Origin of the sequence: Citrobacter sp. Cpo040 (assembly GCF_030332915.1) — a bacterium.
Taxonomy (GTDB): Bacteria; Pseudomonadota; Gammaproteobacteria; order Enterobacterales; family Enterobacteriaceae; genus Citrobacter; species Citrobacter portucalensis.
Genome location: NZ_JAOWGX010000028.1, coordinates 57,672 through 114,133, shown reverse-complemented (window position 1 = coordinate 114,133; position 56,462 = coordinate 57,672). Strand labels below are relative to the sequence as shown.

58 protein-coding genes and 1 pseudogene (2 of these 59 cut by a window edge) are annotated in these 56,462 nt (G+C 52.4%); 28 read left to right on the top strand and 31 right to left on the bottom strand.

Translation table 11 applies throughout. The features are described 5' to 3' along the window. Positions 1-114, bottom strand: partial view of a glutamate--ammonia ligase gene (gene glnA, locus OGX86_RS01680; RefSeq protein WP_008786987.1) — the start only. It extends 1,296 nt beyond the left edge of the window; 114 of the gene's 1,410 nt are visible here — the first part of the coding sequence; it begins with the start codon at positions 112-114; its stop codon lies off the left edge, out of view. A 379-nt stretch (positions 115-493) separates the two neighbouring features. On the opposite strand from glnA, the gene typA reads away from it, so the two are divergent. Continuing rightward, positions 494-2,317 carry a ribosome-dependent GTPase TypA gene (typA, locus tag OGX86_RS01675; RefSeq protein WP_008786988.1) on the top strand — a complete coding sequence of 608 codons (1,824 nt, stop codon included), beginning with the start codon at positions 494-496 and terminating at the stop codon, positions 2,315-2,317. Positions 2,318-2,385: 68 nt separating this feature from the next. Here typA and ompL read toward each other — a convergent pair whose 3' ends face one another. The 8 genes from ompL to yihU all read right to left on the bottom strand — a co-directional run bounded on the left by ompL (position 2,386) and on the right by yihU (position 12,023). After that, positions 2,386-3,078, bottom strand: a complete 693-nt coding sequence (gene ompL / locus OGX86_RS01670) for a porin OmpL (RefSeq protein WP_048227540.1) — start codon at positions 3,076-3,078, stop codon at positions 2,386-2,388. A gap of 66 nt (positions 3,079-3,144) precedes the next feature. Beyond that, entirely contained in the window at positions 3,145-4,566 is a 1,422-nt protein-coding gene (locus OGX86_RS01665; protein WP_103015349.1) for an MFS transporter, read from the bottom strand. 46 nt (positions 4,567-4,612) lie between these two features. After that, the gene (locus tag OGX86_RS01660; RefSeq protein ID WP_136392460.1) at positions 4,613-5,995 is read right to left on the bottom strand and encodes an MFS transporter; all 1,383 of its coding nucleotides are present in this window, start codon (positions 5,993-5,995) and stop codon (positions 4,613-4,615) included. Between the two features lie 45 nt (positions 5,996-6,040). Beyond that, positions 6,041-8,077: an alpha-glucosidase gene (locus OGX86_RS01655; protein WP_286639127.1), complete on the bottom strand. Its 2,037-nt coding sequence runs from the start codon at positions 8,075-8,077 to the stop codon at positions 6,041-6,043. Between the two features lie 48 nt (positions 8,078-8,125). Beyond that, the gene (locus OGX86_RS01650) at positions 8,126-8,968 is read right to left on the bottom strand and encodes an aldose-1-epimerase (RefSeq protein ID WP_136392458.1); all 843 of its coding nucleotides are present in this window, start codon (positions 8,966-8,968) and stop codon (positions 8,126-8,128) included. A gap of 18 nt (positions 8,969-8,986) precedes the next feature. Continuing rightward, entirely contained in the window at positions 8,987-10,228 is a 1,242-nt protein-coding gene (gene yihS / locus OGX86_RS01645; RefSeq protein WP_286639123.1) for a sulfoquinovose isomerase, read from the bottom strand. A gap of 12 nt (positions 10,229-10,240) precedes the next feature. Next, positions 10,241-11,116 (bottom strand): sulfofructosephosphate aldolase, encoded by an 876-nt coding sequence (gene yihT, locus OGX86_RS01640; protein WP_286639120.1) that lies wholly within the window; start codon positions 11,114-11,116, stop codon positions 10,241-10,243. A 10-nt stretch (positions 11,117-11,126) separates the two neighbouring features. Further along, positions 11,127-12,023, bottom strand: coding sequence for a sulfolactaldehyde 3-reductase (gene yihU / locus OGX86_RS01635; protein ID WP_286639118.1), 897 nt, complete (start codon positions 12,021-12,023; stop codon positions 11,127-11,129). Between the two features lie 166 nt (positions 12,024-12,189). Between yihU and OGX86_RS01630 the strand changes: the two genes are divergently transcribed. The 6 genes from OGX86_RS01630 to fabY all read left to right on the top strand — a co-directional run bounded on the left by OGX86_RS01630 (position 12,190) and on the right by fabY (position 16,914). Next, entirely contained in the window at positions 12,190-13,086 is an 897-nt protein-coding gene (locus tag OGX86_RS01630; protein WP_286639116.1) for a sugar kinase, read from the top strand. A 33-nt stretch (positions 13,087-13,119) separates the two neighbouring features. Further along, complete coding sequence (locus OGX86_RS01625; protein ID WP_060683040.1) at positions 13,120-13,923, top strand: DeoR/GlpR family DNA-binding transcription regulator; 804 nt, start codon at positions 13,120-13,122, stop codon at positions 13,921-13,923. Positions 13,924-14,028: 105 nt separating this feature from the next. After that, a complete protein-coding gene (yihX, locus tag OGX86_RS01620) occupies positions 14,029-14,628 on the top strand; it encodes a glucose-1-phosphatase (RefSeq protein WP_008786997.1) in 600 nt (199 codons plus the stop codon). Further along, positions 14,622-15,494, top strand: coding sequence for a virulence factor BrkB family protein (locus OGX86_RS01615; RefSeq protein ID WP_079935075.1), 873 nt, complete (start codon positions 14,622-14,624; stop codon positions 15,492-15,494). The genes yihX and OGX86_RS01615 overlap by 7 nt, the downstream gene beginning before the upstream one ends. After that, positions 15,491-15,928 (top strand): D-aminoacyl-tRNA deacylase, encoded by a 438-nt coding sequence (gene dtd, locus OGX86_RS01610; protein ID WP_048227548.1) that lies wholly within the window; start codon positions 15,491-15,493, stop codon positions 15,926-15,928. Before OGX86_RS01615 ends, dtd begins: the two co-directional genes overlap by 4 nt. A 44-nt stretch (positions 15,929-15,972) precedes the next feature. After that, a complete protein-coding gene (gene fabY / locus OGX86_RS01605) occupies positions 15,973-16,914 on the top strand; it encodes a fatty acid biosynthesis protein FabY (protein WP_003825286.1) in 942 nt (313 codons plus the stop codon). 5 nt (positions 16,915-16,919) lie between these two features. Here the strand turns inward: fabY and OGX86_RS01600 are convergent, their stop codons facing one another. The 3 genes from OGX86_RS01600 to OGX86_RS01590 form a co-directional block, all read right to left on the bottom strand. Beyond that, the gene (locus tag OGX86_RS01600; RefSeq protein ID WP_003825284.1) at positions 16,920-17,207 is read right to left on the bottom strand and encodes a type II toxin-antitoxin system RelE/ParE family toxin; all 288 of its coding nucleotides are present in this window, start codon (positions 17,205-17,207) and stop codon (positions 16,920-16,922) included. After that, on the bottom strand, positions 17,200-17,442 hold the full coding sequence (locus OGX86_RS01595) for a type II toxin-antitoxin system ParD family antitoxin (protein WP_003825282.1): 243 nt from the start codon (positions 17,440-17,442) through the stop codon (positions 17,200-17,202). Before OGX86_RS01595 ends, OGX86_RS01600 begins: the two co-directional genes overlap by 8 nt. Positions 17,443-17,506: 64 nt before the next feature. Further along, the gene (locus OGX86_RS01590; RefSeq protein WP_048227550.1) at positions 17,507-18,415 is read right to left on the bottom strand and encodes an alpha/beta hydrolase; all 909 of its coding nucleotides are present in this window, start codon (positions 18,413-18,415) and stop codon (positions 17,507-17,509) included. A gap of 220 nt (positions 18,416-18,635) precedes the next feature. Here OGX86_RS01590 and OGX86_RS01585 point away from each other — a divergent pair, with 220 nt between their 5' ends. Then, positions 18,636-18,947, top strand: coding sequence for a toxin HigB-2 (locus OGX86_RS01585; RefSeq protein WP_103015341.1), 312 nt, complete (start codon positions 18,636-18,638; stop codon positions 18,945-18,947). Beyond that, on the top strand, positions 18,948-19,235 hold the full coding sequence (gene nadS, locus OGX86_RS01580) for a NadS family protein (RefSeq protein WP_038635893.1): 288 nt from the start codon (positions 18,948-18,950) through the stop codon (positions 19,233-19,235). 43 nt (positions 19,236-19,278) lie between these two features. Here nadS and fdhE read toward each other — a convergent pair whose 3' ends face one another. From fdhE to fdnG, 4 genes are read right to left on the bottom strand one after another with little or no spacing between them, the layout of a single operon-like run. Further along, positions 19,279-20,208 carry a formate dehydrogenase accessory protein FdhE gene (fdhE, locus tag OGX86_RS01575; protein WP_003028685.1) on the bottom strand — a complete coding sequence of 310 codons (930 nt, stop codon included), beginning with the start codon at positions 20,206-20,208 and terminating at the stop codon, positions 19,279-19,281. Then, the gene (fdoI, locus tag OGX86_RS01570) at positions 20,205-20,840 is read right to left on the bottom strand and encodes a formate dehydrogenase cytochrome b556 subunit (protein ID WP_003028686.1); all 636 of its coding nucleotides are present in this window, start codon (positions 20,838-20,840) and stop codon (positions 20,205-20,207) included. The genes fdhE and fdoI overlap by 4 nt, the downstream gene beginning before the upstream one ends. Then, a complete protein-coding gene (gene fdoH, locus OGX86_RS01565) occupies positions 20,837-21,739 on the bottom strand; it encodes a formate dehydrogenase O subunit beta (protein ID WP_003825273.1) in 903 nt (300 codons plus the stop codon). Before fdoH ends, fdoI begins: the two co-directional genes overlap by 4 nt. A 12-nt stretch (positions 21,740-21,751) precedes the next feature. Beyond that, entirely contained in the window at positions 21,752-24,802 is a 3,051-nt protein-coding gene (gene fdnG, locus OGX86_RS01560; protein WP_100247862.1) for a formate dehydrogenase-N subunit alpha, read from the bottom strand. A 194-nt stretch (positions 24,803-24,996) separates the two neighbouring features. Between fdnG and fdhD the strand changes: the two genes are divergently transcribed. Then, on the top strand, positions 24,997-25,833 hold the full coding sequence (gene fdhD, locus OGX86_RS01555) for a formate dehydrogenase accessory sulfurtransferase FdhD (RefSeq protein ID WP_213786329.1): 837 nt from the start codon (positions 24,997-24,999) through the stop codon (positions 25,831-25,833). On the opposite strand, the gene OGX86_RS01550 is transcribed toward fdhD, so the two are convergent. After that, entirely contained in the window at positions 25,800-26,306 is a 507-nt protein-coding gene (locus OGX86_RS01550; RefSeq protein ID WP_032945569.1) for a YgjV family protein, read from the bottom strand. The genes fdhD and OGX86_RS01550 overlap by 34 nt on opposite strands. Before the next feature lie 58 nt (positions 26,307-26,364). Continuing rightward, entirely contained in the window at positions 26,365-26,886 is a 522-nt protein-coding gene (locus tag OGX86_RS01545; RefSeq protein ID WP_048227552.1) for a Crp/Fnr family transcriptional regulator, read from the bottom strand. A gap of 129 nt (positions 26,887-27,015) precedes the next feature. On the opposite strand from OGX86_RS01545, the gene OGX86_RS01540 reads away from it, so the two are divergent. Then, entirely contained in the window at positions 27,016-27,228 is a 213-nt protein-coding gene (locus OGX86_RS01540; RefSeq protein ID WP_003825262.1) for a YdgH/BhsA/McbA family protein, read from the top strand. 42 nt (positions 27,229-27,270) lie between these two features. Here OGX86_RS01540 and OGX86_RS01535 read toward each other — a convergent pair whose 3' ends face one another. Both OGX86_RS01535 and OGX86_RS01530 read right to left on the bottom strand, forming a co-directional pair. Next, positions 27,271-27,594, bottom strand: coding sequence for an AzlD domain-containing protein (locus OGX86_RS01535; protein ID WP_003825260.1), 324 nt, complete (start codon positions 27,592-27,594; stop codon positions 27,271-27,273). Then, a complete protein-coding gene (locus OGX86_RS01530; protein WP_032945572.1) occupies positions 27,594-28,253 on the bottom strand; it encodes an AzlC family ABC transporter permease in 660 nt (219 codons plus the stop codon). Before OGX86_RS01530 ends, OGX86_RS01535 begins: the two co-directional genes overlap by 1 nt. A 101-nt stretch (positions 28,254-28,354) precedes the next feature. Here OGX86_RS01530 and OGX86_RS01525 point away from each other — a divergent pair, with 101 nt between their 5' ends. Further along, positions 28,355-28,903, top strand: coding sequence for a helix-turn-helix domain-containing protein (locus OGX86_RS01525; protein WP_003825255.1), 549 nt, complete (start codon positions 28,355-28,357; stop codon positions 28,901-28,903). A 57-nt stretch (positions 28,904-28,960) separates the two neighbouring features. Here OGX86_RS01525 and rhaM read toward each other — a convergent pair whose 3' ends face one another. From rhaM to rhaB, 5 genes are all read right to left on the bottom strand, one after another. After that, positions 28,961-29,275, bottom strand: a complete 315-nt coding sequence (rhaM, locus tag OGX86_RS01520; RefSeq protein WP_103015337.1) for an L-rhamnose mutarotase — start codon at positions 29,273-29,275, stop codon at positions 28,961-28,963. Beyond that, a complete protein-coding gene (fucO, locus tag OGX86_RS01515) occupies positions 29,272-30,420 on the bottom strand; it encodes a lactaldehyde reductase (RefSeq protein WP_286639144.1) in 1,149 nt (382 codons plus the stop codon). Before fucO ends, rhaM begins: the two co-directional genes overlap by 4 nt. Positions 30,421-30,494: 74 nt before the next feature. Beyond that, a complete protein-coding gene (gene rhaD, locus OGX86_RS01510) occupies positions 30,495-31,322 on the bottom strand; it encodes a rhamnulose-1-phosphate aldolase (protein ID WP_286639109.1) in 828 nt (275 codons plus the stop codon). A gap of 143 nt (positions 31,323-31,465) precedes the next feature. Further along, a complete protein-coding gene (locus OGX86_RS01505; RefSeq protein WP_286639107.1) occupies positions 31,466-32,725 on the bottom strand; it encodes an L-rhamnose isomerase in 1,260 nt (419 codons plus the stop codon). Beyond that, the gene (rhaB, locus tag OGX86_RS01500; RefSeq protein WP_286639103.1) at positions 32,722-34,191 is read right to left on the bottom strand and encodes a rhamnulokinase; all 1,470 of its coding nucleotides are present in this window, start codon (positions 34,189-34,191) and stop codon (positions 32,722-32,724) included. The genes OGX86_RS01505 and rhaB overlap by 4 nt, the downstream gene beginning before the upstream one ends. Before the next feature lie 303 nt (positions 34,192-34,494). Between rhaB and rhaS the strand changes: the two genes are divergently transcribed. Further along, positions 34,495-35,343, top strand: coding sequence for an HTH-type transcriptional activator RhaS (gene rhaS / locus OGX86_RS01495; RefSeq protein ID WP_008787013.1), 849 nt, complete (start codon positions 34,495-34,497; stop codon positions 35,341-35,343). A gap of 147 nt (positions 35,344-35,490) precedes the next feature. Beyond that, the gene (gene rhaR / locus OGX86_RS01490; RefSeq protein WP_286639101.1) at positions 35,491-36,339 is read left to right on the top strand and encodes an HTH-type transcriptional activator RhaR; all 849 of its coding nucleotides are present in this window, start codon (positions 35,491-35,493) and stop codon (positions 36,337-36,339) included. Here rhaR and rhaT read toward each other — a convergent pair. Then, complete coding sequence (rhaT, locus tag OGX86_RS01485) at positions 36,336-37,370, bottom strand: L-rhamnose/proton symporter RhaT (RefSeq protein ID WP_003825242.1); 1,035 nt, start codon at positions 37,368-37,370, stop codon at positions 36,336-36,338. The genes rhaR and rhaT overlap by 4 nt on opposite strands. A 289-nt stretch (positions 37,371-37,659) precedes the next feature. On the opposite strand from rhaT, the gene sodA reads away from it, so the two are divergent. Together sodA and kdgT are read left to right on the top strand one after the other, a co-directional pair. Beyond that, positions 37,660-38,280: a superoxide dismutase [Mn] gene (gene sodA / locus OGX86_RS01480; RefSeq protein ID WP_003825239.1), complete on the top strand. Its 621-nt coding sequence runs from the start codon at positions 37,660-37,662 to the stop codon at positions 38,278-38,280. Positions 38,281-38,513: 233 nt separating this feature from the next. Further along, positions 38,514-39,496: pseudogene (gene kdgT / locus OGX86_RS01475) on the top strand (2-keto-3-deoxygluconate transporter). Positions 39,497-39,537: 41 nt separating this feature from the next. On the opposite strand, the gene OGX86_RS01470 reads toward kdgT, so the two are convergent. Next, the gene (locus OGX86_RS01470; RefSeq protein ID WP_168978997.1) at positions 39,538-40,434 is read right to left on the bottom strand and encodes a dihydrodipicolinate synthase family protein; all 897 of its coding nucleotides are present in this window, start codon (positions 40,432-40,434) and stop codon (positions 39,538-39,540) included. Between the two features lie 152 nt (positions 40,435-40,586). On the opposite strand from OGX86_RS01470, the gene yiiM reads away from it, so the two are divergent. The 4 genes from yiiM (at position 40,587) to OGX86_RS01450 (ending at position 44,528) form a co-directional block, all read left to right on the top strand. Then, positions 40,587-41,261, top strand: a complete 675-nt coding sequence (yiiM, locus tag OGX86_RS01465) for a 6-hydroxyaminopurine reductase (RefSeq protein WP_128317275.1) — start codon at positions 40,587-40,589, stop codon at positions 41,259-41,261. A gap of 227 nt (positions 41,262-41,488) precedes the next feature. Next, positions 41,489-42,193, top strand: a complete 705-nt coding sequence (locus tag OGX86_RS01460) for a GntR family transcriptional regulator (RefSeq protein ID WP_048227706.1) — start codon at positions 41,489-41,491, stop codon at positions 42,191-42,193. 8 nt (positions 42,194-42,201) lie between these two features. Further along, positions 42,202-43,155 carry a sugar phosphate isomerase/epimerase family protein gene (locus OGX86_RS01455; RefSeq protein ID WP_168978998.1) on the top strand — a complete coding sequence of 318 codons (954 nt, stop codon included), beginning with the start codon at positions 42,202-42,204 and terminating at the stop codon, positions 43,153-43,155. A 122-nt stretch (positions 43,156-43,277) separates the two neighbouring features. Then, a complete protein-coding gene (locus OGX86_RS01450) occupies positions 43,278-44,528 on the top strand; it encodes an MFS transporter (protein ID WP_095533158.1) in 1,251 nt (416 codons plus the stop codon). Positions 44,529-44,571: 43 nt separating this feature from the next. Here the strand turns inward: OGX86_RS01450 and cpxA are convergent, their stop codons facing one another. Together cpxA and cpxR are read right to left on the bottom strand one after the other, a co-directional pair. Continuing rightward, a complete protein-coding gene (gene cpxA, locus OGX86_RS01445) occupies positions 44,572-45,945 on the bottom strand; it encodes an envelope stress sensor histidine kinase CpxA (RefSeq protein ID WP_003028758.1) in 1,374 nt (457 codons plus the stop codon). Further along, a complete protein-coding gene (gene cpxR / locus OGX86_RS01440) occupies positions 45,942-46,640 on the bottom strand; it encodes an envelope stress response regulator transcription factor CpxR (RefSeq protein WP_286639095.1) in 699 nt (232 codons plus the stop codon). Before cpxR ends, cpxA begins: the two co-directional genes overlap by 4 nt. A 150-nt stretch (positions 46,641-46,790) precedes the next feature. On the opposite strand from cpxR, the gene cpxP reads away from it, so the two are divergent. From cpxP to OGX86_RS01405, 7 genes are all read left to right on the top strand, one after another. Next, positions 46,791-47,291, top strand: coding sequence for a cell-envelope stress modulator CpxP (gene cpxP / locus OGX86_RS01435; protein WP_008787022.1), 501 nt, complete (start codon positions 46,791-46,793; stop codon positions 47,289-47,291). A gap of 147 nt (positions 47,292-47,438) precedes the next feature. Further along, the gene (gene fieF, locus OGX86_RS01430; RefSeq protein ID WP_003825216.1) at positions 47,439-48,341 is read left to right on the top strand and encodes a CDF family cation-efflux transporter FieF; all 903 of its coding nucleotides are present in this window, start codon (positions 47,439-47,441) and stop codon (positions 48,339-48,341) included. Between the two features lie 185 nt (positions 48,342-48,526). Then, positions 48,527-49,489, top strand: a complete 963-nt coding sequence (gene pfkA, locus OGX86_RS01425) for a 6-phosphofructokinase (RefSeq protein WP_003825214.1) — start codon at positions 48,527-48,529, stop codon at positions 49,487-49,489. Positions 49,490-49,689: 200 nt separating this feature from the next. Then, on the top strand, positions 49,690-50,679 hold the full coding sequence (gene sbp / locus OGX86_RS01420; protein WP_032945592.1) for a sulfate/thiosulfate ABC transporter substrate-binding protein Sbp: 990 nt from the start codon (positions 49,690-49,692) through the stop codon (positions 50,677-50,679). 104 nt (positions 50,680-50,783) lie between these two features. Next, on the top strand, positions 50,784-51,533 hold the full coding sequence (locus OGX86_RS01415) for a CDP-diacylglycerol diphosphatase (protein ID WP_286639092.1): 750 nt from the start codon (positions 50,784-50,786) through the stop codon (positions 51,531-51,533). 73 nt (positions 51,534-51,606) lie between these two features. After that, a complete protein-coding gene (locus tag OGX86_RS01410; protein ID WP_008787026.1) occupies positions 51,607-52,911 on the top strand; it encodes an SLC13 family permease in 1,305 nt (434 codons plus the stop codon). Between the two features lie 113 nt (positions 52,912-53,024). Further along, positions 53,025-54,497, top strand: coding sequence for a DASS family sodium-coupled anion symporter (locus OGX86_RS01405; protein WP_286639090.1), 1,473 nt, complete (start codon positions 53,025-53,027; stop codon positions 54,495-54,497). A 39-nt stretch (positions 54,498-54,536) separates the two neighbouring features. Here OGX86_RS01405 and tpiA read toward each other — a convergent pair whose 3' ends face one another. Both tpiA and OGX86_RS01395 read right to left on the bottom strand, forming a co-directional pair. After that, on the bottom strand, positions 54,537-55,304 hold the full coding sequence (tpiA, locus tag OGX86_RS01400; RefSeq protein ID WP_003028783.1) for a triose-phosphate isomerase: 768 nt from the start codon (positions 55,302-55,304) through the stop codon (positions 54,537-54,539). A 228-nt stretch (positions 55,305-55,532) separates the two neighbouring features. Next, positions 55,533-56,135, bottom strand: a complete 603-nt coding sequence (locus OGX86_RS01395; RefSeq protein WP_032945595.1) for a YiiQ family protein — start codon at positions 56,133-56,135, stop codon at positions 55,533-55,535. Between the two features lie 100 nt (positions 56,136-56,235). On the opposite strand from OGX86_RS01395, the gene OGX86_RS01390 reads away from it, so the two are divergent. Further along, positions 56,236-56,462, top strand: partial view of a DUF805 domain-containing protein gene (locus tag OGX86_RS01390; RefSeq protein WP_048227736.1) — the 5' portion only. It continues 202 nt past the right edge of the window; the window shows 227 of its 429 coding nt (coding positions 1-227); it begins with the start codon at positions 56,236-56,238; its stop codon lies off the right edge, out of view.

The window sequence follows — 56,462 nt, the reverse complement described above, 5'->3', positions numbered from 1 at the left end:
CTGATGAGCAGGAATAGTGACGTGCTGTTCTTTACCTTTGGTATCAGTGAAGCGTAAATCAACAAACTTCACTTCGTGTTCGTTCAGCATCGTCAAAACGTGTTCAGCGGACATACTTACTCTCCCGGATTGGTCATTGTCGTCGTGGTAACGAAGTCTTCAATTCTGCAAAAATTGGCCGTGTCGCCATAAAAAATATAAAGCGAAATCTGTGCCAACTTTTAAATTGCCCCTAAAAGGCGTTATCATGCGCACCATCGTGCAAAGGGGCTGCACCATGAAGGTTGTATTGCACCATTATAGTGCTTTAATGTGAACATTAAGCACCATATTGGTGCAAAGCATGTCAGATTACCCCTTTTAACGCTCCGTGAATGTGATCACAAAGAAACTCTGCAATACTTGTTTGCGGAGGATGTTTGTGATCCTGTTTTGTACTGCGATTAATCCGTGTACAATAACGCGCTATTTCTAAAATGCCTGAGGCAAAGTTGTGATCGAAAATTTGCGTAACATCGCCATCATCGCGCACGTAGACCATGGTAAAACGACCCTGGTAGACAAGCTGCTCCAACAATCCGGTACGTTCGATGCACGTGCTGAAACCCAAGAGCGCGTGATGGACTCCAACGATTTGGAGAAAGAGCGTGGGATTACCATCCTCGCTAAAAACACCGCTATCAAATGGAATGACTACCGTATCAACATCGTTGATACCCCGGGGCACGCCGACTTCGGTGGTGAAGTTGAACGTGTAATGTCCATGGTCGACTCTGTGCTGCTGGTGGTGGATGCAATGGACGGTCCGATGCCGCAGACGCGCTTCGTGACCAAAAAAGCCTTTGCCCATGGCCTGAAGCCAATTGTTGTTATCAACAAAGTTGACCGTCCTGGCGCGCGTCCTGACTGGGTTGTTGATCAGGTATTTGACCTGTTCGTTAACCTCGACGCTACCGACGAGCAGCTGGACTTCCCGATCGTTTACGCTTCTGCGCTGAATGGTATCGCGGGTCTGGATCACGAAGACATGGCTGAAGACATGACTCCGCTGTATCAGACTATCGTTGATCGTGTACCGGCTCCGAGCGTAGATCTTGATGGCCCGCTGCAGATGCAAATCTCTCAGCTGGACTACAACAACTACGTTGGCGTAATCGGTATCGGCCGCATCAAACGCGGTAAAGTTAAACCGAACCAGCAGATCACTATCATTGATAGCGAAGGCAAAACCCGTAACGGTAAAGTCGGTAAAGTTCTGACCCATCTGGGTCTGGAACGTATCGAGAGTGATATTGCCGAAGCAGGCGATATCATCGCGATCACCGGTCTGGGCGAACTGAACATCTCCGACACCATCTGCGATCCGCAGAATGTTGAAGCGCTGCCAGCTCTGTCCGTTGATGAACCGACCGTTACCATGTTCTTCTGCGTAAACACCTCTCCGTTCTGCGGTAAAGAAGGTAAATATGTTACCTCTCGTCAGATCCTTGACCGCCTGAACAAAGAGCTGGTGCACAACGTTGCGCTGCGCGTTGAAGAAACCGAAGATGCGGATGCGTTCCGTGTATCCGGTCGTGGTGAGCTGCACCTGTCTGTTCTGATCGAAAACATGCGTCGTGAAGGTTTCGAAATGGCGGTTTCCCGTCCGAAAGTAATCTTCCGCGAAATCGACGGCCGTAAACAAGAGCCGTTCGAAAACGTAACGCTGGACGTTGAAGAGCAGCATCAGGGTTCTGTGATGCAAGCTCTGGGTGAGCGTAAAGGCGACCTGAAAAACATGAATCCAGATGGCAAAGGCCGTGTACGTCTTGACTACGTGATCCCAAGCCGTGGTCTGATCGGCTTCCGTTCAGAATTCATGACCATGACTTCCGGTACCGGTCTGCTGTACTCCACCTTCAGCCACTACGACGATGTTCGTGCGGGTGATGTGGGTCAGCGTCAGAACGGCGTACTGATCTCCAACGGCCAGGGTAAAGCAGTTGCGTTCGCACTGTTCAGCCTGCAGGACCGCGGTAAGCTGTTCCTGGGTCACGGTGCTGAAGTTTACGAAGGCCAGATCATCGGTATTCACAGCCGCTCTAACGACCTGACTGTAAACTGCCTGACCGGTAAGAAACTGACTAACATGCGTGCGTCTGGTACTGACGAAGCAACGGTTCTGGTTCCGCCGGTTAAGATGACTCTGGAGCAGGCTCTGGAATTCATCGATGACGACGAACTGGTAGAAGTAACACCAACCTCTATCCGTATCCGTAAGCGTCACCTGACTGAAAACGATCGTCGCCGTGCAATGCGTGGCGCGAAAGAAGAGTAATTAACACTCTTTTTCAGGTAAGCACAAAAAAGCCGCTGATTATCAGCGGCTTTTTTATTTCGGAAAGATTAGAAGAAATACTTTGCCCCGACACGAATCTGGTTTTGTTCACGATGATAGGGCTCAACATTGCGATCTAACCAGCGTAATTCCAGATAGGGCAGCCAGTGTTCATTAATACGATACTTAAAGGTATTAGTAATTTCCCAGTGATGATCTTTTCCATTGCTGCTATTGAAGTCATTGACGCGCATAAAATAGTGCGGTTCAAAGGTGTAGGAGAATTTATCGGTAATGGTAAAGTTCCAGTAGTTACCGATTTCATAGGTGTCATTATTATCCAGATCACCATTTAAATCGGTTGAACTGTAGTTATTATGGTTATATCGATTCCGCACGGTAAGATTAAACCACGGAGTAAATTTATAGTTAACATCCAGATAAGCCGCACCACCGGAACCCGTACTCTTATCATTTATCAACCCACCTGGCTGGATAGTTAATTTATCTGTCGGTTTAAATAACGGATACCAGCCCTCAATTTCATTATAGCCGTGTTTTAACTCATCCTTGCGTTGCATGGTGTAGGTGTTGGTGAGCATGATACCCGCGCCCATATCGGAGTTATAGCCAACACGCATCATCACTTCTATCTGATCTGACGCCAGATTATATGCCTCGCGGTTCTCGACATAGGCACCCGCAAAAACAGAGGTAGAAGCAACCGAAGATAAGAGAATTATTGTTGTTAACTTTTTCATAATAAATCCATTTTTTAAGCGTAGGGAGGCCGCCATCCATTAAGATGGAATAGGCGGCTATTATTTTTATACGTTTACAGCAGAGGTATTATTTTTAGTGGTAACAGGATCCGATAGAGCATTGTTTTTCTTCCGTTGGCTGATTTCCTCAATAATAAAAGCAAAGCGAGTTTCGTTGAGCTTATAAAATAAACCCATCGTGAATGCAGCGATAATGGCCAATCCACAAGGCCAAAGGAAAATAAGCTGACGCAGGCCGAGCAAAGTTGCATCGCTTTGAGTTATGTTGGGGATATAACCGATTTGCGTCAGCATGATGCCCGGCAGGAAACCAGCGAGCGCAGCGGAAATTTTGCGCGAAAAGGTATAACCCGTATACACCGAACCTTCCGCGCGGATCCCTGTTTTCCATTCGCCATAATCGACCGTATCCGGAACCAGCGCCCAGTTCAGGCTGTTAACAAAAGCGGTTCCGAAGAAGGCCATACAGGAGAATGTCACGAACAAAAATGATGTGCTGCCCCAGAAAAAGTTCAGTACATCGCCGATAGCCCATAATGCCAGACCGCCGAGGTAAACCTGCTTTTTACCGAAGCGTTTCACCGCAGCGGGAACCAGCAGTACCCCAACCAGAATGCATCCCATGCTGAAGAACCCCATCCATGACAGCAGATGAATATCATTGAGCACGTACTGGGTGTAGTACACCTGGATTGCCAGCTTGATGTTGAATGCCGCCAGCGTGCATAAGTTGGCGACACACAGCACCAGCAGAGGAGGGTTACGGAAAATGGCACAGAACGATTTGAGAATGCTGGGCTTATGGTGATCCGGCACGATTTCAATGTAGCGTTCCTTCACTCCGCTGAAACACCACCACATGCTGAACAGCCCGCAGACTGAAAAGATCAGTGCGGCGATCAGATAACCCAGTGAGGATGAACTGACAAATAGCGCTTGAATCGGCATAAAGCCAACGGTGCACAGTAACAGACCAACGGTAGCGCCGCCCTGACGCCAGGCGGCGAGCTGAGCGCGTTCATGCGGGTTTTTAGTGATCGCAGGCACCATCGCGCCGTAGGAGCAGTTCATCAGGCTATAGAACAGACCGAATAGCATAAACAATACCGTCGCCAGCCCAGTTTTTACCGTTAGCGTAAAATCTGTCGCCAAAAACTGCGCGCTGGCAACAACTGCGACAGGAAATGACGCATACAAAATAAAAGGTCTGAATTTACCTTTTGCGCCAATATTACGTCTTGAGTCCAGCAATACACCGGTCAACATATCAGTGAAGGCGGTGAAGAACTTCGCCACCAGAAAGATAATCCCACCGTAATACGCCGGCATCCCTAGTTCATCGGTATAAAATTTAAGCAGATACAGTGTGCCGATACACAGCATCAAATTTGAGCCGAAGTCACCCACTCCGTAGGCGAATTTTTCACGCAGGCTCAGTTTTAGCGTTAGCGGATCATGAAAAGACATAATCGCTCCTCAATAGCGCCCCGTAGAGCGCTATTCATTATTATTATCAAACGGGTTGTTTACGCGCTTCTATCTCTTCAACGATGCGGACATACATCTTCTCGTTAAGGTTGTAGAAACAGCCCATAGCCACAATGGTGATCACCGCTAAAGCGCAGGGATAAATAAAGATCAACTGACGCAAACCTTCGACCGTACTTGCTGATTGCACCACGTTGGGAACGTAGCCGATTTGCGTCAACATCCAGCCGGGGAAGAATCCTGCCAGCGCTTGTGAAACTTTACGAAAGAAGGTGAAACCGGTGTATACCGTGCCTTCAGAGCGTACGCCGGTTCGCCATTCGCCATATTCCACCGTATCGGAGACCAGCGCCCAGTTCAGGCTGTTAACGAATGCTGAGCCGAAGAACGCCAGGCAGGAGAAGGCGACAAAGCTGACGGAACCGCCACCAAAGAAGTAGTTAAGCAAATCCCCCGCAACCCAAATTAGCAAACCGGCAATGTAGACTTTTTTCTTGCCGAAACGTCTAACCATTCCTGGCATCAAGAAGACGCCGATGAAGATACAGCCCATGCTGAAAAAGCCCATCCAGGAAAGGAGGATTGGGTCATTCAGTACGTACTGGGTGTAATAGACCTGAATTGCCAGCTTAACGTTAAATGCGCCAAGCGTACAAAGGTTGGCAACGCACAGAATAAACAGAGGGCGGTTACCGGCGATGGCGCGGAAGGATTGCAATAATCCCGGTTTTTGCGCGGCATCCACGGGTTTCACTTCCACGTAGCGTTCTTTTACCCCGGCATAGCACAGCCACATAAACAGCAGGCCAAACAGCGAGAACAACGTGGCGGCGAAGATATAACCCAGCTGTGAATTGCCTTCGATCAAGTTCATTACCGGTACAAAGCCGACTGTACATAGCAACAAACCCAGGGTTGCGCCCCCTTGTCGCCAGGCTGCCAGTGAAGCGCGCTCGTCCGGATTTTTCGTAATCGCGGGAACCATTGCACCATAGGAGCAGTTCATCATGCTGAAGAACAGTCCGTACAGCATAAACAGCACCGTTGCCATCACCGTTTTACCGGTTACTTCAAACGGTGTACCGACAAAGTTGGCAATCGCCAGCAAGGTAACTGGAAATGCGGCGTAAAGAACGAACGGACGGAATTTCCCTTTCGGGCCGATTTTGCGGCGGGAATCGAGCATAATCCCGGTGCCCATATCGGTAAACGCGGTAAAAAATTTGGCGATAAGGAAAATGATGCCGCCATAAGTACCTGGTAAACCAAGGACATCGGTATAAAACTTGAGTAAATAGAGGGTACCAATGTCCAACAGGATATTGGAGCCTAAATCACCCATCCCATAGGCGAGTTTTTCTTTGAACGGCAAGCGTAGGGTTGCCGGATTAGAGGAATTCTGACTCATTATTATTCTCCATTTGCCCGCGAGTTGCCCCGCGGGCGAGCCGTGTTAGATGTTGCGTAAAGTGGCAAACAGTGACGCCCATTCACTCTTCGCGCGATAAAACACCGGAGGTTTGCCAATAGGCGTATCTACGGTAATTTCACCGCCCTGGTAAGTTTCCCCAGTCCAGACGTTTACCCAGCTATCCTCTGGCAGATACAGCGTCCAGTTTTGCTGGCCCTGTTCGTGAACCGGCGCGACCAGCAAATCTTGTCCCAGCAGATACTGATATTTCAGGGTATAGGTCCGAGCATCGTCTTCGTAATGCAGGAACAGCGGGCGCATCACCGGCAGACCGGTAGCGCTGTTTTGCGCGACAGCCTGTTTTAGATACGGTTTCAGGGTGGTAAAGACGGTGGTCATACGGGCAAAGTGGGCGATGGTTTCAGCATCACCATCAAACTGCCAGTTATCGCCAGGGCGGTTACCTTCGTGGGTGCGCATCATCGGCGTGAAGGCGCTGAAGTCACACCAGCGCAGTAGCAGTTCTTTGCTGCGTTTCATGTCAAACAGGGTGGTGTAGCCGCCGATATCGCTGTGGTGCAGACCGTGACCGGTCATCGCCAGCGACAGCGCCGCAGGAACGACGGAAGCCAGACCGTCATCGAGGCTCCAGTCAACGTTCTGATCGCCTGCCCACATCATGGTGGAGTACTTCTGGCTGCCGGTGTAGCCCGCACGCATAAAGAACAGGATTTCGCCGAGTTTGCCGGTCTCCTGTAACGCTTCATAGTTGCATTTCGCCCACAGTGCGGGCCAGGCGTTATGCATAATTTCAGCGCTGACGCCGTTGTGCAGGTAAGTGTCAGTTGGCAGGTATTCGCCAAAGTCGGCCATCCAGCCGCCGCAGCCCAGCGCGATCATGTTCTTTTTGATGACGTCTTTGAACCAGGCGTAGGCTTCGGGGTTGGTCAGATCGACCACGCCGCCGTAAAACTCGCCGAACTCAACCAGATAGTCATCGCCAGAAGCATCTTTTGCCAGATAACCGTGTTTGGCTGCTTCGGCGCAGAGATCTTTGTCGCTGGCGACGTACGGGTTGATATAGGAGAGGAACTGCACGCCTTCTTCTTTCCACTGCTTAATACGAATGTCCAGTTGCGGGTAGTTGTCGCTGTTCCACTTCCAGTTCCACATTACGCGCTTGCCAAAGGAAGTCATGCGGATCCCGGACCAGTCCTGCGCCCAGATGCCGTTTACCTTCACGCCAGCGTTACGCATGGTGTCCAGTTTGTTCTGACAAACCTCAGTCCCGCCCTGAATACCGAGCGTGACGCCATCGTAGATCCAGTCCGGCAGCTCCGGTTGGCGTCCTAACAGCGCAGTCAGTTTTTCCAGCAGAGAGATATAGGTTTCGGCGCACTCAATACGCAGAGTGGTTTTGTCTTCCCACAGAGCGAGTTCGTGATACTCCGGCGCGCTGAAATCGAAATTCATATAGCAACTGTTATCAACGTGGCAGTAGTACTTCTGTGTGCTGACGAAGGTTGGCTGCGGAAAGAAGGTCCAGTAATAGTCACCACCAGCATTTTCTTTGCAGTCGGCCTGCCAGGTGACATAGCTGTTTTTGTTGCGGCCCACGCCCTGTTCGCTGGTCCACAGCGGGAACGGTTTACCGCGTAAGTCGAAATAAGAGAACTGTTCGCCGCAGCCGTAAATATGATCGTCCGGGTTGGCCGCCAGACGCAGCCAGATACGGTTATGGCTGAGTTCCTCGTTATGGAGGTCGAGCTTCAAACGACCCTGATCATCGGTAGAGATGTGTAGCGTGGCGTTGATGGTATTACCGCGGCTGAAATGTACCAGCCAGCCATCAGGTGACTCGCTAACCGTGGCGTCGGTCAGAGCAATCTTCTCATTGAGTTTGTCTTTGATGCTGAAGTTGCCGCGAAACATGTCAATGTCGGCAACGCCAGTGCCGATCCACAGACAGGGGGTTTCTGTGCTGTGACGTAAAATCAGGCGCTGGTGGTACGTTAAAGCAAATCCATCAGGTAATGATGTGAGTTCTAAGGCGGTTGACCGTTGTTGTAGCGAATTCATTATCGTCTCCGTAAAAATAGGGTAATTCGGTAATTTGTCGGAAATCTGTTATTCACTGCCGATTAAAAAATGCATTTGATGTGTTTCTCCGGGCGCGAGATGAATCAGGCTAATTCCGGAGTTAAAGGCGTCTGGCGGGCAGGTCATCGGTTCAACCGCCAGGCCACGCCGTGCTAATTTTTCGCCGGTGTACACCTGTAGCCAGGGCTGGTGGCTGCGTAAAAAAGTGGACATGTTTTGCGATGGGCTGGTTATCCTGACTTCCCACTCAGCATCAGGTGGCATGGTCCTGAACGTATGATCGATAGTGGTCTGCGCAATGCGTCGCTGCGTTGTGAAATCCCGTTCATCGCATGTTTCTTCACTCGCTGGGAGTGTTAATTCACAGTCATCGATAGGATGCAGATTGCAGGTCAAGTAGGGATGTGCTCCCGCGCCATACGGGGCAATTTCGTCACCCACATTCTGTGTCCGAATAATGACGTGCAATCCGCTGTCTGCCTCCAGTCGGTAAATCACCTCTGAAACCAGCGCAAAGGGATAGCCATAAGAGGGCGGAAGAAAAATCGTCAACGACACTTCCGTGTTCGACAGTTGATTAATCTGCCAGTCCCGCCAGGCCAGCAATCCATGGATGGCGGTATGTGAAACATGGTCGTTAACGGCAAGTTGGAAGGTCTTGCCGTTATGTTGATAGCAGCCATCTGCAACGCGGTTTGGCCAGGGAACCAACACTTTTCCTAAATGTGCCAGCGGCATCTCTTCCGGCTTATGTGGAATCACAGTGTGACGCCCACGGTGCGTCAATTCTGCTAGTCCAGCACCAACCGTGACGATTTTTGCCTGGAAGTTTCCGGCTTGAAGATGAATGGTTTTTCCACCGTTATGCATGGCTGCTCACCTTGTTACTTATTTAGCGTTGATATCCAGCAGACCGGCAGCCACTGCCGGTGCAAGGCCCGGAGCCAGCGGTAGACGCGGGATCACCAGGCAGTGCAGTAGGTGATAAATGTCCTGCTTACCGTCCCAGACTTTGGTAGTCACCTTGTTATCGGTGTCCAGTTCCTGCCACCATGAACCGGTCTCGTAGTCCATCAGATATGTGATGCAGTAATCCCACCACTTCTGGTACCAGACTTCGTATTGGCTGTCGCCGGTGAGGGTATACAAGGCATAGGCGGTACCCATGGCTTCGACTATCGGCCAACGCACTCTTTCGCGAACGATGGGTTTACCATCCCAGCCCACCGAATAAACAAAACCATCTGCGCCGTCCGGTGCCCAGGCATCACGGATGGTGGCGTGGAACAAACCTTTGGCATCTTCCAGCAGCCATTTGGGAGGCGTTTCAAAACGGGCTTCCAGCGCGGCATGCAGATGCAGCATCAGGCGGCCCCATTCGATCCAGTGGCCCGGCGTGCCGCCGTAGGCGCGGAAACGGTGAGCTGGGTTATCCTTGTTGTAATCGCGGATTGGGTTCCACTGTGAATCGAAGTGTTCGTTAACGCGATACTCCCCGCTGCGGGCTACGTCGTGAATAATCACCGAAGCAATTCGCAGTGCGCGATCGAGCCATTTACGGTCATGGGTAACGTCATACACGATCAGGAAAGCCTCGACCGCGTGCATGTTGGCGTTACCGCCGCGGTAATCTTCCGTCTGGCTAAAAGCTTCGTCCCAGGATTCCAGGCACATCTGCTCCTCTTCGCTCCAGAAGTACTTTTCAATCACGTCGATAGCGTCATCCAACAATTGTCTGGCCTGCGGATGACCGGTGGTGACCGCACTTGCCGCACCGAGCAAAACAAAGAAATGCTGATAGCCTTGCTTGGAGGCGTCCATTACCCCTTCGTCATTTACGCAGGCGTACCAACCGCCGTAGCGTGTGTCGCGTAGCGCACCGTTCAGCGCTTTAATACCGTGATCGACTAGCTGATATGCGCCAGGGCGACCCATTAATGCGGCAACGGAGTAAACGTGCAGCATACGGGCGGTGATCCACAAATGTGTCCCCATATCTGCTCTGACCTGGCCACTGTTTCCCAGCCAGCCAAATCCGGTGGGTACCGCCGCGTTCTTACCAAAGTTAAAGATGCGGTCGGTTTCCTGCTCCAGCCAGCGGTTGTGGCTTAGGGTGTTAAACCATTTCATTCTTCGATCCTCTTAGCGGCGGGCCATCATTTCATCGACGATATCGCCCAGACGCTGCAATTTAGGCGCGGAAACATCACGCAGCATCAGTTCGGTATCTGGCAGGCCAACAACCGATGACCAGACCGCACGTCCGGCCAGGAAGCCAGATGCGCCTGCGGTCATTGCTACGCTGACTGCGCGCGGGAACAGTTTTTCATCCACACCAGAGGAGAGAATGACCCACGGCATGTTGATGTTTTCATGCAGGCGCTGAGAGGCGCTAAGTAGTTCTTGCTGAGTACCTTTGCCGTACAGCGGCATTTCGACCTTGTAGAGATCGGCACCGCTATCACCCAGTTCTTTTGCGGCATCGATAATGGCCTGTTCGCGATCGAACTTATCGCCACGACGCGGTGGGCGAACAACCGGCTCGATGATGCTCAGCAGGCCATTGGAATGGCATAGCTCATTGAATTCTTTCACCATATCAAGACGCTGCTGGGCATCTTCATCGCTACGCCACAGCACCAGCAGTTTGAGAGCCTTAGCACCATCTTGCTTCACGGCTTGCGGGTTGATTTTTTTATCAATCACCACGCTATCGACCGGAATACCGTTACCCGGAATGAACTCATCAGCGGCCACAATCATGGCGCAGCTTTTGGCGACAGCGCTTTGCTCTACAACCTGGCGGTAGCAGAACTGCTGGTCGACCAAAATGGCGGAGGCATAGGGGGACAGGATCTTCGCCGCATTGACTTTGAAATCGGTCAGCACGCTGTCATTGACCGGGGATTTTGCACCCGCTGCGGCAAACATTAAGCGCATGGCTTCGCGCTGATCGACCGCCAGCATGGCAAAACCGCCAGAAACTCGGGTGATATCTTTCAGGGTGTACTTCGTCATTGTTCAGTCCTTACTTATCTGTGTGTTTATTTAGCCCGGCGGATGCGCGAACCTGTTCGAGAATTGCCGTCCAGTCTTCCCGGCCACGGCCAGCGGCACGCGCCTGGTTATAGACTTCGCGGGAGGCGGCGCCGAGCGGCATCGGCACATGCAGTTGGTTGGCAACGTCCAGGGCGATGCCAAGATCCTTGTGAGCTAAATCGATCATGAAGGCCGGGGAAAGATCGCCTTTCAGCACTTTGTTCGGCCAGGAGGTAGTGAAGTGGCCTTTCCCGGCGGGGGTGCCGCTCATAACTTGCAAGGCCACATCAAAGGAGAGGCCAAGTGCCTCGCACAACACGGCTGCTTCGGCAGAAAGAGCGTTCAGTGCGATACTCATGTAGTTGTTGATGAGTTTCACGCGGATCCCCATGCCGGGACCCCCTGCATTGATCAATTCATTACCCATCGCCATCAGAACCGGTGCGGCGCGTTCTACCTGCTGTGCCGTTCCGCCTGCCAGCAGCAACAGCGTTCCCGCGATAGCGTGATCGGAGGTGCGTCCAACCGGGCAATCCATCATGTCGAAACCTTTGGCACGCATATCAGCGATAAGCTTGTCGGTTTGCAGTGGATGAATGGTCGACATATCAATCACTAATGCCTGTGGGGAGAGGCTTTCGCAGATACCTTGCTCTCCGAACAGTACGCTGCGCACCAGATCGCCGTTTGGCAGCATGGTGATGACAAATTCTGCCCCCTTTGCCGCCTGGGCCGGGTTGTTGGCAGGCTGTGCTCCTTTTTCCACCAGGCGCTGAACGGCATCCGGGTTAACGTCAAAGACGCTGAGTTGATGACCCTGCTTCAGCAAGTTGCTCGCCATGGGTGAACCCATCTGACCTAATCCGATAAATGCTATAACTGCCATAACGTTCTCCTGAGACGTGAATGTCATTTTTTGTCATTTAAGGTCGTTTGTTTTTGTCTGTTTTTGATCGTATTTGTAATTTATAGTCAAAAAATTGACAGCCGTCACTTTTTAAACATTTTGTGAAATTAAAATGATCCCATCTTGAAATGCCTAAGGAATGACCATGATTCGTATTGCTTGTGTAGGTATTGCCGTGATGGATCGCATCTATTACGTGGAAGGTTTACCGACCGAAGGAGGTAAGTATGTGGCGAAGCGTTATACGGAAGTGGGCGGCGGGCCTGCTGCAACGGCCGCAGTGGCTGCAGCGAGGCTGGGCGCGCAGGTGGACTTTATTGGCCGTGTGGGCGATGACGACACCGGAAATAGCCTGCTGGCGGAGCTGGAATCCCTGGGGGTAAAAACCCGCTACACCCGGCGCTACGCGGGGGCAAAGTCTTCGCAATCGGCAATTATGGTTGATGCGCAAGGGGAACGGATTATCGTTAACTATCCCAGCCCGGATTTATTGCCGGATGCTGATTGGTTCAATGAGATTGATTTTTCCCAGTGGGATGTGGTGTTGGCGGATGTTCGCTGGCACGAAGGGGCCAGGCAGGCGTTCGCGCTGGCGCGTCAGGCGGGAGTGATGACGGTACTGGATGGCGACGTAACGCCACAAGATATCAGCGAGCTGGTGGCGCTAAGCGATCATGCTGCATTCTCTGAACCTGGACTGGCGCGTTTAACCGGGATAAACGATTCTGTCGCTGGACTGAAACAAGCACAAACGCTCACAAATGGACATGTTTACGTAACGCGGGGAAGTGAAGGCTGTGACTGGATAAAAAATAATACGTTGCAGCATCAATCTGGATTTAAAGTCGATGTTGTGGATACTACGGGAGCTGGAGATGTTTTCCACGGCGCGCTCGCATTCAGCCTGGCCGGCGGCGATGCTCCAGAAGAGGCCGTCAGGTTTGCCAGTGGGGTTGCTGCGTTAAAATGCACTCGCCCGGGAGGAAGGGCCGGAATCCCTGACTGTGATCAAACCCGATCTTTTCTGTCACTTTTTGTATAAAATGCCAGGGCAATGGTTTTTCGAGGAAATTTCATGAGTCTTACCGAACTGACCGGTAACCCGCGACACGATCAACTGCTTATGCTGATTAGCGAGCGCGGTTATATGAATATCGACGAGCTGGCCAGCCTGCTGGACGTGTCCACGCAAACCGTGCGTCGTGATATTCGTAAACTCAGCGAGCAGGGATTAATTACGCGTCATCATGGTGGCGCGGGCAGAGCTTCCAGCGTGGTGAATACGGCGTTTGAGCAGCGTGAAGTCTCCTGGACGGAAGAGAAAAAAGCCATCGCGGAAGCGGTGGCTGATTACATTCCCGATGGGTCAACGGTGTTTATTACCATTGGCACCACCGTTGAGCAGGTGGCACGCGCGCTGTTAAACCATAATCATTTGCGCATTATCACCAATAGCCTGCGTGTGGCGCACATTCTGTATAACAACCCGCGTTTTGAAGTCATGGTACCGGGGGGAACGTTACGCCCGCATAACAGTGGCATCATTGGCCCTTCTGCCTCGGCATTTGTCGCTGATTTTCGGGCCGACTACCTGGTTACCAGCATTGGCGCGATCGAAAATGATGGTGCGCTGCTGGAGTTTGATGTCAACGAGGCCAGCGTAGTGAAGACGATGATGGCCCATTCAAGGCATATTCTGTTGGCTGCGGATCATACGAAATACACGGCTTCTGCCGCGGTAGAAATTGGTAACGTGTCTCAGGTGACCGCGCTATTTACCGATGAATATCCAGGCCCGGCACTGCATAATTTACTTCAGTCACAGCAGGTGGAAATTGTGCAAGTGAGTCCTTCACAGGACGATGCTCTGGCCGTGTAATTCTCTCCAGTGATGGCTCGATAAGTTCGTAGCCATCATTCGCGCATAGTCAAACTTCTCCTTTCCCGCTACAGTTATTCATCCACGGCGAATAAGGAGAAGGGCATGCTCTATATCTTTGATTTGGGGAATGTGATTGTCGATATCGACTTCAATCGCGTGTTAGGTACTTGGAGCGATCTGAGCCGTGTACCGCTGGCTTCGTTAAAGCAAAGTTTCACCATGGGAGAGGCTTTTCACCAGCACGAGCGAGGTGAAATAACGGATGAAGCCTTTGCCGAGGCGCTATGTCATGACATGGCGCTACCGCTAAGCTATGAGCAGTTTTCCCACGGCTGGCAGGCCGTTTTTGTTGCCTTGCGTCCTGAAGTCATCGACATCATGCAAAAGCTGCGTGAGCAGGGGCATCGGGTGGTCGTCTTGTCGAATACTAACCGTCTGCACACGACGTTTTGGCCGGACGAATACCCCGAAATCCGTCAGGCTGCTGACCATATTTACCTTTCCCAGGATCTGGGCATGCGTAAACCGGAAGCGCGGATTTACCAGCATGTCCTGCAGTCTGAAGGTTTTTCTGCGCATGAGGCGGTATTTTTCGACGACAACGCCGATAATATTGAAGGGGCTAATCGGTTAGGGATTACCAGCATCCAGGTTGTCGATAAAACGACCATTCCGGACTATTTCGCGAAGTTGCTATGCTAAAAAATGTTCAGCAACAAGCCAGGCACCATACACGTCCTGTTCGGGCCTGGCTGAAGCTACTATGGCAGCGGATTGATGAGGACAACATGACGACGCTGGCAGGGAATCTTGCCTATGTCTCACTGCTCTCATTAGTGCCGCTTATTGCCGTAGTTTTTGCGCTTTTCGCCGCCTTTCCGATGTTTTCTGACGTCAGCGTCCAGCTACGTCATTTCATTTTCGCAAACTTTATCCCGGCGACGGGAGATGTCATTCAGCGTTATATCGAACAGTTCGTTGCCAACTCGAACAAAATGACCGCCGTTGGGGCGTGTGGGCTGATTGTGACAGCGCTATTACTGATGTATTCCATTGATAACGCGCTGAATACTATCTGGCGCAGCAAGCGTACTCGGCCTAAAGTTTACTCTTTCGCCGTTTACTGGATGATTTTAACGCTGGGGCCACTGCTGGCGGGGGCCAGTCTGGCGATCAGCTCTTATCTGTTGTCATTGCGCTGGGCCAGCGATCTCAACACGGTGATTGATAACATTCTGCGTATTTTCCCGCTGGTGCTTTCCTGGCTCTCGTTCTGGCTGCTTTACAGCATCGTACCGACCACACGTGTACCTAACCGTGATGCGGTTATTGGTGCCTTTGTGGCCGCTGTGTTGTTCGAAACCGGAAAGAAAGGATTTGCGCTCTATATCACGATGTTCCCGTCTTATCAGCTCATTTACGGTGTCCTGGCGGTGATCCCCATTTTATTCGTCTGGGTATACTGGACCTGGTGTATCGTCTTGCTAGGCGCGGAAATAACTGTCACTCTCGGGGAATACCGCAAACTTAAACAAGCCGCAGAACAAGAAGAAGCAGAGCAACCATGATTGCATTAATTCAGCGCGTAACCCGTGCCAGCGTCACCGTGGAGGGCGAGGTGACGGGTGAAATTGGCCCAGGACTTTTGGTCCTGTTAGGTGTCGAAAGGGATGATGACGAACAGAAAGCGAACCGCCTGTGCGAGCGCGTACTCGGCTATCGAATCTTTAGCGATGCCGAAGGCAAAATGAACCTTAACGTGCAGCAGTCAGGGGGCAGCGTGCTGGTGGTTTCACAGTTCACGCTGGCGGCAGATACCGAACGCGGCATGCGCCCGGGGTTTTCAAAAGGGGCTGCGCCCGATCGTGCAGAGGCGCTGTATGATTACTTTGTTGAGCGTTGCCGCCAACAGGAAATGAATACGCAAACCGGTCGATTCGCTGCGGATATGCAGGTTTCACTAGTTAATGATGGCCCCGTGACGTTCTGGTTACAAGTATGAACCAGCTACCGGTGTGGCCGCGGACAACAAGAGAGAATACGACGATGTATCACCTTCGAGTACCGCAAACAGAAGAAGAATTGGAGCGTTACTACCAGTTTCGCTGGGAGATGCTGCGTAAACCTTTGCACCAGCCTAAAGGCTCCGAACGGGATGCCTGGGATGCGATGGCGCATCACCAGATGGTGGTGGACGAAGAGGGGAATCTGGTCGCGGTAGGACGTCTGTATATCAATGCGGATAACGAAGCCTCCATACGCTTTATGGCCGTTGACCCCTCCGTGCAGGAGAAAGGGTTGGGCACGCTGATGGCGATGACCCTGGAGTCTGTGGCGCGTCAGGAAGGGGTAAAGCGCGTAACCTGTAGCGCCCGTGAAGATGCGGTCGAATTTTTTGCCAAACTGGGGTTTGTGAGCCAGGGAGAAATCACTACGCCGCAAACCACGCCGGTGCGTCACTTTTTGATGATTAAACCCATCGCGACGCTGGACGACATTCTCCATCGCGGGGACTGGTGCGGACAGCTACAGCAAGCCTGGTACGAACATATTCCATTAAGCGAGAAAATGGGTGTGCGCATTCAGCAATATACCGGGCAGAAGTTTATCACCACGATGCCCGAGACGGGCAATCAGAACCCGCACCATACGCTGTTTGCCGGGAGTCTGTTTTCACTGGCGACGCTAACGGGCTGGGGACTTATCTGGCTGATGCTGCGTGAGCGTCATCTGGGCGGGACGATAATCCTTGCTGACGCGCATATACGGTACAGCAGGCCGATCACCGGGAAACCTACAGCCATCGCCGATCTGGGTTCGCTGAGCGGAGATCTGGACCGTCTGGCAAGAGGTCGTAAGGCGCGCGTTCAGATGCAGGTCGGGGTATTTGGCGACGACACGCCGGGCGTGGTGTTTGAAGGCACCTACATTGTGCTACCCGCAAAACCGTTTGGCGCATATGAAGAAGGCGGGAACGAGGAAGAGTAAGTCCTCTAGCTGAAATGTAATATTGGGTTCATTTGCTGATGTAAAATGCGGATTATGAAAATGCCATAATCCGCATTTTGATAAAAAATCGCATGCTGTCGATGATTGTATTGACGGGTACCTTCCTTAATCGCAGAACAGTTGTGTCCCATCAAAGCGTTTTTCTCTAACAGTAAAAAAAGCTGTTCCATTTCAGTCGTGTATTTATCCGCCTGCTGATAACCGAATTTTCTCCAGGTGTATTCATAGATAGATTCAAAATCTTCGACTGCCTGATTAGAGAGTTTATACATTCAGACTGCGCTTTTTCCTGTGCGCGACCTCCTGTAGAGTCAGGTCGCTTGTGCCGCTGTGTATCCCATCCTCCAGCGCGTCGCGTAATGCGTTGTTTCGCAATTCTTGTTCTTCCAGTAAACGTAATGCCGAACGGACAACTTCGCTGGTGGAACCATAGCGCCCACTTTCAATCATTTCGTTAATAAAACGATCGAGATGCTCGCCAATCGTAATGCTGGTAGTTCTGGGCATAGGCTTGTCCTTTGTGTTATCTATTCACACAAGATAGCACCCGTGGACGAAAACATGAACAACCTTACTGACCTAGCCGCCAGGCAACATCCCGCATTGCGCTTCGTGCCGCCCGACTCACCCCTGCTAGCTGGAAAAATCCGTGGATAACGCCGAGATAGCGTTGGCAGGTGCACTCCACGCCCTGTTCCTGGAACTTTTGATACAGGGCCTCACCCTCATCTCGCAGTGGATCGAATTCAGCTGTAATGATGTGCGTGGGCGGTAAACCGTTGAAGTCTTCGCGCCAGAGCGGGCTGACTTCGGGATGCAGTGGATTGGTTTGCGGCATATACATCTCGTAGCCCGACAGCAGCGTGTCGCGGGTGATAATGTAATCCTTTCCATTGTGGTCATAGCTCGCAAAGCTGGCGGTTGCATCCAGCATCGGGTAGATCAGCATAAGCTGCGCAGGTTGCCATTGCCTGGTAGCTTTCAGGCGTAGTGCGGTGACCAGCGCCAGATGCCCGCCAGCGCTGTCGCCAGCCAGCGTAATGTTGCTGCGGTCGACACCCAGTTTCTGGGCATACTTCCAGATAATGTTGGCCCCCGATTCAGCATCGTTATGTGCTGCCGGGAAGATGTGCTCTGGTGCGAGGCGATACTGCACCGCAATGACCCGACAGCCGCTGTACCAGGCGAGTTGCCTTAGCTGGTTATCATGTGTGGTAAATCCGCCGCTGACAAAGCAGCCGCCGTGATAATAGATAACGCAGGGGAGATTTCCCGTGCTGCCCCGCGGCGAAACTACGCGAAACATCATGGCATCGAGTTCAATATCTTCAACCTGTACGCGGGTTTCAGTGTCTCCGGCCAGGACCGTGCTGGCGATGTAGCCTGCTCTCCGGTCATCAATATTCTGCTCGCGCGAAGAAGGGCGTCCCGCCGCGATAAATGCCTCAACCAGCTGTGCAATCCCGCTTTCCAGTGCCATTTTCACATCTCCTTATCTGTATGGATATACAGGTTTATAACCTGGATAACTAAGAATGAAAATGGGAAAAATGGGGGCCGGTATGATTTTGGAAAGCGGCTCGCAGATTAAATACCGTCATTGGTTTCTGCTGTTTGAATTCTGTATTGTGAGGAAAATGTACTATACGCCATTGACGTATAGTTAATTTCTATTAATATAGTCCAATGGCGTACTCAAAATGCTATTCATAGAAACGGAAATCTTCACTGAAGACGTCAAAAAATTACTGGATGATGATGAATACCGCAGATTACAGATATTCCTTGCGATTCAGCCTGATTGTGGCGATCTGATACAAGAAACGGGCGGACTGAGAAAGGTTCGCTGGAGATCGCGAGGGAAAGGCAAACGTAGCGGTGTGAGGATTATTTACTTTCATCAAATCAGAAAATCACAAATTCGATTGTTGCTGATTTATCAGAAAGGGATCAAGGATGATCTGACTCCACAAGAAAAAGTGCTGCTGCGTATGTTGAATGGGAGGTGGTAAATGGATAAGGCACTATTTGAGCGATTAACTCAAAGTATGGTTCAGATGAATGAGATCGCTGAAGGAACGCGACAACCTTCCCGTACCTTTCATATTGACGCCATGAAAATAAAGGAAATTCGCCAGTCTTCAGGATTATCACAGACTCGTTTCGCAGATTTGATATCGGTAAGCGTGGATACGTTGCGAAATTGGGAGCAAGGGCGTCGTTCACCGACCGGTCCAGCAAAAGCGTTGTTACGTGCTATTGCCAATGATCCAAAACATGTCATTCAGGCACTAAGATAATCCCCGGCAGTTTGGTTCAATTGCCGGGGGAAGATCTTAAAACTTACTCCCCTTCACCTGGGAACAGGAACGGGTTGATGGAGCTGCGGGCAAAGCCCTCTTGCTCCATGTGCGCGTCCAGCATCAGTGAAGCGAGATCGTCAGCCACGGCTTCAACTTTAGGGTCTTTTTCCTGATAGAGAATCTTTAGGTAAGTCCCACAGTCGCCGCAGCTTTCAGCTTTAATTGCCGCCTGTTCGTTATCCAGCGACCAGTAGTTCAAATCACGGCTTTGCTCGCAGTTGCTGCACTTCACGCGTACCACGTGCCACTCGGTTTCACACAGGTTGCAGTGCAGATAACGCAGCCCCTGAGTGGTACCGATTTGCACCATGCTGGAGACCGGCATTGAACCACACACCGGGCAGTACTGACGCTGTTCACCGTATTCCGCACGGGCTTTGCCGGGGATCAGGCTTGCCATCTGCGCCCAGTAGAGCGACAGGGCAGCCCAAATAAACGGCGCTTTATCGCTGCTGACGGAGGCGAAATCAGAGGCAAACAGCGCGCTGGCCATCAGCTCCAGTTCCTGCTCTGAGGCTTTTTCCAGATTTTCGATCACGGCAAGCGCAGGGCCGCTCATTTCTGGTTTCAGCTCAGCAATTAACGACTGCAGCAGTTTTTGCCAGTGCTTGTCGCGTGGCAGAACGTGGATATCCAGCGGCGGTTTGCCCTGATCGTTCGCTTCTTTGATACGAGCGGTCAGATCCATCTGCAGCGGATGGTCGTACAACACCACTTCCTGCGCGTGGGCGATCAGTGCGGCAAAGCGCAGGTAGTCGCCCAGCGGGTTGTTCTCGGCCAGCTCGCGCAGGCGCTCAGCGCGGCGGTTATACAAATTTTTGAGTCTGGGGAATAATAACGGCGGAATCATATCCGCCGTGCGTTTCTCGCTCTTCTCCAGCTCATCTTGCGGGATTATGCGAATACTCATTCAGATGACTTTTCCTGTTTCTGGCGGACTTCACGGTACCAGCGCGGGTGATGTTTCTTCGCCCATGAACTGGTAACCCATCCTTCCACCATCGCGGTAATGGTGCCTTTCACCCAAAGGGCGGCGTAAATGTGCACCATGATAACCACAATTAACGCTACTGCGGCAAATGAATGCAGCATTAACGCGAATCGGATCACCGGGATTGAGAAAGCAGGCGCAAAATACGGACGCCAGATGACCACTCCGCTCACCAGCAACAGGACCAGGAAGATAATCGCCGCCCAGAATACGCATTTCTGGCCGAAGTTATAACGTCCCGTGTCACCTACTTCCTCGTTGACGACAATCTTACGAATATTCTTCGCCCAAAAGATATCATCCCGATTGATTAGATTGTGGTGCCAGTAACGGAAAAACATGATGATAAACGAGGCAAACATGATCACGCCGACAAACGGGTGCACAATTCGCGCCAGTTGTGGAGTGCCCATGATGTGCATCAGCCAGTTAAAAGACGGGAAGAGAAAGCCCATCCCGCTCACCGCCGCCAGAATGAAGCAGAAGGCGGTGATCCAGTGGTTGATGCGTTCCGGCGCCGTGTAGCGCACGATGGTGTCACGTCGTTTCATTTGCGCACCTCGTCGTCTTTTTCATGCAGATTGTCTTCTTCCTCTTCCGCACGGTTCGGGCCTACGCCGACGTAGTGGAAGATGCTGGCCGCAAATGTCGCTGCAAAGCCGACGGCTGCGAGAGGTTTCCAGATGCCTTTCCAGAACTTAACGGTAGCGCTGATCTCCGGGTTCTCCGGCAGGCCGTGATACAGATTTGGCTTGTCCGCATGGTGCAATACGTACATTACGTGCGTACCGCCAACACCCGCCGGATCGTACAGACCCGCGTTTTCGTAACCACGCGTTTTCAGCTCCGCCACGCGTTCGCCTGCCAGGGTTTTCATCGACTCCTTGGTGCCGAAATGAATGGCACCGGTTGGGCAGGTTTTTACGCAGGCCGGTTCTTGCCCGACCACAACACGGTCAACGCACAACGTACATTTGTAGACGCGGTTGTCTTCCGGATTGAGGCGCGGCACGTCGAACGGGCAGCCCGCGATGCAGTAGCCACAGCCTATGCACTGCTCAGACTGGAAGTCGACGATACCGTTGGCATACTGAATGATTGCGCCTTCAGCCGGACACGCCTTCAGGCAGCCCGGATCGGCGCAGTGCATACAGCCATCCTTGCGGATAAGCCATTCCAGTTTGTCGTTTTGTTCCACTTCCGAGAAGCGCATCACCGTCCAGGATTTGGCGGTCAAATCGGCCGGGTTGTCGTACACCCCAACGTTGTTGCCCACTTCATCACGGATGTCGTTCCATTCAGAACACGCCACCTGACATGCTTTACAGCCGATACAGGTGGTGACGTCGATAAGCTTCGCCACTTCTTCCTGATGGTCCCGCGCCTGAGGCGCGGGGGTGAAACCGTTAGTGGCGGAACGACGAATGATGTCTTGCGATTGATAAGCCATAGGTCGTCTCCGTTACACCTTTTCCACGTTCACGAGGAAGGACTTAAATTCCGGCGTCTGCGTGTTCGCATCACCGACGAATGGCGTTAACGTGTTAGCGATAAAGCCTTTTTTCGCCACACCTTCGTAGCCCCAGTGAATCGGAATACCGATAGTGTCGATATCCTTACCGTTAGCCTTCAGCGTGCGAATACGTTTGGTCACCACCGCCTTGGCCTTAATGTAGCCGCGATTAGAGGAGACTTTGACGGTATCGCCGTGGGAGATACCGAGCTTATTCGCCAGCTTCTCGCCAATTTCCACAAACTGTTCCGGCTGAGCGATGGCATTCAGCAGCGCATGCTTGGTCCAGTAGTGGAAGTGCTCGGTCAGACGGTAGGTTGTACCGACGTACGGGAACTTATCTGCTTTACCCAGTGCTTCTTCGTCACCTTTAAAGATGCGCGCGGCAGGGTTAGAGATTACGTTCGGGTGCAGCGGGTTAGTCCCCAGCGGTGTTTCAAACGGCTCGTAGTGTTCCGGGAACGGACCTTCCGCCATCTTATCGATAGCAAACAGGCGTCCCATCCCTTCCGGCTGCATGATGAACGGCCCTACGTTGCTGCCAGGTGCGGCGGCACTGTAGTCCGGAATATCCATCCCGCTCCACTTCGCCCCATCCCATTTCAGGATCTGACGTTTTGGATCCCACGGATTCCCCTGCGGATCAGCGGAGGCGCGGTTATACAGAATGCGTCGGTTAAGCGGCCATGCCCAGGCCCAGCCCAGCGTATTACCAAGGCCTGACGGGTCGGCGTTATCGCGACGTGCCATCTGGTTGCCTTCCGGCGTCCAGCTACCGGCAAAAATCCAGCAGCCGCTGGAGGTCGTGCCATCGTCACGCAGTTGGGCGAACGAGCTAAGCTGTTGGCCTTTCTTGACGATAACCGCACCGGTTGCCGGGTCGGTAATGTCGGCCAGCGCTTTACCGTTACTCTCCATCGCCACTTCTTCCGAAGCCGGTTCGTGCGGGGTGGAGTAGTTCCAGGTCATGCTCAGCACCTGTTCCGGGTTCGCGCCACCTTGCTCGGCATACATCTTGCGCAGACGCAGGAAGATACCGGCGAGGATTTCGCCATCGGTAACGGCAATCCCCGGGGCATCCGCGCCTTTCCAGTGCCACTGCAGCCAGCGACCGGAGTTAACGATAGAACCGTTCTCTTCGGCGAAGCAGGTGGACGGCAGACGGAATACTTCGGTCTGGATTTTCGACGGATCAACATCGTTTGACTCACCGTGGTTCTGCCAGAAAGTGGAGGTCTCGGTGTTGAGCGGGTCGATAGTGACCAGGAACTTCAGTTTGGACAGTGAAGCCACAACTTTGTTTTTGTTCGGGAATGACGCGACCGGGTTAAAGCCCTGGCAGATATAGCCATTCACTTTGCCCTGATTCATCATCTCGAAGTACTGCAGGACGTCGTACCCTTTATCCCACTTCGGCAGCCAGTCGAAGCCCCAGCTGTTTTCCGCTGTCGCTTTATCGCCAAAGAAGGCTTTCATCATCGAAACGAAGAATTTCGGGTAGTTGCCCCAGTAGTTCACCTGACCTTCCAGCAACGGTTTTGGCGTGTTGGCGGCAAGGTAGGTTTGCAGGTCAGTCTGTTTCTCGCTTGGCAGCGTCATATAGCCTGGCAGGCTTTGTGACAGCAGGCCTAAGTCGGTCAGGCCCTGAATGTTGGAGTGACCGCGCAGGGCGTTAACGCCACCACCGGCCATCCCCATGTTGCCAAGCAGCAACTGGATCATCGCCATGGTACGGATGTTCTGCGCACCCACGGAGTGTTGCGTCCAGCCCAGGGCGTACAGGAACGACGCGGTTTTATCTTTGGCACTGGTTTCTGCAATGTACTCACAGACCTTCAGGAAATCGGCCTTCGGCGTACCGCAGATGTTTTCTACGACGTCCGGCGTGTAGCGGGAGACGTGCTGTTTCAGCAGGTTCCACACGCAGCGCGGATGTTGCAGGGTGACATCGCGTTTGGCGAAGCCTTTTTCATCCAGCTCGTAGTTCCAACTGGTTTTGTCATACTTGCGTTTGTCCGCGTCGTAGCCGGTGAACAGGCCATCTTCGAAACCGTAATCCTCACGCACGATCAGGCTGGCGTTGGTATAGGCCTCAGTGTATTCGCGGTTGAATTTTTCGTTGTTCAGCAGGTACAGCAAAACGCCTGACAGGAAAGCAATGTCAGTACCGGAACGAATCGGCGCATAGAAATCAGCCACCGCAGCGGTTCGCGTAAAGCGTGGATCGATAACAATCAGCTTCGCGCCGTTGTGAATTTTGGCTTCCATCGCCCAGCGGAATCCGACCGGGTGAGCTTCAGCGGCGTTACCGCCCATCACCACGACGAGGTTGGCGTTTTTAATGTCGACCCAGTGGTTGGTCATCGCACCGCGACCAAATGTTGGAGCAAGACTTGCTACCGTTGGTCCGTGTCAGACGCGTGCCTGGTTGTCGACCGCGAGCATACCGAGCGCGCGGGAGAATTTTTGCGTTAAATAGCCGGTTTCGTTACTGGAAGCGGAAGCACACAGCATTCCGGTGGAAAGCCAGCGGTTAACGGTTACGCCTTCAGCGTTTTGTGCAACGTAGTTAGCGTCGCGGTCTTCTTTCATCAGCTTAGCGATGCGGTCAAATGCCTCATCCCAGCTAATCTGTTGCCACTTATCTGAGCCTGGTGCGCGATATTCCGGGAATTTCAGGCGGCTTTCGGAGTGGATGAAGTCCACAAGTCCTGCCCCTTTCGGGCACAATGCGCCACGGTTCACCGGGTGATCCGGGTCCCCTTCGATATGGAAGATGGATGCTTTGGCGTTTTTTGCGCCGTCACCGAGGCTGTACATTAACAGTCCACAGCCAACGGAACAGTAAGTGCAGGTGTTACGGGTTTCGCGGGTGCGCAGCAGTTTATATTGCCGTGTTTCCGCGAGCGCTACGCCGGGTGCAAAGCCCAGTGCCGCTGCCGTGGTGCCTGCCATACCGCCAGCGCAGATCTTAAAGAACTGCCTTCTGCTGACCTGCATGGTTCGCTCCTTGTTTCGACATTGTCACGTTCCCTTCGCTTTTCTGTAACGCGAACGCGAGGGAAGTGGTTGTTATTTTTCTTTGCGGACGGGACCGCAAAGGTCCAGAATTGGGTGAATTTCCCTCCGTCCAGGAGGGATTTGTAAAGAATACCACAATGTTGGTATGCGTGTTCCAATATGGTTAAAAGAAAGTGAATAAGATTATTCAAGAAAACATCAAGAATGTGACATCTTCGACAGGATCGCGCCAGTTGACCCTCTGGAAGCGCGAGGATTTGCAACATCCTCAGCCTGATGAGGTAGCTGAAGAAGTGCCTGTTGCGCTGGTATACAACGGGATTTCGCACGTGGTGATGATGGCATCACCGAAAGATCTTGAGCACTTCGCGGTGGGTTTTTCACTTTCTGAAGGCATTATTGAGTCCCCGCAGGATATCTACGGAATGGACGTAGTGCCTTCCTGCAACGGATTGGAAGTGCAGGTTGAACTGTCCAGCCGTCGCTTTATGGGGCTGAAGGAGCGTCGTCGCGCGCTAGCCGGTCGCACCGGTTGCGGCGTTTGTGGCGTGGAGCAGCTCAATGACATTGGCAAGCCGGTCCAGCCGCTGCCGTTTACCCAGATATTCGATCTGGCGAATCTTGATAACGCTTTACGACACCTCAACGATTTTCAACCCGTGGGGCAACTGACAGGCTGCACGCACGCGGCTGCCTGGGTACAGCCGTCAGGTCATCTGGCGGGCGGGCATGAAGATGTTGGACGTCATGTTGCGTTGGATAAACTGCTGGGACGACGTGCAATCGAAGGGGAAACCTGGCAACAGGGCGCGGTATTAGTCTCCAGCCGTGCCAGTTATGAGATGGTGCAGAAATCGGCGATGTGCGGTGTGGAGATCCTGTTTGCTGTTTCTGCGGCGACAACGCTCGCCGTGGAAGTTGCCGAACGTTGTAACCTGACGCTGGTGGGTTTTTGCAAACCGGGCAGGGCGACGATCTATACGCATCCGCAACGTCTGGTCGCGCTGTGACGCCACCAGGCGGCCAGAATACTGCCGGAAAATGCCAGTTCCATGATTACGGCAACTGGCGAGCCAACAATCACATTGTTCAGCAGCCAACACAGGCTGCCGCACAAGGTGTATCCCCGTAATTTTCCGCTGCGTTTTTGAAATGACGCAAAGGTCATCAGCAGGCTTCCCATCAGCGGCAAAATACTCGACAGATTTTGCCAAAGATAAATGCTACACAGCAGCGACCCCAGCATAAATCCCCACATCACCCAGCGGTGAAAGGTGACGATGGCTGTCGCGTAGCGGCATGCGGCAATGATCATTAACCCAGCCGCAGCGTGTTGATCCAAAAGATAGAAATGGATAGCTAACAGAGACGTAGAACTGGTGAGCAGCGTTAAAGTGATAGCCCGGCGTTGAAAATGAAAAGCGGAAATATCCAGTAAGAAGCTGATGCCAGCCAGCATCTGAGAAAGAAGAAATGCGTTCATTGTGGTCGCCATCTATTAAAGAGTGACGGGACAATAATCGACGCATCACCGTAAGGCGTTAACCTTTGTTAAGACGCTGGCGAATACGGGACAGGCTAACGGGGGTAATGCCGATATAGCTGGCAAGATCGCGCTGGGTGAGCTGTGACTCCCAGTCCGGGAAGTGTGTTTGTACGTACTGATAGCGTTGCTCTGGGGTATTGAGCAGCAGCATTTGCTCTTTTTTCTCTTTGTAGATCAATTGCTGGACCAGTAGCTGAGTCTTAATATCCTGATTTTCCGGCGCATCAAGCAAAGCCAAGGGTATTTCAGTGGTTTCTCCCGCGGCGATCATTTGTAGGCTGTAATCGGCAGGTGTGTTAGTTAGCCAGTTCAGGTACAGAAAGCAGTATTCCCCGGCAAAGTAGAACTCTTTAACCCTTTCAACGCCGTTGTCCGCGTGATAAACCGCACGAGCCACACCATGATGTAAAAGATGAATTTTACTTTGTGGTTCACCCTGACGAAGTAACCAATTACCCGCCTGTTGCGTTTTTCTACGGCTGCCAGCAAGCCATTGTGATTCCTGATTACGTAACATCTTATCTCTCAAATAATTTGAATAAGACTGGCAAATCCTTCCGCTTTCAGTTGTTCGGGTATCAGCCTATTATTTATCACATCAAGGCACGGTGCCTTACTCAAACAACTAAGTTAAAGGGTTTATATCATGAAAAGCATCAAAACTTTTGTCGCAGTTATCGCTCTGGCTACTTCTTTCGGTTCTTTCGCTGCTCAGACAGTGACCGCAACCGGTTCTACGCTGGAAAGCGCTGAAGCAAAAATCGCCGCTCAGGCTGAACGTGCAGGCGCCAGCGATTACAAAATCACTCAGGCATACACCGGTAACCGCGTGCACATGACCGCCGAACTGCTGAAATAAGATACCTTAGTACTGTCGAAAGAGCGCCCTTGAGGCGCTTTTTTAGTTTATACCCGCCATTCGCAGCAATGCGGTCACCACTGCGGCAGCGACGATCACCACGATTAGCGGCATCTTGCGCCATGCGAGAAATACCGCAAAAGCCACGCCCAGCACGCGCGCCATGCCAGCGAAGTGTTCGCCTTCGTAAAAGGTAGTCGCCAGCGCAACGGAGAACAGTAATACCGTTGCGGCGTCGGAAAGCAGCGCCTGCGAGCGTTCCGAGAACGCTAAACGGCTCCCAAGCTTCGCTCCTCCTAAACGCATTAAATATGTTCCCAGAGATAACATGGCGATACCGACGATAAACAGCGTCATGTTGCCCATTATTTTTTCCTCGTCAGTAAGCCAAACAGTGAGAGCAAAACAGGTAAACCGACCGGCGCAAAGGGGATGGCGGCAAGCGACAACCCGGCGCCGCTACAGGCGCGAATCAGCGTGGTGCGGTTTTTAAAGGTCGGGACCACTAAGGCTAATAAAATTGCAGGGAAGACGGCATCCAGACCGATGGTTTCCGGGGCGGGGAGCAGTTTGCCGACGCCCGCGCCGATCAGTGTGCCAACAGGCCAGAAAAGCGCGACGCCCAGACCGCACAGCCAGAAGGCGGCTTTACGTTGTTCGGGCGTTTTTTGCGACAGGCCAAAGACTACGCTTTCGTCGTTCATGATATGACAGCCGAGGAAACTCGCAGCCCGCGAGCCCACCAGATCGCGCACCGTGACGCCAAACGGCACGTGTCGGGCGTTGACCAGTAAGCCGGCAGCCGCAGCCGCCAGTGGGTTACCGCCACTGGCGACGATGCCGATAAACATAAACTCGGACGCACCCGCCAGTACCGTAATCGAAAGCACAAACGGCACCCACAGCGGGAAGCCGTAGGCCATCGCCAACGAGCCGTATGACATGCCGACTACGCCGACGGCCAGACAGACTAAAAATATTGCTTTTATCGTGTCGCCTTTGAGACTGGAAAAATAATGTTTCATACCGTTTTAGCCATATCGAACGAATTTCCATTATAATGAACGCGACCAGTTAATATTACAAGTCGAACGAATCGTTCGATATAAAGAACATGGAGTCGTGAATGACCCAGCCCATCAGTATGATCGCGAAAAGCCTTGTGCGTGAACGTCAGCGCACCGGTTTGTCATTGGCAGAGATTGCCCGTCGCGCAGGGATTGCAAAATCGACACTCTCGCAATTGGAAGCGGGCAATGGCAATCCTAGCCTGGAAACGCTCTGGTCGCTGTGTGTGGCGTTAGATATTCCCTTTGCTCGCCTGCTGGAGCCGCAGGAACAAAAAACGCAGGTGATTCGCCGCGGCGAAGGAACAAAGGTGGTGGCTGAGCAGGCCCACTATCAGGCCATTTTACTGGCCGCCTGCCCGCCGGGGGCGCGGCGGGATATCTATCTGCTGCTGACGCAGCCGGGCGCGGATCGTATTTCACAGCCGCATCCACCGGGATCGGTTGAACACATCATCGTGACGCAGGGTAAGGCGATGGTAGGATTGACGGAAGCCCCGGAGGAGTTAGGCGAGGGGGACTATATTTGTTACCCCGCCGATCGGGCGCATATTTTTAAAGCGCTGGAGCCTGACACCCAGGCGATTCTGGTTTCTGAGCAGAACTAACTGTTCTGTTACGTTGTGCCGGATGCGGCGCGTTAGCGCCTTATCCGGCCTACAAGTCTATTGCAAATAAAACACTTCTTTTAGCTCTGCGCTAACCGGGCTGTTGTCGGGGTTTGCTGGCATTACGTCACGCATATGCTTCCACCAACGTTGGCAAACGTCGGTGTTGGCAACGGCATTCCAGCGTTCTTCGGACTCAATCTCAACGGTGGCGAACAGCAGATTGCGCGCCTGATCGAGATAAATCGCGTAGTGATGGGCGCCGTGCTCTTTCAGCACAGCTTCCAGCTCTGGCCAGATGGGATTGTGCCGACGTTGATATTCAACATGTGCGTCGGCATTCACCTGCATCACAAAGGCCTTGCGGATCATAACGCCTCCAGATACAGCTCACGGACCTCGTCGCGGCTGGCGGTGCGCGGGTTGCATGGCGCACACGGATCGGCCAACGCTTTATCCAGCCAGCCTTCAATATCCTCTTTCGTCACGCCAAGGGAACTAAAGCCCGCAGGAATACCGACACGCTTGCTGAGTGCACGAATCGCGTTGATGGCCTCCATACTTGCCGCTTCATCGCTCATGTCACGGGTATCGACGCCCATTGCCTGCGCCACGCGGGCAAAGCGCGTCACGGCGTTAGGACGGTTAAAGTTTTCGATTACCGGCAGCAGGATGGCGTTGCAGACGCCGTGTGGCAGATTATGGGTTGCGCCCGGCTGGTGCGCCAGCGCATGCACCAGACCCAGACCAGCGCTGTTAAATGCCATCCCCGCCAGATACTGACCAAACGCCATTTGCTCACGAGCTTCGAGGTTATGACCGTCGTCGACCGCTTTTGGTAGCCACAGGTTGATCAGGCGAATCGCTTCCAGCGCGTTAGCGTCGGTGAGCGGATGCGCGCCAACGGAAACATAGGCTTCCACCGCGTGGGTCAGGGCGTCCATACCGGTTGCGGCGGTGACGGAGGCCGGGATTTCCAGCATGACGCTGGCATCATCCACGGCGATATCCGGGATGATATTTGGGTCGATGATCACCTCTTTGACCTTACGGGCAGAGTCGATAATGACCGCGTTACTGGTCATCTCTGCTGCCGTACCGGCGGTAGTGTTGATGGCGACCAGCGGGACGCCAGCATTTTTCACTTTGCCCACGCCGGAGTAGGCGGTAGAAGGGCCAGGGTTGGCTGTCAGAATTTTCACTGCTTTGGCGGTATCGATCGGGCTGCCGCCACCGAAGGCGATGATGTAGTTACATTCTGCGCCCTGATAGGCCGCAAACCCTTTCTGTACCAGCTCTTCTGTCGGGTTCGGGAATACTTCATCAAACAAGTGGTAAGACATTTGATGTTTATCCAGCGCGGCAAACAGGCTATTCAGCAGGCCCAGTTTTACCAGTTGACCATCGGTGACGATCAGCGCTTTGCCCCATTGTTTATTCGCCACGAGATTCACCATATCGGCAATTGCGCCGGCGCCATGCAGGCTAATTTTTGGCAGTGCCAACATAAAGCTCATCATTATTCTCCTTAATAATAAAATCCTGTAGGCCGGATAAAGCGAAGCCGCATCCGGCGTTGAGTTGGGAGGTATCAGTACAGCTCTATGGCGCTTGCCAGCGGCGTAACACCAAAGCGTTTGCCAAGTGCGACCAGCTCTTCACGTGAGATGGTCTGCTTCATACCGCCCATCGAAAAGATTTTGACCAGAACTTCGGCGGATTTCTCTGCGGTATCTATCAAACCGAACGCTTCGTCTAGGGTAGGTCCGCTTCCGAACACGCCGTGGAACGGCCAAAGTACCAGCGAGTGTTTCTGCATTTCCTCGGCGGTCGCCTGGCCGATTTCATCTGTACCCGGCACCATCCACGGGAGAATGCCAACGCCATCCGGGAACACCACCAGGCACTCGGTGCTGCCTTCCCACAGCTTGCGGGTAATCAGCGCTGTGTTGTTTTCCAGTACGTAGGTCAGAGCGATCAGGTTGGTGGCATGGCAGTGCATGATCACGCGGTCTTTACCGTTCGTCGCTTTAATGCGTTCGCAGTGAGAGAGGAAGTGAGCCGGCAGTTCAGAGGTCGGCACGGCCTCGTGGGTCAGGCCCCAGAGGATGTGGTAGCCCGCACCGTCGCTGTCTATTTGTACCACGCCCAAGTTTGCCGCGGGATCGAGCTGGACGTTACGGAAAAACTTACCGGAACCGGTGACGATAAACGGTGTGTTTGCCAGCAGCGGCATCGGCTGACTTAGCGCAATATAGCGTGGTTTTTCGTGGAAATCGGCGCTAAACGGCGCGATATCTGCTTCATCAAGACGCAGCGTCAGGTTGCCGCCGTTACGCTCGTCCCAGCCTTTCAGCCACGCATCAGAAGTGGCTTTGATCATCCCCTGGACGAACCAGGAAGTAGTAATGTTTTGCATGTTCGGTGTTCCTGTTTATTGCCCGAACGTTATCGGGTCTTACGTAGGCCGGATAAGCGAAGCGCCACCCGGCAATCGTGTTTCATTTATTGCCGGATGGCGACGCGGGGCGTCTTATCCGGCCTACAAGCCTGGCGTCACGGTTAGCTACGTTTGCTCAAAATCTCTTTTTCATAAGCGCGCACGCTGTCCAGCCACTGGCTGCCCGCAGGCGTGTCGTGGCGCAGGCAATACATCTCCCAGACGGCCTGCCACGGCAGCGATTTTTGCTCTTCCAGCAGGACCAGGCGTGCGGTGTAGTCGCCGCTGGCTTCGAGCTGACGCAGTTGTTCGGTGGGTTCTAACAGCGCGCGCAGCAGGGCTTTTTTCATATTGCGAGTGCCGATCACCCACGCGGCAATGCGGTTAATGGAGGCGTCGAAGAAGTCGAGGCCAATGTGTACGCGGTCAAACAGGTTGTGGCGAACGATCTCGCTGGCAATCGCCTGAGTTTCATCATCCAGCAGTACCACGTGATCGCTGTCCCAGCGCACTGGACGGCTGACGTGCAGCAGCAGGCGCGGTACATACAGCATGGCGGCGGAAATTTTGTCGGAGATCACTTCAGTCGGATGGAAGTGGCCCGCATCCAGACACAGTGCGGTCTGGCGGCTGGTGGCGTAACCCATGTAGAACTCGTTAGAGCCCACGGTGTAGCTTTCCGCACCGATGCCAAACAGCTTGCTTTCGACGGCATCGATATGGTGCGCCGGGTCGAGTTTCTCGCTGATCACTTCGTCCAGTGCGTCCAGCAGACGCTGGCGCGGCGCTAAACGGTCAACGGTGATGTCTTTCATGCCATCCGGGATCCAGATGTTCATCACCGATGGTGTACCCAACTGCTCGCCAAAATACGCCGAGACGCGACGGCTGGCTTTGCAGTGATCGATCCAGAACTGGCGAATGGTGTCGTCGGCGTGCGCCAGAGTGAAACCGTCGGCGCTCAGCGGGTGTGAGAAGCAGGATGGGTTGAAATCCAGCCCTAACTGGTTCGCTTTCGCCCACTCCACCCAGTTTTTAAAGTGCTCAGGTTTGATTTGGTCGCGGGCAACCGGCGTATCAGATTCCAGATAGATCGCGTGCAAATTCAGACGTTTTGGACCAGGAATCAGGCTCAGCGCCTGCTCCAGATCGGCCCGCAGTTCGGTGGCGTTACGCGCTTTACCCGGATAGTTACCGGTAGCCTGAATACCGCCAGTGAGCGAGCCTTCCGGGTTTTCGAAACCGGCGACATCATCGCCCTGCCAGCAGTGCATGGAGACCGGCAGACGATCGAGCTGGCGTAAGGCCGCCTCGACATCAATGCCTACCGCGGCGAAACGCAGTTTTGCCAGTTCCCAGGCTTGTTCAAGTTGAGTGGTCATGCGCAAAGCTCCTTTGTCTGTCGTAGTGATTGAAACTGCGCCTGGTAGCGGGCAATTTCACTTTCAGGATTGGGAATGAAGGTGGTCAGTTCGTAGTTGGCGCGCACCACCTGACGGAAATCATCGACGTTGTTCAGCTCGTCCAGCGTCATCAGCTGGATGCCAATATTGCCGAGCGTGGAAGCCTCAATCGGCCCGGACATCACGCGAATACCGCAGGCATCCGAACATAGCTGGTTCAGTAAGGTGTTCTGGCAGCCGCCACCGACAATGTGCAGTTGGCTAAATGCTGCACCACGCAGTTGTGCCAGTTCTTGCAGGATGTCGGCGTACAGCAACGCCAGGCTGTCGAAGATACAGCGCGCCAGTTCGGCGTTTTGCAGAGGAACGGGTTGGCCTGATTCATGGCATGCTGCCTGAATTTCTGCACTCATATCGTCGGGGTTGATAAAGCGATCGTCGTTCGGGTTTATCAGGAACTGGCAGGCCGGCAGCGCTTGCGTTTGGCTGATAAGCGTTGGCAGGTCGGTAATCTGGCGCTCTTTTAATACGCGCTGGAGCAGCCACAGCCCCATGATATTTTTCAGGACACGGTAGCGTCCTTCCGCGCCGCCTTCATTGGTGATATTCGCCGCCAGCGCCACATCATTGGTATACGGTGTTCTGCTCTCAAAGCCCATCAGCGACCAGGTCCCGGAAGAGAGATAGGCGCTGTTTTTATCGGCCAGCGGAGAAGCAATGACCGCGCTGGCCGTGTCGTGACTGGCGACGGCGACAACCGGAATTTGGTTTTTCTGCGGGCAAATCCAGTGGCCGATCACGTTCCCAGGATGCGTCGGGCGACCAAACCAGGCTTTGTCTGCCCCGGTCCACGCCAGCAGTGTGTCATCCCAGTCGTCGGTATTGATATTGACTAGCTGGGTGGTGGTGGCGTTGGTGTATTCCCAGTTCATTTTGCCGGTCAGGCGAAAGCTGAAGTAGTCGGGGATCAGCAGGGCATGGGCCACCCGCGGGAGCAGTTCTGGCTGCTGTTCAACCAGTGCACGCAGTTGATACAGGGTGTTAAAGGGCAGAAACTGAATGCCGCTACGGCGGTAAATTTCACCTTTACCCGGCTGTTCCATCGCCTGCGCCATAATGCCGGTCGTGCGGCTGTCACGGTAAGAGACCGGCAGACCGACACGTTGACCGACGTTATCGATCAGAACGTAATCCACGCCCCAGGTATCAATGCCGATGCTGTCTATCCGAATGCCTTCATCGCAGACTTTTTTCATGCCAAGACGAATATCGTTTTCCAGGCTGTCGATGTCCCAGGTGTCAAAACCGTCTGTTTTTTGCAGGCAGTTCATGAAGCGGTGGATTTCACGTAGCGTCAGGGAGCGGTGTTCACTGTCGTAACGCGCCAGCATTACGCGCCCACTGGATGCGCCGAGATCGACTGCGATACAATGGCGAAAAGTCATAGCGAGGTCCTTCTGAGTTTTATTGCACTCAGTCTAAGAACCCCAGATAACGCGTACCTTCTTGACAGTGACAGCCACAATTAGCGGCTGGCAACATGGCAAAGGTGAACGTGACGCTGTTCACAATTTCTATTAATAGGACCTGTTTTAGCGGATGTGACGCCTTCCGCAATTCCCGATCTTTCCCGCCATTTCTTGAAGAATTGACCGTGTTTACGCACTTTGGCGTCAAAAATTTAAGGTGAGGGTGATAACCCTTAATTACTATTCAGCCATGTTCATTTGATCGGGAAGGATGTCATCATGACGGTATTGCATTGCGTGGATTTTTTTCCGACAGGTAAAGCGCCAGTAGCTATTGAACCTCGGCTTCCTCAACCTGCGTTTCCAGAGCATCATCATGATTTTCATGAAATTGTGGTGGTCGAACATGGAACGGGGATCCATGTGTTCAACGGGCAGCCTTACACAATCAGCGGCGGTACGGTGTGTTTCGTTCGCGATCATGACCGGCATTTATATGAACATACTGACAATCTGTGCCTGACCAATGTGTTGTATCGCTCCCCGGATGCGTTTCAATTTCTGGCTGGGCTGAATCAGCTTTTACCTCAGGAACAGAATGGGCAGTATCCCTCCCACTGGCGGGTGAATCAGGGGGTATTGCAGCAGGTTCGACAACTGGTGGGGCAGATGGAAGCGCTCGGTGAGGGGATGGATACACCAACGGCGGCAAATCGCGAGATCCTGTTTATGCAGTTGCTGGTACTGCTGCGTAAAAGCAGCCTGATGGAAGCAGCGACCGATAACGACGCGCGGCTTAACCTCCTGATGGCGTGGCTGGAAGATAACTTTGCCGACGAGGTGTGTTGGGAGGCGCTGGCCGAGAAGTTTTCCCTCTCTTTGCGCACTCTGCATCGCCAGCTCAAACAGCAAACCGGATTGACGCCGCAGCGCTACCTTAACCGCTTGCGGCTGATCAAGGCCCGGCATCTGCTTCGCCACAGTGATGACAGCGTGACAGACATCGCTTATCTCTGCGGATTCGGCGACAGTAACCACTTTTCGACGCTTTTTCGTCGTGAGTTCAAGTGGTCACCACGCGATATTCGTCAGGGGCGCGATCTCGTTGTGGCAAGCCGCCTCCAGTAACGCGAAAGCTATCAACGTTTTTTACCGCCGAATCTCAGATAATCATGTCCCTTAACGCCGGATGGTGGCTACGCCTTATCCGGCCTACGTGTCACGTAATCTGTAGGTCGGATAAGGCGTAGCCGCCATCCGACAGGGAATATTGTGATGGCGAATCATCTGGTCCTTCTGAAATCAGACTTCTTTGCGCATGAGCAGCAGGCTGTGGCCGTGGCTGACCGTTATCCGCAGGATGTCTTTGCTGAGCATACCCACGAGTTTTGCGAGCTGGTCATGGTCTGGCGCGGTAATGGTCTGCATGTCCTTAACGATCGCCCGTACCGGATAACCCGTGGCGATCTGTTTTACATTCGCGCCGAAGATAAACACTCCTACACCTCCGTGAACGACCTGGTGTTGCAAAATATCATCTACTGCCCGGAGCGGTTGACGCTGAATGTTGACTGGCAAGGGGCGATCCCCGGATTTGACGGTACGCCGAGGCAGCCGCACTGGCGACTCGGTAGCGTTGGCATGAGCCAGGTCCGACAGGTGATAAGCCAGCTTGAGCATGAAAGCAATCAACGTGATGCACAGGCTTTTACCATGGCTGAACTGCTGTTCGGGCAGTTGGTGACACACCTTAAGCGGCATCGTTATGCCACGGATACGCTACCGGCGACCTCCAGTGAAACGCTGCTGGATAAACTGATCACCGCGTTAGCCGGTAGCCATGAGCATGCGTTTGAACTGGATACGTTTTGCGAGCGCGAACAATGCAGCGAGCGCGTTTTGTGCCAGCAGTTTCGCAGTCAGACCGGGATGACCATCAACCAGTATCTCCGCCAGGTGCGGGTTTGCCATGCGCAGTATCTGCTCAAACATAGTCGGTTGATGATTAGCGAGATTTCCATGCGCTGCGGCTTTGAGGACAGTAACTACTTTTCGGTGGTATTTACGCGGGAAACCGGGATGACGCCGAGCCAGTGGCGTCATCTCAGTACTCAGCATGCTTAGCTGGCCATTCCCAGACCGACAATGTTTGCCGCGACAATGATCACTACGCAGCCGAGGCTTAACACGCTGACCGGACGACGACCCGCGTTTTTCCACTCTTTCAATACCAGACCGACAATCCCGCCGCACAGAACATAGAAGCTCATGTGCAGCATCCAGCTTACATAGTCATACTGCGCCGGAATACGTGCGTGGCCCCAGGCGTAGAAGAAGAATTGCAGATACCACATCAAGCCACCAAGCGCAGAGAGCAGCACGTTGGTGATAATCAGCGGTTTGGCTAACGAGAAGTCGGCTTTTATCGACAAGTTCTTCACTTTTGCCAGACGAATGAAGCAGAAGCCCAGGTTAACAAGCGCGCCACCGCCCATAATGACCACATAGCTAGGCAGGGCGACATACAGCGGATCGACGCCCAACGCGGCGGCGGCATCGTGCATCGGTTTCGCTGCGTTCATCGCAAAGGACATCCCGGCGGAGAAAATACCGCACATGACGGCCAGAACCAGACCTTTTTTCAGGTTGAAATCTTCCGCTTTGATGCCCATTTTTCGTTCTTTTAACTGACCGGCACGGGTAACAATGCCCACGCCAATCAGCGCGACCAGTACGCCAAGCAGCGTCATGCGGCCACCAGAGGTATTGATCAGTACATCAAAATTGCCGTTGATAATCGGGGTCATCAGCGTGCCGACAATCAGCGTAATACCTATCGCAATCCCGATACCCATCGACATACCGAGATAGCGCATGGTCAGGCCATAGTTGATATTGCCAATCCCCCACATTGCACCAAACAGAAATACCGGCGCCAGTGTGGAGAGGCTGAAGGAGCTGAAGTAGGCCCAGAAATCGGGAAGTAACATGGCGCTGATGGTCCACGGCAGGATTATCCAGGAGACGATCCCGCCAACCGACCACATCGTTTCCCATGACCAATGTTTGACTTGCTTGAACGGGGCATAGAAACAGGCGGCACTGGCTGCCCCTATCAAATGCCAAAAGATACCCATCGTAATCGCGTTACTCATGACTTAATCCTCGTTATTTTTTATCGTCGGTAATGACCCCTCCGACCTAACGAGTTTAAAAATTACGCAGGTGGTTAACCTTTTAACGATTGCCGTCCTTTTGCGCATGTTGGCAATCATCACGTTAAGTGGGTGATTCGGCTCACATCTTTAACAATGGTTTTGATTCATTAAGACCCTGTAAAAAGTACGGCATTGATAATCATTTTCAATATCATTTAATTAACTATAATGACCCAACTGCTTACGCGGCGTTAACACTGGCCGCCCGACAATACTGGAGATGATTATGAGTTATACACTGCCATCCCTGCCGTACGCTTATGATGCCCTTGAACCGCACTTCGATAAGCAGACGATGGAAATTCACCACACCAAACACCACCAGGCTTACGTAAATAACGCCAACGCTGCGCTGGAAAGCCTGCCTGAATTCGCCAGCCTGTCCGTTGAAGAGTTGATCACCAAACTGGATCAACTGCCAGCAGACAAGAAAACCGTACTGCGTAACAACGCGGGCGGTCACGCTAACCACAGCCTGTTCTGGAAAGGCCTGAAAACCGGTACTACGCTGCAGGGCGACCTGAAAGCGGCTATCGAACGTGACTTTGGCTCCGTTGACAACTTCAAAGCTGAATTTGAAAAAGCAGCGGCAACCCGCTTTGGCTCCGGCTGGGCGTGGCTGGTTCTGAAAGGTGACAAACTGGCTGTTGTTTCCACCGCCAACCAGGATTCCCCGCTGATGGGTGAAGCTATCTCTGGCGCTTCCGGTTTCCCAATCGTGGGCCTGGACGTTTGGGAACACGCTTACTACCTGAAATTCCAGAACCGTCGCCCGGACTACATCAAAGAGTTCTGGAACGTCGTGAACTGGGACGAAGCTGCCGCGCGTTTCGCAGCAAAAAAATAAGTTCTACGCTTTAACAAAGCCCTGCAAGCGATGCTTGTGGGGTTTTTTTGTGATCAAACTCAATATAAAAACAATGATCCACTTAAATTGAAACAAGGTTTTATTATGCGAGTGGGATCACTTTTATAGTCTCTATGAATGTCTATCTTCTTTTCATCAAGACGGGCGCATCTCAAAGCAAGATGCAATCGCCCATAAAAATTGCCCCATTTTTATGTCTACAGGTGATGGAAATGCAGATCAAACGTACGATAGAGAAAATCCCAGGCGGTATGATGCTGGTGCCGCTTTTCCTGGGCGCGTTGTGTCACACCTTTTCCCCCGGTGCCGGGAAATATTTCGGCTCTTTTACCAACGGTATGATCACCGGTACGGTGCCTATCCTGGCAGTCTGGTTCTTTTGCATGGGGGCGTCGATCAAGCTAAGCGCCACCGGCACCGTGCTGCGTAAATCAGGTACGTTAGTCATAACCAAGATTCTGGTGGCGTGGGTGGTTGCAGCGATTGCTTCACGCATTTTGCCGGAACATGGTGTAGAGGTCGGATTCTTCGCTGGGTTGTCTACGCTGGCGCTGGTGGCCGCGATGGATATGACCAACGGCGGGCTGTATGCCTCAATTATGCAGCAGTACGGCACCAAAGAAGAGGCCGGGGCGTTTGTCCTGATGTCGCTGGAGTCTGGCCCGCTGATGACCATGGTGATTCTGGGAACCGCCGGGATCGCGTCGTTTGAACCACACGTATTTGTTGGTGCAGTATTGCCGTTCCTGATTGGCTTTGCGCTGGGGAATCTGGACCCTGAACTGCGGGAGTTCTTCAGCAAAGCGGTGCAGACGCTGATCCCGTTCTTTGCCTTCGCATTAGGTAACACCATTGATTTGAGCGTGATTGCGCAGACCGGCGTGCTGGGTATTCTGCTGGGCGTGGCGGTGATTATCATCACTGGTATTCCATTGATTATCGCCGATAAACTGATTGGTGGTGGCGATGGTACGGCGGGGATTGCCGCTTCCAGTTCTGCGGGGGCGGCGGTTGCTACGCCTGTGCTGATTGCTGAAATGGTTCCGGCATTTAAACCGATGGCACCGGCAGCAACTTCCCTGGTCGCCACGTCGGTGATTGTGACCTCCATTCTGGTGCCGATTATCACGTCTATCTGGTCGAAAGGGCCAAAGCAAGGGCGGCAGAAATTGATATTCGTGGCACCGTGAAGTAAGTCTCTTAAGCCGGATGGTCTGCACCATCCGGCTTAATTATTTACCCTTTGACGACAAACACCTCATCGATTGTTCGACACTCACTCTCGTTCAACTCTCCACCGGCATTACGTGACACGCCGGTACAATAGCCAAACTTACGCGATACCACGGTTTTGATGGTGGTGACAAAATCTTCGCCGATAGCATAGATGGACATGTAGGTGCCAATCTGGTCCTGAATATTGCGAAGCGCTGCCAGGTCGCCCTGTTTAAACGCTTCCCGCGCGCTGACAAACAGTTCCGGCATGACGTTGTTCAACCCTGAAATAATCCCCGCGCCACCTGCTAACAGGTTGGGAATGTAGTATTCGTCATAGCCGGACAGCACGGCAAAATCCTCCCGCACGGCGCGGGTGGTCTGAATCATACTGCGGGTATGGGACTGGCAGTCGACGGTGTCTTTAATGCCAGCGAAATTCGGGAACTCGGCGGCGAGGGTGGCTACCAGTTCGGGGGTTAAATCGCAGCCGGTGCGTGCCGGGAAGTTATAAGCAAACCATTTGCCGCTGAGTTTCTGCCCCAACTGACGGAAGTAGCTCAGCAGCTGTTTCGCCGTTTGTCCGTAGTAGTAGGGCGGCAGGATCATCACGGCATCGTAACCTGCGCGATACGCTTCCTGCGCCATCAATAAAACATCATTCTGGCAGGTGGATGAGACGTTGGCGACCATCTTTAGCGAGCTCATTGCGCGGGCCTCGCGGATCAGCAGCAGCCTTTCTTCGAGCGTAAAGGAGGCAAATTCCCCGATGCTGCCCATCAGCAAAATCACGTCGATTTTGGCCTCGGTAAGGCGTTTGAGATGCAGGCTTAGACCGTTGAGATCGATCTTGCCATCATTGTCCATTGGCGTAATGGAAGGACACCAGACGCCAGCAAATTGCGATTGACCAGTCACGTTGTCGACTCCTTATTTGAAATGATGTTTCAAAACTAGATTACATTGATAGCATGTGTCCCTAAGTTTCATGTGAACCGTGCTCTCATTTTGAGCGACTGGGGTAAAATAAATGTGGTGTAATGGGGGAAATTTATCGGGAGAGGGAACAGATGCGATATCCGGTCGATGTTTTTACGGGCAAAGTTCGGGACTACACGGGAAGCCGTCCTAGCGCGATTGCTAAAGTCCAGATTGACGGTGAGCTGATGCTGACCGAACTGGGGCTGACGGGGGATGAACAGGCGGAAACGAAAATTCACGGCGGGCCGGATCGCGCGCTGTGTCACTATCCGCGTGAGCACTACCAGCACTGGAGACAAGCATTTCCGGAGCAGGCGGAGCTATTTGTCGCGCCTGCGTTTGGTGAGAACCTCTCTACTGAGGGGCTAACTGAAGAGAATGTGTATATTGGCGACATTTTCCAGTGGGGAGAGGCGCTGATTCAAGTCACGCAGCCGCGCTCGCCATGCTTTAAGCTGAATTTCCATTTTGGCATCAGCGATATGGCCAGCCAGATGCAGGATGCGGGTAAGACAGGCTGGCTGTGCAGCGTCATCGCGCCTGGTCAGGTGTCAGCAGACGCGCCGTTGATCCTGGCGTCACGCGTGAGCGACGTCAGCGTACAGGAGGCAATTGCTATCGCCTGGCATATGCCGTTTGATGATTCGCAATATCATCGTTTACTGTCGGCTGCCGGGTTATCAAAAAGCTGGACCAGAACGATGCAAAAGCGCCGTTTAAGCGGCAAGATCGAAGACAATTCCCGCCGTTTGTGGGGAAAATAAACCTACCTTCATCTGGCAATTAAATCAGGTGGCGACACCTGATTTACCTCTCCCCCGTGGTTCATCCCCTGCGTACCAAACCGGGCAAAAACCTGACGATCATAGTTTGCTTCAAAGCCATTCTTGATACCTGGCCCACAAAAAGAAACTCTGCGTTGAAAAAAAACTTGAGTATTTCCTGCACTCAAATATCTTAGCTTCAAATTGGTTTAAACCAGATGAGCGAAATGAAAAAGAAAAACAATGTTGATGTGCTCAGGGAGCGCTTTGAAAGCTGGTTAAACGAGAAGAATTTACCAGCGGGGTCCAAATTGCCTTCGGAAAGGGAGTTATGTGAGCTGCTGGATGCAAAGCGTATGACCTTACGTCAGGTTCTGATTGAGCTTGAGATCGATGCGCGTATTTTCCGTAAGAACCGCAGTGGTTGGTTTATTTCGTCGAAGCGATTTATTTATAACCCTAAATCACTTTCCAGCTTCAATGCTGAAGCCTGTGCTCAGGGACGTAAGCCTTTTTGGGATTATTTAACCAAAGAAACCATTGATACAGTCCCACACCATGTTGAGGATGTTTTTCTCTCTTCGGGCGATCGTTATTTAGTTACCGGTTGGTGCGGTCTTGATTCACATAAAGTGTTTTACCATGAATCCTATATTGATGCCGATGTTGCGCCAGGATTCATTAATAAATTGGGCAATCAGTCTTTTGCCAGCGTCTGGGAAGATGCATTTGGCCATGTTTTAAATATCAAAGAAATGATTTTTAAACCGGTCAATATGCCAGAAGTGGCCTGCAAAGAGCTGGGTGTTGCGCCTAATACGTATGGAATTTTAGTAGAAAAACATCGGGCTACCCGAGATAAAAAAGTGGTTCAGGTTGATTTCGAATACTGGCGACTTGAATCAGTGGAACTTGTTATTCGCGATGAATGAGAAAAATAATGGGAAAATGTAACCAAGCACTTCTTGCGGAACGCGCGAGAAATATACCGCTGTACCTACATGCTTATGCTTTTCATCTGAATATGCGCTACGAGAGAGTCCTGCCGGGGGATCTTCTGGATATTGCGCATCAGCAAAAATTGAAGGGTGTAAAAATACATGTTGAGGATGGTGAGTCCCAATCACTGCAGAAACTGAACGATCAGCAGCTACACGATTTTAAAGAGAAGGCCAAAAAATATAATCTGGATGTGCATATCGAAACGAGCGCATCGGATAAGGCGACATTGACGGATGCCATCCGTATTGCTGTTGCTACTGGTGCAACTTCAGTGCGTTTCTACCCGCGTTATGAAGGGCATCTCAACGATGTTATGGCGAAGATTGCCAATGATATTGCGTGGCTGTCTCAGTATGACGATTGCGGACTAAGCTTTACTATCGAACAGCATGAAGATCTGCAAGGCCATGAGCTGGTGACGCTGGTTAACAATAGCGGGATGAAAAATCTCTCTATTCTGTTTGATTTTGGCAACATGATTAATGCCAATGAGCAGCCGCTTTCTGCGTTAGAGGTTATGTCTCCTCTGATCACTCAGGTGCATATCAAAGACGCAAAAATTATTAAAGAAGGTAAAGGCTGGGGGCATGAGGCTTGTCGTTCAGGACACGGCGATTTACCCATGGAAGAAATGCTTAAGGCATTATTACTTTTAGGTGAAGTTAAACCGCAAGTACATGCTTTTGGCCTGGAAGAAGAAGTTGAATATTATGCCCCTGCATTTCGCTTCGACGATGAGGGTGATAATCCATGGATCCCATGGCGCGATGCAAGTTATACGCCGCTGCCTGACAGTAACATGATTGATGCGCGACTGGCGCAGGAAAAAGAACATGCTCTTGCCCAAATAAAATACATTCGTGATATATGTGACAAGTTTATAGGCAATTAATTAGTTTTCTTAAAATATTATTAAATGCGGAAAGGATTATGAAAATAATCCCTTGGCTTTATTAATTATACAATTTAATTTAGATATTTCTCTCAACAAGCAATGAGGGTTTAATCATGTTCATGAATAAATGGGCAAGGCTCTGTTTTTTGATTTTAGGCGGCGGCACGATATTCAAGCTTTCAAGTATGAAAGATGTTTTCTATGTGCCAATGCAGAATGACTGGGGTTTAACTAATACGCAAATTGGGTTGAGCTTTACGGTTTATACGATTGTTCAGACAACCGGACTTTTTCTTTCTCTCTATATCGCAGATCGTTACTCCAAGAAAATATTATTACCGTTCGGTCTGATTGGCGTTGGGTTATGTGGCTTATATCTGGCAACGCTACCGTCATTTACTGGTTATCTCATTTGCTTTGCCGCGATGGCTTTCTTTGCCGATGTGGTTTATTGGCCGGTATTGCTGAAAGCCGTTCGTTTGCTGGGAACGAAAGAAGAACAAGGACGCATGTTCGGCTTTTTAGAAGCCGGACGTGGCGTGGTGGATGTTATCGTTGCATCTGGCGCTCTGTTTGTCTTCGTCCAGTTTGGTGAAGGTAAAGCGGGGATGCAGGCGGGCCTGTTGTTCTATACGGTAATTACGCTTGTGGCAGGTATTGTGACGTACTTTATTGTCGATGATGACAAAGTGAAAGGCGGCGAGAAAACCAGTGCCAACATGGAAGTGTTAAAGGGTATCAAACATGTTTTGTCCTGCCCTAATGTTTGGCTGGCTTCTTTAGGTATTTTCTTCGTTTATGCCGCGTACTGTGGACTGACTTACTTTATCCCGTTCTTAAAAGATATCTATATGCTGCCGGTAGCTCTCGTCGGTGCGTACGGCATCATCAACCAGTATGCGTTAAAAATGGTAGGTGGGCCGATTGGCGGAATGTTGGCAGATAAAGTTGCTAAATCACCGACAGTGTATCTGAAGTGGACGTTCCTGATCTCTGCTGTGGCGATGCTTGTGTTCATGCAGTTACCGCATCAAACAATGAACGTGTATATCGGTATGGCGGCGACATTAGGGTTCGGAGCGATTATCTTCTCACAGCGCGCCATTTTCTTCGCGCCGATGGATGAGATCGGTACCCCACGTGAGTATGCGGGCTCGGCAATGGCATTTGGTTGCATCATCGGTTATATGCCAGCGATGTTTGCGTACACGTTGTACGGCTATTTGCTGGATACCAATAGCGGCATCACTGGCTACAACTATGTCTTTAGCGTGATGATTGCGTTCAGTTTAATGGGCTTTATCTGTTCGACAATTCTGGTGAAGCGGATTAAAAAGCAAAAGCTAGCGGCTGCGGCTGCGGCGGCATAACGTGAATACTTCCCCGGTAATCATGTCGTACCGGGGAAGCCTGTTAAGCGCGTTTATACAGCGGTAACCAAATCACCAGCCGTAAGCCACCCAGCGGGCTGTCTTCGGCCTTCACCCAGCCACGATGCTGCTGAATTGCGGTTTCAACAATCGCCAGACCCAGACCTGTTCCGCCAGACTCGCGATCGCGCGCCTCATCGGTACGATAGAACGGACGGAAAATCTGTTCTCTGTCTTCAGGGCTAACGCCTGGGCCATCGTCGTCCACGGTGATGGTAATCCCGTCGATATCCACCGCGAAGCCAACTTCAATCTTCGTATGTGAATAGCGCAGGGCATTGCGCACAATGTTTTCCAGCGCACTTTCCAACGCATTTGGGTTACCGTACAGCGGCCACGGACCCGGCGGGAAATTCACCGTGAGTGATTTACCCATCTGCTCAGCTTCAAAGGCGGCGTTATCCAACACTTCACCCCAAAGCTGATTAGCTTTCACTGTTTCGCTGACCAGCGCGTTTTTCTGCTGATTACGTGACATCACCAGCAGGTCGTTGATCATGCTGTCCAGTCGGTGAGCTTCTGTTTCAATGCGCTCCAGCTCTTTGCTCTCACCGCTACGACGGCGCAGCAGAGCGGTGCCCAGTTGCAGACGCGTTAGCGGTGTTCTCAGCTCGTGAGAGATGTCCGACAGCAGGCGTTGCTGTGTGGTCATCATCCGTTCCAATGCCGTCACCATCTGGTTAAAGCTTGCGCCTGCCGCCAGGAACTCCTGCGGACCGGCTTCCAGCTCAGGATGTTGACGTAGGTTACCCTGAGCTACTTCATCCGCCGCGTTTTTCAACTTACGCGCCGGTTTCGCCAGACTCCAGGCAAGCCAAAGCAATAGCGGTGAGCTGACTAACATGGTGACGATCAGCAACAACAGCGGTCGGTCGAACAGCAGGTTGATAAAGTCAGATTGTGAGCTGCTGGCAGGTCGTATGAGATACAACTGGTAGTTATCTTCACCGTCTCTGACGGAGAAAGGCCCGACCATCTCAACGCGACCGTATTTTTTCTTTTGCGGATGGTCGGCGTTATCGGCCTGACCAATAAAGTTACGAATGATCTGCATTTCGTTGCGTTCTGCGCCGATCACGCGTCCTTCCGTCGTAACAAGTAATAGCCGCTGTCCTGGCGGCGCCCACTTGTCTATCGCCCGAAACAAGCGACGCCACCACATCAAATCGTTGGGTGGATCGTTCGCCAGTTCAGCTTCAACGTGTTGCTCAATCATTAACCCCTGGCGCTGCTCGCTGTCCAGTAGCTCGGTCATCTGGCGTGAGTCGAGCTTGGGTAACATCAGTACCAACATCAACACCAGTGCCAGCGTCAACCAGAAGATGGCAAAGATGCGTGCGGTTAAGCTCCCTATCATGAAGCGGAGACCATCAGGTAGCCGCGACCACGCAGGGTTTTAAACCACGGGTGTCCGTCTTTACGCTCTGGCAGCTTACGACGCAGGTTCGAGATATGCATGTCGATCGCGCGATCGAAAGGCGTCAGGCGTTTGCCCAGCACTTCCTGGCTCAGGTGCTCACGCGAAACCACCTGACCGAGATGCTGAGCCAGCAAATAGAGCAGGGTGAATTCGGTGCCGGTTAACTCCAGAATTTGCCCGTCAAAGCTGGCTTCCTGGCGACCCGGATTAAGGCTTAACGCATCTACTTCCAGCGTCGGCGAGCCGTTATCGCTGTTCTGCTGCTGTTCGCTCCAGTGTGAGCGACGCAGAATAGCGCGGATGCGCGCGACCAGTTCACGGTCGTTAAACGGTTTGGGTAAATAGTCGTCCGCGCCCAGCTCAAGGCCAAGTACGCGATCCAATTCGCTGCCGCGAGCGGTCAGCATGATTACGGGTGTCTGGTGTGTCTGACGAAGTGCTTTCAGCGTATCGATGCCGTTTTTCTTTGGCATCATGACGTCGAGCAAAAGTAAATCGATGCTGTCATCCAGAAGCTCAAGCGCCTGTTCCCCATCATGGGCAACCAGCACATCGAAACCTTCCATTTCGAGCAACTCCTTTAACAGGGAAGTCAGCTCTCGGTCATCATCAACTAACAGGATTTTATTCATTGTTTACGTACCTCCGAGGCAGAAATTACGTCATCAGGCGTCGCTAATCTATGACTTTACGTTGTTTTACACCCCCTGACGCATGTTTGCAGCCCGAATCGTAAACTGTCTCTCGTTGAATCGCGACAGAAAAGATTTTGGGAGCAAGTGATGGGCAAAGTTACCGCTGCCGTCATGGCCTCAACGCTGGCACTCAGTACATTTAGCCATGCAGCTGAAGTCGTCACAGGCGATCACTGGCACCTGGGTGAAGGCTCATCGCAACGCAGCGTTCAGAGCCACATGTTTGACGGTATCAGTTTAACCGAACATCAACGTCAACAGATGCGAGATTTAATGCAGCAGGCAAGACACGAACAGCCTCCTGTTAATGTTAGCGAAATGGAGACAATGCATCGCCTTGTCACCGCAGAGAAATTTGATGAAAGCGCAGTGCGCGCTCAGGCAGAAAGAATGGCGCAAGAACAGGTTGCCCGCCAGGTTGAAATAGCCAGGATCCGCAACCAGATGTATCGCCTGTTAACGCCAGAGCAGCAAGCGGTTTTAAATGAGAAACATGAACAACGAATGGAGCAACTGCGCGATGTAGCGCACTGGAAAAAAAGCTCATCGTTGAATTTATTGAGTAGTAGCAACTCACGTTCCCAGTAGTAACCCTGTTTTCCTTGCCATAGACACCATCCCTGTCTTCCCCCACATGATGTGGGGGTTTTTTTTGCCCAAAATTTGTCCCTCGGTTATTGCCTGACTGTTTTACTTCATCCGTTATACTAGCGGCATATCCTGGCAGGAGTGTTTATGAATCAAACCTATGGGCGGCTGGTGAGCAGGGCGGCAATCGCGGCGACCGTGATGGCATCGCTGTTACTTTTGATCAAAATTTTCGCGTGGTGGTACACCGGATCGGTCAGTATTCTGGCTGCACTGGTGGATTCTCTGGTGGACATCGCGGCGTCGTTAACCAACCTGTTGGTGGTGCGCTATTCGCTGCAACCGGCCGATGATGAGCATACGTTCGGACACGGAAAAGCGGAATCGCTGGCGGCGTTGGCGCAAAGCATGTTTATTTCTGGTTCGGCGCTGTTTTTATTCCTGACCGGGATTCAGCATCTCATCCAACCCACGCCGATGAAAGATCCTGGCGTCGGGGTGGTTGTCACCATCATTGCGTTAGTGTGTACAATCATTCTGGTCTCGTTTCAGCGCTGGGTAGTGAAGCGCACGCAAAGTCAGGCCGTTCGGGCAGATATGCTTCATTATCAGTCTGATGTTATGATGAACGGTGCGATTCTCATTGCGCTCGGGCTGGCATGGTATGGCTGGCATCGTGCAGATGCCTTGTTTGCGCTCGGGATTGGCATCTATATTTTATATAGCGCATTACGCATGGGGTATGAGGCAGTGCAATCTTTGCTGGATCGCGCTTTACCCGATGAGGAACGTCAGGAAATTATTGATATTGTGACGTCATGGCCTGGAGTCAGCGGCGCTCACGATCTTCGCACGCGGCAGTCAGGGCCGACCCGCTTTATTCAGATTCATTTGGAAATGGAAGATAATCTGCCGCTCGTTCAGGCGCATTTAGTGGCTGAACAGGTTGAGCAGGCAATTTTACGGCGTTTCCCGGGATCGGATGTCATCATTCATCAGGATCCCTGTTCAGTCGTACCCAAGGAAGGCAAGATGTTTGAGCTTTCATAATTCGTTGTAAAAAAAGTGAACCGGGCCAGCATTTTGTGTATAAATTACCACCATTTGGCCTGACCTGAATCAATTCAGCAGGAAGTGATTGTTATACTATCTGCATATTCGTTGGATCGTTTCGATATGCGGAATCGACTTCCGGCAGCAGATTTCATTTTGCATTCCAAAGTTCAGAGGTAGTCATGATTAAGAAAATCGGTGTGTTGACAAGCGGCGGTGATGCGCCGGGCATGAACGCAGCAATCCGTGGTGTTGTACGTGCAGCGTTGACGGAAGGGCTGGAAGTCATGGGGATCCATGATGGCTACCTGGGTTTGTATGAAGACCGTATGGTCCAGCTTGACCGCTACAGCGTGTCCGACATGATCAACCGTGGCGGTACTTTCCTCGGTTCTGCTCGCTTCCCGGAATTCCGTGATGAAAACGTACGTGCGGTGGCGATCGAAAACCTGAAGAAGCGTGGCATCGACGCCCTGGTTGTTATCGGGGGTGACGGTTCTTACATGGGTGCAAAACGCCTGACCGAAATGGGCTTCCCATGCATCGGTCTGCCGGGCACTATCGATAACGATATCAAAGGTACCGACTACACCATCGGTTACTTCACCGCTCTGGGTACCGTTGTCGAAGCGATTGACCGCCTGCGTGATACATCTTCTTCTCACCAGCGCATTTCCATCGTCGAAGTGATGGGCCGCTACTGTGGTGACCTGACCCTGGCGGCTGCAATTGCCGGTGGTTGTGAGTTCGTGGTGGTTCCGGAAGTGGAATTCAGCCGTGACGATTTGGTTACTGAAATCAAAGCGGGCATCGCGAAAGGTAAAAAACACGCAATCGTAGCGATCACTGAACACATGTGTGACGTTGACGAACTGGCGCATTACATTGAGAAAGAAACGGGTCGTGAAACGCGTGCAACCGTACTGGGTCACATTCAGCGTGGTGGTTCCCCGGTTCCTTACGACCGTATCCTGGCATCCCGTATGGGCGCCTATGCCATTGAACTTCTGCTGGAAGGTCACGGCGGTCGCTGCGTAGGTATTCAGAACGAGCAGCTGGTTCACCACGACATCATCGACGCTATCGAAAACATGAAGCGTCCGTTCAAAGGTGACTGGCTGGACTGCGCGAAAAAACTGTACTAATTGCAATTGCCGGATGGCGGCTTGCGCCTTATCCGGCCTACATGATGCAAATCGTAGGCCTGATAAGCGTAGCGCCATCAGGCAAAAACTCGACTCCATATATTCCCCCAAGTTATAGCAAATCTTTTTTTATTCTTTAATGTTTGGATTCCTTTCTGGCACGCTTTGCTCATCACAACACTACCTAAGAGAGCTGGGCGATGAACAAATGGGGCGTAGGGTTAACATTATTGCTGGCATCGACCAGCGTTCTGGCAAAGGATATTCAGTTACTTAACGTATCGTACGATCCAACGCGTGAATTGTACGAGCAGTACAATAAGGCCTTCAGCGCGCACTGGAAGCAGGAAACGGGCGACAACGTTGTGATCCGCCAGTCGCATGGCGGTTCGGGTAAACAGGCGACTTCCGTCATCAACGGCATTGAAGCCGATGTTGTGACGCTGGCACTTGCTTACGACGTGGATGCCATTGCTGAACGTGGCCGTATCGATAAAAACTGGATTAAACGCCTGCCGGATAATTCTGCGCCTTACACCTCCACCATCGTGTTCCTGGTCCGCAAAGGCAATCCCAAACAAATTCATGACTGGAACGATTTAATCAAACCGGGCGTGTCGGTCATTACGCCAAACCCGAAAAGCTCCGGCGGAGCTCGCTGGAACTATCTGGCGGCATGGGGCTATGCCCTGCACCACAACAACAACGATCAGGCCAAGGCACAAGACTTTGTGAAGGCCCTGTATAAAAACGTTGAGGTACTCGATTCTGGCGCACGTGGCTCAACCAATACCTTCGTTGAACGTGGTATCGGTGATGTGCTGATTGCCTGGGAAAACGAAGCGCTGTTGGCAACGAACGAGCTGGGCAAAGATAAATTCGAGATAGTGACCCCGAGTGAATCTATCCTCGCGGAGCCGACCGTATCCGTGGTTGATAAAGTGGTGGAAAAGAAAGATACCAAAGCGGTGGCGGAAGCTTACCTGAAGTATCTCTACTCGCCGGAAGGTCAGGAGATAGCAGCGAAAAACTTCTACCGTCCACGTGATGCAGAAGTCGCTAAGAAATACGAAAACGCATTTCCGAAGCTGAAGCTGTTCACTATCGACGAAGAGTTTGGCGGCTGGACGAAAGCGCAGAAAGAGCACTTCTCTAACGGCGGTACGTTCGACCAAATCAGTAAACGATAAATAAGTCTGTGATTTACCGACCCGGTGGCCTAACGCGACCGGGTTTTTTATTTGTCATGGTTTTGCGTTACTCTTGCCCTTCAATGGGATACAGGAAACGCGTAATGAAAAAAGCAGGCTATCTTTTACTGGCGGTGATTGTGGTCGCCGCCGCTGCAGGTATCGGGTACTGGAAATTCACCGGCAACCCGGACGCGTTACGCCAGATTGTTCTTCAGCAATGCTTGCCGCACCAGTTGCAGCAGCAGGACCCCGCCCCATGCGCTGAAGTAAAGCCGGATGCCGGATATGTGGTGTTCAAAGACCGTAACGGCCCACTGCAATATCTGTTGATGCCTACCTGGCGGATCAACGGTACGGAAAGTCCGCTGTTGTTGAAATCAGGCACACCGAACTTTTTCTGGCTGGCCTGGCAGGCGCGTAGCTTTATGAGCCAAAAATACGGCCAGGAAATCCCTGACAAAGCAGTCTCTCTGACCATTAACTCGCGTAGCGGGCGTACGCAAAATCACCTGCATATTCATATCTCCTGCCTGCGAACCGATGTCAGAAAGCTGCTGGATGACAACCTGGCGAAAATCAGCACCCGCTGGTTGCCTTTGCCGGGTGGGCTGCGCGGTCATGAATATCTGGCGCGTCGCGTCACGGAAAATGAACTGGCACAACGCAGCCCGTTTATGATGCTGGCGGAAGAGGTGCCGGATGCGCGTGAGCATATGGGCAGCTATGCGTTGGCGATGGTGCGCCAGAGCGACGAATCCTTTGTCCTGCTGGCTACTCAGCGCAATCTGCTGGCTCTGAATCTCGCCTCCGCTGAGGAAATTCAGGATCATCAATGTGATATTCTGCGTTAACCCCACCTAATCTGGCGTTTACTCCGCATGCCTGTCCCCGTATTCTTGTTGAAAAAAACAACAGGAGACAGGCATGTCGCTCTGGCTTACACACCCTCTGTTTATCCCCTCTCTGGTGGTTGGTATCACCATTCTGCTCTGGGCTACGTCGCTGCTGCCGGAGTTTATAACGGCGCTGCTGTTCTTTGCCGTGGCGATGGTCGCCAAAATCGCGCCACCGGATGTGATTTTTGGCGGCTTTGCGTCCTCCGCGTTCTGGCTGGTGTTTAGCGGCTTTGTACTGGGTATCGCGATTCGTAAAACGGGGCTGGCGGACAGGGCGGCGAGGGCGCTGTCATCGAGGTTGACTGATTCCTGGCCGTTAATGGTGGCGAGCGTAGTGCTGCTGAGTTACGCGCTGGCATTTGTGATGCCATCCAACATGGGCCGCATTGCGCTGCTGATGCCGATTGTCGCGGCGATGGCGAAACGGGCTGGAATTAACGACGGCACGCGCGCCTGGTATGGTCTGGCACTGGCCGTCGGGTTTGGGACGTTCCAGCTTTCTGCGACGATTTTACCCGCTAACGTACCGAATCTGGTGATGAGCGGCGCGGCGGAAGGCTCTTACGGCATCCACCTCAATTATCTTCCCTATTTGCTGCTGCATACGCCGGTTCTGGGTTGGCTTAAAGGCGCGGTGCTCATTGTGCTTATCTGCTGGTTGTTCCCTGGCAAGCCGCATGCGCCGCGCGATCTCACGCCGCCGGAGCCGATGAGCCGGGATGAAAAACGTCTGGCCTGGATGTTAGCGGTGGTGCTGTTCTTGTGGGTAAGCGAAAGCTGGCACGGCATTGGCCCCGCGTGGACCGGGCTGGCGGCGGCAGTTATCACATTGCTACCACGGGTTGGCTTTATCAATGGCGACGAGTTTTCAACTGGGGTCAACATTCGTACCTGTATTTATGTGGCGGGTATTCTGGGGCTGGCGATCACCGTCACGCAGACCGGTATTGGTAGCGCTGTTGGCGAAGCGCTGTTACAGGTGATGCCGCTGGATGCGGAAAAGCCGTTTACCAGTTTCCTCGCGCTGACCGGTATTACCACAGCGCTTAATTTTATTATGACGGCGAACGGTGTTCCGGCGCTGTATACCACGTTGGCGCAAAGTTTTGCCGATGCGACGGGATTCCCGCTGCTGTCGGTGATTATGATCCAGGTGCTGGGTTATTCCACGCCACTGTTGCCGTACCAGGCTTCACCGATCGTAGTGGCGATGGCGCTCGGGAAAGTACCTGCAAGGGCGGGGATGCTGCTGTGTATCGCACTGGCGGCGGCAACGTATTTGATTCTTCTGCCGCTGGATTACGCCTGGTTTACGGTGTTAGGAAAACTGTAGCTGTATCTAAATGTTAATTTTTTGTTTTGTGAGATGATGAATTGTTTTATTTGGGCTGATGGCGGTTAATACCGGGGCGCAGATTTGCGCACTGGAAACTCAAGGATTGATTCATGGACAGTTTGAACCCTATCCGCTGTTGGCCTGCCATCATCTCGCTCGTGATTACGCTGACCATCTGGTTTGTTATCCCGTGTCCTCCTGACGTAACCCCGCAAGCGTGGCACTTGCTGGCACTGTTTATTGGTACGATCGCTGCGATTATCGGTAAAGCTATGCCCATTGGCGCAATTGCGATTGTGGCGATTATGCTGGTGGCGATGACTGGCGTTACTAACCCCGGCAAACCCTCCGCGGCGTTGAACGATGCGTTGAGTGGCTTTTCGAACCAGTTAATCTGGCTGATTGGTTTATCCATTATGCTGTCGCAAAGTCTGTTAAAGACTGGCCTGGGAGCGCGTATTGGCTACGGGTTTATTGCGCTATTTGGTAAAAGAACGCTGGGTATTGCGTGGGCATTAACCCTTGCGGAAACGCTAATTGCACCCGTAACGCCAAGCAATACCGCGCGTGGAGGCGGCATTATCCACCCGGTAATGCGGGCGATTGCGGAAAGCCTCGGCTCGCAGCCAGGCCATGCCGAGAATGGCTCAACGGGCCGTTATCTCGCGCTGGTGAACTACAACATTAACCCGATCAGCTCGGCAATGTTCATCACCGCGACCGCACCTAACCCGTTAATCGTCAGCTTTTTGACGAAGGGGACGGATGGCGTGCTGAACATGACCTGGGGAATGTGGGCTATTGCGGCGCTTCTTCCCGCTCTGGTATCACTGGTTGTCATGCCGATTGTAATCTGGTGGCTCTATCCGCCAGCTATCACGCGCACGCCAAATGCGCCGCAGTTCGCGCGGCAAAAACTGGATGCGCTGGGTCCACTATCACTGGCAGAAAAAATTACCCTGGCAGTGTTCATTTTGCTGCTCTGCCTGTGGGCGGGTGTTCCAGCGATGCTGATGGGCAGTGCCTGGAGCGTAAACCCCACTAGCGCCGCGTTAATTGGTTTGTCGATTCTATTGATGGCGGGCGTATTGAGCTGGGATGACATTCTTAAATGCCGCGGGGCATGGGATACGATAGTCTGGTTTGCCGCGCTGGTGATGATGGCGGATTTTCTCAGCAAACTGGGATTGGTGGGATGGCTGGCAACCAGCGTTGGTAGTGCAATCGACCATCTTGGCGTGCACTGGAGTGTTGCAACGCTGCTGTTGATTCTGCTTTACGTCTACTCGCACTACTTTTTCGCCAGCACTACTGCGCATATTACGGCTATGTTCGCTGCGTTCTTCGCCGCAGGATTAGGCCTCGGCGCGCCGCCAGCATTGCTTGGTTTAATGCTCGGTTTCTCCTCCTCCCTGATGATGTCGCTCACGCACTATGGCACGGGTACTGCGCCGATCATCTTTGGTTCGGGCTATGTCACGCTGGCGGAGTGGTGGAAAACGGGCCTGGTGATGAGTGTGGTCAACCTGACCATTTGGGGGGTGACCGGCGCCTTCTGGTGGCACTGGTTGGGATACTGGTAGTTAATACAGCGGGAGGAGTGCTCCTCCCGCCTTAACAACTTAAGCCTGTTTAGCGGCTTCTGCTGCTTTAACGATGACGGCGAAGGCGTCTGCTTTCAGAGAAGCACCACCAACCAGCGCACCGTCGATGTCCGGCTGAGCAAACAGTTCTGCCGCGTTAGCCGCGTTTACAGAACCGCCGTACTGGATGATTACTTGCTCAGCGATTTTCGCGTCAGCTTTAGCAATGTGGTCACGAATAAATTTGTGAACAGCCTGAGCCTGAGCAGGAGTTGCAGATTTACCGGTACCGATAGCCCATACTGGTTCGTAAGCGATAACGACGCCTTCGAATGCTGCCGCGCCCTGAGTTTTCAGAACCGCGTCGATCTGACGTGCACAAACTTCTTCAGTTTTGCCCGCTTCGTTTTCTGCTTCGGTTTCACCGATGCACAGAACTGGAGTCAGACCCTGCTCTTTCAGCACGGCGAATTTTTTAGCGATCAGCTCGTCAGATTCTTTGTGGTAAGTACGACGCTCAGAGTGACCGATAATGATGTACTGTGCGCCGATGTCTTTCAGCATTTCAGCACTTGTTTCACCAGTGAATGCGCCAGACAGGTTCAGGTCAACGTTCTGCGCGCCCAGAATGATGTGGCTACCGGCAGCGGCGTGTTTCGCCAGGTCGATATACATTTCCGGTGGAGCAATCGCTACTGCACAGCCAGCAACGCCAGCCAGTTCTTTACGCAGATTAGCAACCAGTTCGTTTACCATGTGGCGGCTGCCGTTCAGTTTCCAGTTACCCATCACTAAAGGATGTCGCATTTCATTTCTCCACGCTTGTCAGCGAATTAAGGAATATGGCCGCCCCTCAGGGCAGCATGGTCTGTGAAACAGTATAGAGATTCATCCCCCGAAAGGCTTTGCTTTTTGTCATTTCCCCGTCATTCTCCACGTTGCAGGTGCGTTGGCTGTACTCTCTCACCCCAGTCACTTACTGATGTAAGCTCCTGGGGATTCGTTGCGTCGCCACCTTCCTGAAACGTGAATAATTTAGGGGGAATTCGACCCTTCGAGGTTTTCAGATAGAGCCAGCTTAATCGGTTCAACAGCGAAGGTCAGCCCCTTTTCACCGTTATCTGCCACGACATAGCGAATTGCGCCTTCTGTTTCGGCGTAATAGTGCTTACCTTTGCCTGCGGCGAGCAGTTTTTGTAGCTTTTTCTGGCTCTGTTCCTTCGTCAGTAGCGGTGCGACGGTGCGGATGACGGCGGTCATGTATTCCAGCGCTTTCGCTTTAGCTGCCTTTTGCTCTGGTCCCTGAATTGGTAACCAGGTTATCTGCATGCTTTTGATTTTCAGGGTACCGCGCTCAAGGGCGGAAGACGCATACAGGTTTTCATTGATTTTGCTGGCCGCGCGGGTGAGATTTGCCCGATCGCGACTGCTGTCGATGGCGCGGAACTCATTCAGGATCAGCTTCGGATTCTGTGTATTAAAGTTTTCGCGAAACTGGCTAATCGACAGGTCAAAGGTCGGCGCCCCCGCCAGTAAATAGGGGGCTGTGGTTGCCGTCGATGGCTCTTCCGCCAATGCCGCAGGGCTGGCTGTTAAGGCTGAAAACAATAATAAAAACAGTGTAAATCCGTGCTTCATCAATCGTACCTTTCATTCTCACTGCTCACGATTAAAACGGTAACCGTCGAGCTTGTCAAAAGGGTAAACTGTTCTGGAAGGTAATAATAAAGGAACTTACATGACCATACAGCAGTGGTTATTCTCATTTAAAGGGCGCATCGGGCGCCGTGATTTCTGGATTTGGATTGGCCTATGGATCGTCGGCATGCTGGTTTTGTTTTCGCTGGCGAGCAAACAATTACTCGATATTCAGACCGCGGCTTTTTGTCTGGTGTGTCTGCTATGGCCAACGGCGGCAGTGACGGTAAAACGTCTGCATGACCGTGGGCGTTCTGGAGCGTGGGC

Bases quoted from the DNA above. Each gene is read 5' to 3' on its own strand.
- ompL (WP_048227540.1), bottom strand. From the start codon at position 3,078: ATGAAAAAGTTAACAACAATAATTCTCTTATCTTCGGTTGCTTCTACC.
- OGX86_RS01665 (WP_103015349.1), bottom strand. From the start codon at position 4,566: ATGTCTTTTCATGATCCGCTAACGCTAAAACTGAGCCTGCGTGAAAAA.
- OGX86_RS01660 (WP_136392460.1), bottom strand. From the start codon at position 5,995: ATGAGTCAGAATTCCTCTAATCCGGCAACCCTACGCTTGCCGTTCAAA.
- OGX86_RS01655 (WP_286639127.1), bottom strand. From the start codon at position 8,077: ATGAATTCGCTACAACAACGGTCAACCGCCTTAGAACTCACATCATTA.
- OGX86_RS01650 (WP_136392458.1), bottom strand. From the start codon at position 8,968: ATGCATAACGGTGGAAAAACCATTCATCTTCAAGCCGGAAACTTCCAG.
- yihS (WP_286639123.1), bottom strand. From the start codon at position 10,228: ATGAAATGGTTTAACACCCTAAGCCACAACCGCTGGCTGGAGCAGGAA.
- yihT (WP_286639120.1), bottom strand. From the start codon at position 11,116: ATGACGAAGTACACCCTGAAAGATATCACCCGAGTTTCTGGCGGTTTT.
- yihU (WP_286639118.1), bottom strand. From the start codon at position 12,023: ATGGCAGTTATAGCATTTATCGGATTAGGTCAGATGGGTTCACCCATG.
- OGX86_RS01630 (WP_286639116.1), top strand. From the start codon at position 12,190: ATGATTCGTATTGCTTGTGTAGGTATTGCCGTGATGGATCGCATCTAT.
- OGX86_RS01625 (WP_060683040.1), top strand. From the start codon at position 13,120: ATGAGTCTTACCGAACTGACCGGTAACCCGCGACACGATCAACTGCTT.
- yihX (WP_008786997.1), top strand. From the start codon at position 14,029: ATGCTCTATATCTTTGATTTGGGGAATGTGATTGTCGATATCGACTTC.
- OGX86_RS01615 (WP_079935075.1), top strand. From the start codon at position 14,622: ATGCTAAAAAATGTTCAGCAACAAGCCAGGCACCATACACGTCCTGTT.
- dtd (WP_048227548.1), top strand. From the start codon at position 15,491: ATGATTGCATTAATTCAGCGCGTAACCCGTGCCAGCGTCACCGTGGAG.
- fabY (WP_003825286.1), top strand. From the start codon at position 15,973: ATGTATCACCTTCGAGTACCGCAAACAGAAGAAGAATTGGAGCGTTAC.
- OGX86_RS01600 (WP_003825284.1), bottom strand. From the start codon at position 17,207: ATGTATAAACTCTCTAATCAGGCAGTCGAAGATTTTGAATCTATCTAT.
- OGX86_RS01595 (WP_003825282.1), bottom strand. From the start codon at position 17,442: ATGCCCAGAACTACCAGCATTACGATTGGCGAGCATCTCGATCGTTTT.
- OGX86_RS01590 (WP_048227550.1), bottom strand. From the start codon at position 18,415: ATGGCACTGGAAAGCGGGATTGCACAGCTGGTTGAGGCATTTATCGCG.
- OGX86_RS01585 (WP_103015341.1), top strand. From the start codon at position 18,636: ATGCTATTCATAGAAACGGAAATCTTCACTGAAGACGTCAAAAAATTA.
- nadS (WP_038635893.1), top strand. From the start codon at position 18,948: ATGGATAAGGCACTATTTGAGCGATTAACTCAAAGTATGGTTCAGATG.
- fdhE (WP_003028685.1), bottom strand. From the start codon at position 20,208: ATGAGTATTCGCATAATCCCGCAAGATGAGCTGGAGAAGAGCGAGAAA.
- fdoI (WP_003028686.1), bottom strand. From the start codon at position 20,840: ATGAAACGACGTGACACCATCGTGCGCTACACGGCGCCGGAACGCATC.
- fdoH (WP_003825273.1), bottom strand. From the start codon at position 21,739: ATGGCTTATCAATCGCAAGACATCATTCGTCGTTCCGCCACTAACGGT.
- OGX86_RS01550 (WP_032945569.1), bottom strand. From the start codon at position 26,306: ATGAACGCATTTCTTCTTTCTCAGATGCTGGCTGGCATCAGCTTCTTA.
- OGX86_RS01545 (WP_048227552.1), bottom strand. From the start codon at position 26,886: ATGTTACGTAATCAGGAATCACAATGGCTTGCTGGCAGCCGTAGAAAA.
- OGX86_RS01540 (WP_003825262.1), top strand. From the start codon at position 27,016: ATGAAAAGCATCAAAACTTTTGTCGCAGTTATCGCTCTGGCTACTTCT.
- OGX86_RS01535 (WP_003825260.1), bottom strand. From the start codon at position 27,594: ATGGGCAACATGACGCTGTTTATCGTCGGTATCGCCATGTTATCTCTG.
- OGX86_RS01530 (WP_032945572.1), bottom strand. From the start codon at position 28,253: ATGAAACATTATTTTTCCAGTCTCAAAGGCGACACGATAAAAGCAATA.
- OGX86_RS01525 (WP_003825255.1), top strand. From the start codon at position 28,355: ATGACCCAGCCCATCAGTATGATCGCGAAAAGCCTTGTGCGTGAACGT.
- rhaM (WP_103015337.1), bottom strand. From the start codon at position 29,275: ATGATCCGCAAGGCCTTTGTGATGCAGGTGAATGCCGACGCACATGTT.
- fucO (WP_286639144.1), bottom strand. From the start codon at position 30,420: ATGAGCTTTATGTTGGCACTGCCAAAAATTAGCCTGCATGGCGCCGGC.
- rhaD (WP_286639109.1), bottom strand. From the start codon at position 31,322: ATGCAAAACATTACTACTTCCTGGTTCGTCCAGGGGATGATCAAAGCC.
- OGX86_RS01505 (WP_286639107.1), bottom strand. From the start codon at position 32,725: ATGACCACTCAACTTGAACAAGCCTGGGAACTGGCAAAACTGCGTTTC.
- rhaB (WP_286639103.1), bottom strand. From the start codon at position 34,191: ATGACTTTTCGCCATTGTATCGCAGTCGATCTCGGCGCATCCAGTGGG.
- rhaS (WP_008787013.1), top strand. From the start codon at position 34,495: ATGACGGTATTGCATTGCGTGGATTTTTTTCCGACAGGTAAAGCGCCA.
- rhaR (WP_286639101.1), top strand. From the start codon at position 35,491: ATGGCGAATCATCTGGTCCTTCTGAAATCAGACTTCTTTGCGCATGAG.
- rhaT (WP_003825242.1), bottom strand. From the start codon at position 37,370: ATGAGTAACGCGATTACGATGGGTATCTTTTGGCATTTGATAGGGGCA.
- sodA (WP_003825239.1), top strand. From the start codon at position 37,660: ATGAGTTATACACTGCCATCCCTGCCGTACGCTTATGATGCCCTTGAA.
- yiiM (WP_128317275.1), top strand. From the start codon at position 40,587: ATGCGATATCCGGTCGATGTTTTTACGGGCAAAGTTCGGGACTACACG.
- OGX86_RS01460 (WP_048227706.1), top strand. From the start codon at position 41,489: ATGAAAAAGAAAAACAATGTTGATGTGCTCAGGGAGCGCTTTGAAAGC.
- OGX86_RS01455 (WP_168978998.1), top strand. From the start codon at position 42,202: ATGGGAAAATGTAACCAAGCACTTCTTGCGGAACGCGCGAGAAATATA.
- OGX86_RS01450 (WP_095533158.1), top strand. From the start codon at position 43,278: ATGAATAAATGGGCAAGGCTCTGTTTTTTGATTTTAGGCGGCGGCACG.
- cpxA (WP_003028758.1), bottom strand. From the start codon at position 45,945: ATGATAGGGAGCTTAACCGCACGCATCTTTGCCATCTTCTGGTTGACG.
- cpxR (WP_286639095.1), bottom strand. From the start codon at position 46,640: ATGAATAAAATCCTGTTAGTTGATGATGACCGAGAGCTGACTTCCCTG.
- cpxP (WP_008787022.1), top strand. From the start codon at position 46,791: ATGGGCAAAGTTACCGCTGCCGTCATGGCCTCAACGCTGGCACTCAGT.
- fieF (WP_003825216.1), top strand. From the start codon at position 47,439: ATGAATCAAACCTATGGGCGGCTGGTGAGCAGGGCGGCAATCGCGGCG.
- pfkA (WP_003825214.1), top strand. From the start codon at position 48,527: ATGATTAAGAAAATCGGTGTGTTGACAAGCGGCGGTGATGCGCCGGGC.
- sbp (WP_032945592.1), top strand. From the start codon at position 49,690: ATGAACAAATGGGGCGTAGGGTTAACATTATTGCTGGCATCGACCAGC.
- OGX86_RS01415 (WP_286639092.1), top strand. From the start codon at position 50,784: ATGAAAAAAGCAGGCTATCTTTTACTGGCGGTGATTGTGGTCGCCGCC.
- OGX86_RS01410 (WP_008787026.1), top strand. From the start codon at position 51,607: ATGTCGCTCTGGCTTACACACCCTCTGTTTATCCCCTCTCTGGTGGTT.
- OGX86_RS01405 (WP_286639090.1), top strand. From the start codon at position 53,025: ATGGACAGTTTGAACCCTATCCGCTGTTGGCCTGCCATCATCTCGCTC.
- tpiA (WP_003028783.1), bottom strand. From the start codon at position 55,304: ATGCGACATCCTTTAGTGATGGGTAACTGGAAACTGAACGGCAGCCGC.
- OGX86_RS01395 (WP_032945595.1), bottom strand. From the start codon at position 56,135: ATGAAGCACGGATTTACACTGTTTTTATTATTGTTTTCAGCCTTAACA.